The following is a 57,671-nucleotide window of genomic DNA, read 5'->3' as shown; positions in this document are numbered from 1 at the left end:
CTTTTAGTTTCTGAAAGTAAATTCACTTCTTCAAAATAAGCTTTTTCAACTTTAGAAAAAACCATTTGTGCTATTCTATCGCCATTATTTATTATGAAAGGATTATCTGTGAGAGAAGCTAATATAATTTTTAATTCTCCTCTATAATCGCTGTCTATTGTTGCAGGCGAGTTTAGGCAGAATATTCCGTTTTTTAATGCTAAAGAACTTCTGCTTCTAATCTGTGCTTCATATCCTTCTGGTATTTCAATAAAAAGCCCTGTTGGTATTAGAACTATATCATTTTTATTTAAAGTTATAGGGCTTTCCAAATCAGCATGCAAATCCAACCCCGATGAGCCTTCTGTTTGATATTTAGGCAATGCATTTTTAGATTTATTAATAATTTTTATTTTAAGCATTATTTACTCCAAAAAATTATAATATTATTATTATAAAGAGAATATATAATATTATTATCTAAATAAAAAAGCAAGTATCATTATAATAATGAGAGCAGTAATACCCTGAACAAATGTAGCTAAAGTTCTTGCTTTATATGCATCATTTATTTTTAATCCTGATAATTCTACTACTATCCAAAAATAGCTGTCATTAGCATGCGATGCTATCATAGATCCTGCTCCTATAGACATTAATACTAATATTTGCGATATAGGAGTATTAAATCCCAATGTATTAAGTAAAGGAGCAAAAAGAGTAGCTACTGTAACTACTGCTATTGTTGATGATCCTAACATTATTTTTAATGCTGATGCCATAATAAAAGGCAGTATCAATCCTATATTTAATGAACTGAATATATGTCCTAATTCTGGTATTATATTAGCTAATTCCGTAGATTTTAAAACTTCAGCAAATGCACCGCTTGCTCCTACTATAGCCAATATACTTCCTGAAGACCTTATACCATCGCCTATCCACATAGATATTTCTTCTTTATTAAATTTATGCGTTAAAAGAAGCGAAAATAAAAAACCTATGAATAATGCCATAGATGGTTCTCCCAAAAATATAAATATGTTTTTTATTATTCCGCTTCCTAGCCTAAATGAATCAAATCTTACAATACTTCCAATCGACATTAATATTATAGGAACTAATATAGGTGCTAAAGATTTCCAAGCAGGCGGAAGTCCTCCCATATCGCTTATTAAAGTTTCATATATAGGAGACTTATCAGGATAATTAGGTTTTTTTATATATTTTGCAATGAATATACCGTATGCAGCACCTACTAAAGAAGTTGGAATAGCAACTATTAATGCTATAATTATAATAGTTAATAGATGTGCTTCAAGTCCGAATAAATTTACAACGGCAGCAGGTCCTGGCGTTGGAGGCACTAAAGCATGAGAGGCATAAAGTCCTGTAGATAAAGCAACAGATAATGCTACAGGAGATGCTCCGCTTTTTTTGGCAACGGCTTTTCTTAAAGGAGTAAGTATTAAATATCCTGAATCACAAAATACAGGTATAGATACTATAAAGCCTAATATATTCATAGCCAATGCAGGATGAGATTTGCCTACTATTCTTAATACTATTTCGCCTAATTTTAAGGCTGCTCCTGACATTTCTAATATATTGCCTATAATACTTCCTAAAACTATTATTATGCCTACACTTGCTAATGCATTTCCAAAACCTTTGCCTATCAAGGCAGATATTGCAGTTATATAATTAGTATCATAATTATTATTAGATGGAATATGAAGCGTAAAAGCTAGAAATATAGCAACTAATAACATAGCTATAAATGGATGAACTTTAAATTTAATTGTTAAAATCATAACGACAATAATAGATATTGCCAGCATAACTATTACAAAATAACTAATCATTAAATACCCTTTTTATATATGATTATATAAATAATAAATTTGAAATTATCAGTCTTCTTCAGGAACTTCGGCATAAATATAGCCTTTTTCAAAGAATTCTATCAATTCTTTTTCTGCCTGTTTTGCCGTATCTTCCATTCCTTCTTCATATTCTATTTCTAAAATGAGATTCGCACCTTGAAATGCTCCAAGTCCCATAATATTAAATACGCTTTTAGCATCTGCCCTTATACCGTTATATAGTAAAAAGATTCCTATATTTGAATAATCACTTTTACTAGATATTTGAGAAAGTATCCCTGCAGGTCTTAAATGCATACCGTTTTTACTTTTGATTGTAACTACATTTGTTAATGTCATTAAATATCCTGAGAATTTATTATATCCATATTATAATATATTTATTTATATTTTTCAAGACTGCCTATACTTATCTAATTAATTATTTTATTATAAATAAAAATATTAAAAATTGTATATTATAAAAGCATAAAGATTTTGTTTATTTTTTTTAATATGATTTGTATGAATTTTTTTGTATGAATTCTAATGAACATATTTAAATATTTTTATTAAATACTTTCTATGTACAAACTCTTTTTTTATGATATAATTGTTTAACTTTTTTATAAGGATAAATGAATGGCTAATAATTCTATAGAAATAAAAGGTGCTAAAGAACATAATCTTAAAAATATATCGCTTTCTATACCGCATAAAACTCTAACTACTTTAACAGGAGTATCAGGAAGCGGTAAAAGTTCTCTTGCTTTCGATACTATTTTTAAAGAGGGACAGAGAAGATATTTAGAATCATTATCTGCTTATGCAAGGCAGTTTTTAGGGGTTATGGCTAAGGCTGATGTAGAACATATTGAAGGATTATCCCCTACTATTTCTATAGATCAAAAAAGCGTAAATAAGAATCCTCGCTCTACCGTAGGCACTGTTACAGAGATTTATGACTTTTTCAGGCTTCTTTTTGCAAGACTTGGAGTGCCTTACTGTTCTAAATGCGGACATAAAATTTCAAAGCAAAGCGAAGATCAAATCGCACAAAGTGTTTTAAGAGAGTTTAATGAAAAAAGAATTTTAGTTCTTGCTCCTATTGTAAGAGATAGAAAGGGAGAGTATAGGAAAGAAATAGAGGAAGTAAAATTAGCAGGATATCCTAGAATAAGAATTGACAATATAGTTTATAAATTTGATGAAGATGAAATACCTGAACTTAAAAGATATGAGAAGCATACTTTAGAAATAGTTATAGACAGAATAAAAGTTGAAAATAAATATTTATCAAGAATCACTGATGATATAGAAAGAGCCATAAGAATAACAAAAGGTTTAGCAGCATTTTATGAAGAACATGAAAATAGTGAAGAATCATCAGAAGCACAAACTGAAGAAAATACTAAAACAAAAAAGAAAAAAATCAAAATGAGTAAGCAGTTTGAAATAGATAAATATTATAAATTATACACAACTGAAAGATCATGTGCTAATTGCGGGCATTCCATTGCAGATATTGAGCCTAATTTATTTTCATTTAATAATCCTATCGGAGCTTGTACAGTTTGCGGAGGACTTGGAGTTGAGCATATATTTACTGAAAAGCATATTGTAAGAGATGAAAATTTAAATGTTTATGATGGGGCTTTATCTTGTTTTGTAGATAATCATATAGGCTTTGATGCTGAATATGGTATTGATGAACTAGAGATAATTGCAAAGACTTATAAAATAGATTTAAAAAAGGCTTGGAAAGATTTAACTAAAACAGAAAAGAAGTATTTATTATATGGTACCGATAAAGAAGTTAAATGGAAAAAAAAATTTTGGTATCATAGTAAAGATGTTGTAGAGAGAGTTCCCGGAATTTTGGACAGATTAAAATATGATTATGAAACCTATAAAAATAGTTATTATGCTAATTTTATGGATGAAGCTGAATGTCCTAAATGTAAGGGCAAGCGAATAAATGAAGATGCTTTATCTGTAAAATTTAACGGTAAAACTATATCAGATTTTTCTTCAATGACTATAGAAGACTTATATAATTATTTCATAAAATTAAAATTAAAGCCTAATGAAGAAGTAATAGGAAGCCCTATAATAAAAGAAATCATTTATAGATTAACATTTTTGGTAAAAGTAGGATTAACTTATTTGACTATAGAGCGTTCCTCACCTACTCTTTCAGGAGGCGAATCTCAGAGAATAAGACTAGCATCTCAGATTGGAAGCGGGCTTGAGGGCGTGCTTTATGTACTTGATGAACCTTCTATAGGTCTGCATCAATCAGATAATAAAAAACTAATAGAGTCATTAAAAGCATTAAGAGATAAAAATAATACTGTAATAGTTGTAGAGCATGATAAAGAAACTATGGAGGAGTCTGACTTTTTAATAGATATAGGACCTGATGCAGGTATAAATGGAGGCAATATAGTAGGTATAGGAGATTATGAAGACTTTTTGAAGTCGGACAGATCATATACAGCCAAATATTTACGCGGCGATGATGATATAGAAATACCAAAACAAAGAAGAGAAGGAAACGGAAAATTTTTAAAAGTAGTAGGAGCTAATCAATTTAATCTAAAAAATATAGATGTTGAATTTCCTTTAGGTTTATTTATTGTTGTTACAGGACTTTCAGGAAGCGGTAAATCTACTTTAGTTGAAAATATTTTAATGCGTGCATTACATAATCATTTTTACGGAAGTACTTTAAATGCAGGAAATCATAAAAAAATAGAAGGACTTGAAAATATAGATAAAGTTATAGAAGTAGATCAGTCCCCTATAGGAAGAACGCCTAGAAGCAATCCGGCAACATATACAAAAGTTTTATCCCCTATAAGAGATTTATTTGCAGCTACTAAATTATCTAAAATGAGAGGATATGATAAGGGAAGATTTTCATTCAATGTAAAAACAGGAAGATGTCCTACATGCGAAGGTGCAGGAGTAATAGAATTAGAAATGCAGTTTTTATCCAATGTATTAGTGTCTTGTGAGGAATGCGGAGGAAAAAGATTTAATGCAGAAACTTTGGATGTAAAATATAAAGATAAAACTATATATGATATTCTTGAAATGAGCGTATCTGAAGCTATTAATTTTTTTGATGGTATAACTTCAATCACAAGAATATTAAAAATAATGGAGGATATAGGGCTTGGATATATAAAATTGGGGCAGCCATCAACTACTTTATCAGGAGGGGAAGCACAAAGAATAAAATTAGCAAGCGAACTGCATAAAATATCTACAGGAAACACTTTATATATATTAGATGAGCCTACTACAGGGCTTCATTTTGAGGATATAAAAAAATTATTAAAAGCATTAGACGGACTTGCTGAGAAAGGAAATACTGTTTTAGTTGTAGAACATAATTTAGATGTTATTAAATGTGCTGATTATATTATAGATATGGGTCCTTTAAGCGGAGATAAAGGCGGCAGAGTTGTTGCTAAAGGTAAGCCTGAAGACATTATAAAAATAAAAGAATCTCTTACGGCAAAAGAATTAAAAGAAATATTAAAGCCTTCAAAAAATAAAAAAGAAGCTCTAAAAATAGAAGAAACAAAAAAAGAAGAAAATACTTCATTAATAATAAAAGGTGCTAATAAACATAATCTTAAAAATATAAATTTAACGCTTCCTAAAAATAAGATAAATGTTATAACAGGAGTATCAGGAAGCGGAAAAACTTCTCTTGCATTTGATACTATATTTAAAGAGGGACAGAGGAGATTTGTTGAATCGCTTTCCACTTATGCAAGAAGATTTTTAGGAAGATTTGAAGATGCTAATGTAGAAAAGATAGAAGGGCTTGCTCCTGCCATCGCAATAGATCAAAAAAATGTAGGAAGAAATCCGCGTTCTACTGTTGCAACTGTTACAGAGATTTATGACTATTTCAGACTTATTTTTGCAAGAGTGTCAAAACCGCATTGTCCTTATTGCTCTGATAAAGATACTTTAAAAGCTGAAACTCCTTCAATACTTGCTTCTGAAATTACTGATACTATGGATTTGTATAAACTTGTTATAATTTCTCCTTTATATCATAGTTCATTTAATCATAGATTTACTTTTAATGATGATGATGCTAAAAATATCAAAAAAATTATAGAAAAGACAAGAGAAGCAGGATATGTAAGAATGCAGATTAATAGTAATGATTATATTATAGATGATATAACAGAGAAAGATATTGATGCTTTATTAAAAGAAGAAATATATTCTGTAGGCATAGTAATTGACAGAATAGTTGCAGGCAAAGATAAAAGAGCGAGGATTGCAGATGCTATTGAAAGGGCTATGGATTTATCAAGCGGAGTAGTACATATAAAAGCTTCGCACGGAATAATAGTAAAAGAAAGTTTCCATACGAAATTTCCTGCCTGCTTGCTTCATGGTATTTTATTTGATTTTGAAGCTACGCCGAGACATTTTTCATTTAATTCGCATTGGGGATATTGTGAGGAATGCAAGGGGCTTGGAAGTAAGCCTGCATTTAGTATAGATTTAGCAATAAAAGACAGCACAAAACCATTATTAAATGGTGCATTGGATACTTCTCTTAATAATATGTTTTCTTCTCAAGGAAAATATTATGCAGAACATTATGCATATCCATTATTAAAGTTTTTAAAAAGAAATTCTATAGCTAAAAAAGATTTATATGAAACTCCTTTTAATGAGCTTGATAAAAAGGTTATAGATGCTTTTTTCTTTGGAAGCGATTATTCTGTAGGAAATGTTATTACGGCAATGCATTCTAATAATGATATTACAAGCGATGATTATTCAGAGTGGAAAGATAAATCTTTCGGCAAGTTTTTTATTGATGAGGAATGCAGTTTTTGTAATGGAGAGAGATTAAATGAAATAATAAGGTCTTACACTATACAAAATAAAAATATAAGCCAAGTATGTGCAATGACAGTTGAAGAAGCTGCTTATTTTTTTAATGAACTTCCTAATCTTTTAAGTGAAAGAGAAAATACTATATCAAAAGAGGCAGTAAAAGAGATAAGAACAAGATTGAGTTTTTTGGATAAAGTAGGACTTGGATATTTATTTTTAAACAGAAAATACTCTACTCTTTCAGGCGGAGAAGCACAGAGAATAAGACTTGCAAGTCAGCTGGGTTCTAAACTTACAGGCGTGCTTTATGTATTAGATGAGCCTACTGTAGGGCTTCATCCGAGAGATACAGATCATCTGCTTGATACATTGAAAGAATTAAGAGATTTGAAAAATACTCTTGTAATAGTAGAACATGATAGGGACACAATGAAAGCAGCTGATAATATTATAGATATGGGTCCTTTTGCCGGTAGTTTTGGAGGAGAAGTAATTTTTCAAGGCAAATATGATGATATATTGAAAGATGATAATTCTATTACAGGAAATTATTTAAGCGAAAGAAAAAAAGTATTTGAAAAAACTGCTGTAAGAAATGAAGAAACTGAATGCATAAAATTAAAAAATGTTTCAACAAATAATTTGAAAAATATTGATGCTGATATACCATTAAAAAAGATAGTAGTTGTTACAGGAGTTTCTGGAAGCGGTAAATCTTCATTAATAATAGATACTCTCTACCCTGCCCTAAAAAAACGAAGAATCAATCAATATTCAAAATTTGAAAGCGTTGAAATACCAAGCATTGTTTCAGACTCTATATTAGTTGATCAGATTTCAATAGTAGGCTCTATTAGAAGTACATTAGTAAGCTACAGCAAAGTATTTGATAAAATAAGAAATATATTTGCAAAGACTCCTGCAGCTAAAGCAAAAGCATTTTCTTCAGGAAGATTCTCATATAACGGCAAAGAAGGAAGATGCAGTATCTGTGACGGCAAAGGCATAAGAAAGATTGCTATGCACTTTTTATCCGATATGGAAATTGTTTGCGAGGCTTGCGGAGGTAAAAGATATAATGATGAAACTTTATCTGTAAGATTCAAATCTTTAAACATATCTGAGGTACTAGAATTGACAGTTGATGAGGCAATAGAGTTTTTTGACTTTGATAAATCAATCATAAAAACACTTTCTATAATGAGCGAAGTCGGGCTTGGCTATATAAAACTTTCTCAAAGGCTTGACACTTTTTCAGGCGGAGAATTACAGCGTTTAAAACTTGCATCAGAATTATCAAAGAAACAAGGCGATGAGCATATAGTTTATATATTGGACGAACCTACTACAGGGCTTCATTTTGATGATGTTAATAAACTTCTCATAGCTTTAAATAAATTAGTAGAAAAAGGACATAGCGTTATAATAATAGAGCATAATCCCGATGTTATAAAATCTGCTGATTATATAATTGATTTAGGATTAGAGGGCGGAATTAACGGAGGAGAGATAATTGCAAAAGGTACTGTTGAAGAGATTTTAGAGATGAAAAAAGGATATACTTGGAAGTATATTTAATTTATAATGTTTCCTTTTTGTATCTTGCTGAATATTCTCAAAAAACTTGTATTTTGAATTATAACAATTCTGAAAATACTTTAGATATTTATTAATTTAGTTTTAAAAAAAACTATATTGAAAAAGTAAATTTAATTTTTGAATGAAAAAATATAGAGGATAATTAAATTAATAATTACCCTCTTATAAACTTTATAGTTAATGTTTTTATTATTCAAATATAGTTTTGTATTCGTCTTTTAAATAAGGCTTAATTTCTTCTATTGGAATTAATACTCTAGTCTCGCCTATTGAATAAGGTCCGATTTCGTATATTCCCCAAGTAAATACTAAACCTTTTGATGTCAAATAGAAATTATTATCTTCTAATGAAATCTCATCTAATCCGAAATATGAATTAGCATCTCTGCCTTCTATTTTTATTAATTTATCTTTTACTAAATTAATCAAGTCAGCATTTTTTAAATCTGTTATTAAATCTTCTATTTTTAATTTATTTCCTGTTTCTAATGAGTATACGCTGTTTATTGTAGCATAATTTCCATGTGCACCGCCTGTATATTCATAAACAAATTTATTTATAGAAACTATCTTTTCGCTTAAATAGTCTATGCCGAATTGAGAAGAATAGTCTTCTATATATGAAATATAATCGGACTGTACCCATTCATCATATATAGGAGTCATTTTATTGCTTATTAAGCTTTGGGCTGTTAATAATTTTGTCAAATCATTGAAAATACTTGTATCAGTAATTCCAAAGTCTTTATTTATATCCAAATTAATTTTATTTATGACAGCAGATTTACTGTCATTATTTAAAGCAAATACTGCGGTTTTAAATTGGAAAGATTTTTCATCATCAGTTTTAGGAGAAACATTTGAATAAATATACTCAATTATTCTAGCACCAGTTATAGGAGTTTTTGCCGCTTTGAAAGTCATTTCTTTACCGTCTATTTTAGCAATAAACGGATAAGCAATGCTTGGGAAATTTCCTTCTAAAGTTTTATTATCATAAGAAACAGCTGAAATATTTCCTTCATCAAGCTCCCCTGCTCTTGTAACATTGAATATGTTTAAATTTTGATTTGTATCTCTATAATATATTATTCCAAAATTCCCATTTTCATTTTGGGCTATTTCAGAATTGATATATTCACCTGTATCAGCTTTTAAATAAACAACTTCATAGTTATTAGCTTCTTCATTTTCACTAAGCTGTAATGGTTTGATTTCTGCAATATTATTTGAATTACTGCATGAAACAAAAATTAATAAGGTACATAATAATGTTGAAAAAATAGCTTTCATTTTTTACTCTCTTTATTTATAATACTACTCCTAAAAATATAATAATTATAACAAAATATAAGTTTTTATGTAAAAAACTTTATTATAATATTTAATTATTTTAATTTTATTTTTATAAATAATATTTTTATATATTTGTTTTCTTTATCATCTGTATTAATAGAAAATATATTTTTTAATAATGAATTAAATGAAATAATTACAGGTTCTTTAAAGCATTTATTATTTTTCAAATTTATTTTTATTCCAAATAATTTTATATTTATATAATATTCATATATTATTATAGAAAAAAAGTAAGGTGTAAGTTTATTTATAATTTTTTTATATTTATTTTTTTCAAGTTCATCATATTCTTTTATTTTTAAATATTTATTAATAATATTTAAATCAAAATTATTTTCTAAAATTTTTATATATTCATTTTTATTTTCATCATTAACTATCTTTTCTTTTAAAAATCTATACTGATTATAGTAAATAGTATAGTAGTAAAATCCATATAATATTTCATCATCTTGTTTTTTTAGAAATTTTAAAAATTCATCACAGGCAGTTTTTGAACATTCGCATAAATAGTTATAAGAATCAAAATTTAAATTTGAAGTATTTTTATTGCTTTCTCCAATACTTATATAATAATAATATAGCTGTTTATTTATAGATGAATAAGATGAAGCAAAATAACAAATCATCAATGACTGCAGCATATCCTCTGCATTCATAAGCCTTATATCGGGCATATATTCAGTAATTTTTTTGATTATATTAGATTTATAAGCTTTAGCACACATATTATGAGGTATTTTTTCCTCTGCTATTTCATTTAGTAAATATTTTTCATTAATTAAACTGCGGTTTGCAGATAAATACCATTCTACTTTCATTATCATTTTTTGTTTTTCTTTTTTTGCAATATTTATATTTTTATCTAAAATAGCTTTTATATTAAAATGTATAATATCAGCTTCTTTTTTTTTATATTCTTCATATACTTCATAGCACATATTAATATCAGCTTCATCATCAGAATCTATATAAATAATATATTTTCCAGATGCTTTTATATTACCTGTTTTTCTAGCTAAAAATAACCCTTTATTAATATTATGCTTTATATAAATTATTCTTTCATCATTATATTCAGAAACTATTTCATCGCAATTTTGAGGCGAGCAGTCATTTACTATTATTATTTCTATATCTTTGAATGTTTGATTAACAACACTGTCTAAACATCTTCTTAAATATTTTTCAGTATTATATATAGGTATAATCAAAGAAAAAAAAGGCTGGTTTTTATTCATTAAAATGCCTTAAATTATTATATAGAATATACTAACATAATTTTAATAATATTACAAACTTTTTATAAAATTTATAATCTGCTTATGCATTAAATACTACCATATACTTTTATGATATTTAGAATGCTTAGATAAAATTAAGTATAATATAATTTAAAATACATATCATTATATTTTAATACTTGTTATATTTCAAATTTATATTAGAATGTTTATAATTATAGAATTGGATATAAATAATGTATTGTACAAAAGAAAGATTAAAAGAACTTATAAAAAAACAGTATTTAATAATAGACGGTGCAACAGGTACAGAACTTCAAAATAAAGAAATCAAAAAAGAATCTTGGATTATAAATGGAAATAATATAGAAGGCTGTAATGAGATACTCAATATAACTGCCCCTAATATAATGAAAGAAATACATATAGATTATCTTAATGCCAATGCCAATATAATAAAAACAAATAGTTTCGGAGCTATACCTTGGGTTTTAAGCGAATATAATATTGCAGATAAAACTTATGAACTTGCAAAAGCAGCAGCATTAATAGCTAATGAAGCAAGAGAAGAATATTTAAAAAATCCTAATTCAAAAGGAGATTTAAATAGAGACATTTTTATTGCAGGCAGTTTGGGACCGGGTGTAAAACTTCCGAGTTTAGGACAAATTACTTTTGATGAAATGTATGAAGGATATACTGAAGCTGCTAAAGGTTTAATAGATGCAGGAGCTGATATAATTCTTTTAGAAACATCTCAGGATGTTCTGCAGTTAAAATCAGCAGTATTAGCAGTTAATGATGCAGCTAAAAAATTAAATAAAGAAATTCCAATAATGGTTTCTGTAACTATAGAAAAAGAAGGTACTATGCTTTTGGGTACAGATATAGAAACTGCATATACAATACTTTCAAATTTGGATATATTTTCTATAGGTATGAACTGCGGAACCGGTCCTGATATGGCTATGCGTCATATAAAAAAACTATCACAAATATCATCTCTTCCTATATCAATACATAGTAATGCTGGACTTCCTGAAAACAGAGGCGGAAAAGCATATTATAGTATGACTGCAGAAGAATTTGCAGATATTAACAGCAGTTTTTTTAATTTAGAAGGACTTGCATTTATAGGCGGCTGCTGCGGTACTACTCCTATTCATATAAAGGCATTATCTGATAAAGCAAAAGGAATAAAACCAAAAAAAACAGCATTAGAAAAACCGATGCCTTATATAGCAAGTTTGTTTAATACAGTTAGTATAAAACAAAAACCTGCTCCTTTAATGATTGGTGAAAGAAGCAATGCTACAGGAAGCAAAATATTCAGAGAGCTTATGATAGCTGATGATATGGATGGTATGCTTGATATTGGAATAAAGCAGGTAAAGGCTGGAAGTCATGCAATAGATGTTAATGCTGCTTGGGCTGGAAGAGATGAAACAGAAGATATTACAAAAATTATTTCTGCTTATGTAAAGCAGATTTCTTTGCCTTTGGTGATTGATGCAATAAAACCAAATGTTATAGAGGCGGCATTAAAAGTATATGGAGGCAAATCAATAATAAATTCTGCCAATATGGAGCAAGGCGAGGAAAAATTTGATGCTATATGTTCATTAGCAAAAAGATACGGTGCTTCTATAATGCTTCTTACAATAGATGAAAAATCAATGGCTTTAACTTGTGAAGATAAATTAAGAATGGCTGAAAGAATGTATAATCGTGCTGTTAATGTTCATAAAATACTTCCTCATGATATAATATTTGATCCTCTTACATTTACACTTGCAAGCGGAGATGAAAATAGTTTTTCAGCAGGCATTGAAACTTTAAATGCTATAAAAGAATTGTCAAAAAAATATCCTGAAAGTTCAATAAGTTTGGGGGTATCGAATATATCTTTCGGGCTTAAAGAAGAGGCTAGAAAAATAATGAATTCAGTATTTTTGTACGAAGCCGTTAATTACGGACTTACCGCTGCAATTGTCAATGTAGCTCAAATACTTCCTATTTCAAAGATAGATGAAAAAGAAATAAAATTAGCGAAAGAATTAATATATAATAAAAATAATACCAAAGAACCTTTAATAAATTATATAAACCATTTCTCTGATAAAAAAGAAAAGAAGGAATTAGATTCAGATAATAAAGAAAACATTAAGAAACCTATAAGAGAAGCTATAAGAGAGGCTATGCTTGACGGCGAGTGGAAAGATATGGAGACTTTACTTAATGAAGTAAAGAAAAGCAGTGAAGAGTTCGGCGGAGAAAAGAAATTTGCACAAACTATAATTGATGAAATACTGCTTCCTACAATGGCTGATATAGGCGTGAAATTTGGAGAAGGAACTATACAGCTTCCATTTGTTTTGGGTTCTGCTGAAGTGATGAAAAAAAGCGTTGATTTTTTATCTGAGTTTTTAGAAAAGAAGAAACAGGAAAAAACTGCTAAAATTATACTTGGTACTGTTGCAGGCGATGTGCATGATGTTGGTAAAAATTTGGTAGAAATTATTATAAAAAATAATGGATTTGAAACAGTTAATATCGGTACTAAAGTATCTATAGAAAAGTTTTTAGAGGCATATCAGGAGCATAATGCTGACTGCATAGGGATGTCAGGTCTTTTAGTAAAATCCACAGAAGTTATGAAAGATAATCTGGCATATATTAAAGATAAAGGATTAAAAATACCTATACTTCTCGGAGGGGCTGCACTTACAAAAGAGTTTGTAGAAAATGACTGCAGGAAAGTTTATGGAGATAGTGCTAAAATATTTTACTGCAAAGACGGATTTGATGATATTTTGGCTATAAAAGAAATAATAGCAGACAGAGATAAAGAAAAATAATAATAAAAAATACAGATAGTTAGTTGGTCTTGATAGTTTATTATAGATATAATAAGCCGAGTCTCCAAGTAATGAAATTGCTTCGGAACTATTAGACGAGGCGACCAAGTAGGCGGCATAACAACAATTAAAAAAGTGAGCCGAAGTACATCGATAATTTATTATCGATGTAGTTAAAGCGACGCCTGTCAACACTGTAGTGGACTTCGTCGGCGAGCATTGCCAAAGGCACGCAGAGCGACGAACAATTTTTATTAGCAATAATAATAAATAATTTAAAAAAAAGCGAGCCGAATCCAGCTAGTGAGTTTACTCACTAGCTTATTATAAGGCGAAGGCGAACATAATAATATAAGGAATTTAAATGGCAGAAATAAATCATAAAAATCATCAGCATTATATTAATGAACCTCCATTCTATGGAAGAAAAGTTTTTGAGTTTAATAAGCATATAGAAAAAGAAGCTTTTGATATGATAAATAAAGTAAGACTTTTTAGAGCAGGATTCGGTTATTCTGCTAAGAATCAGGATATGAACAAATATAATGAAATGATTAAAACAAAAGTAGAGCCTAAATATGAAGAGATGAAAAATAATATTATAGAAAATAACTTGATTGAGCCTATAATGATTTACGGATTTTATGAAACTATCACAGAGAATGATAAATTATATATATATGATTCTGATGAATTAAATAATAAAAAAATAGAAATACCTTTAGAGCGTATGGAAAAAGAACCTTATAATTCTATAGCTGATTTTTTTGATAAGGAAAAAGATACTATTGGTTTTACTCTTGTAAGTCTTGGAGAAAAGTTTCATAATTTTTTGAAAGGCTTATACGATAATGATGATTATAAAGATTATTATTTTTATAATGCACTAGGAACGCATATTATAGAAAATTATGCCGACATACTTCAAACTTATATGGATAATTTACTTAATTTAAAAAATAATGGAAAAAGAAAACATATAGGATGCAGGTATTCTTTTGGTTATAAGGCACTTTCAAATATGTACGGCAATAAAATAATATTTGATAAACTGAAGCCTGAAGAGTTTAATATCACTCTTACAGAAAGCTATATGATAAATCCTGAAATCAGCACCTGTGCTATAGTGTCATTCTGCGAAGATGCTTATTATTTTGCTGATTAATATTTTATAAAGCTAATAGTAAAATAAGATTTGTTATTCCTATAATTACTGTTATGTTAACTATAATTAGTACATATTATATAATAAAAATTATAATGGCTAAGTATATAACTAAAAAATGATATATTTAGAAAATATATAAGTTATTTAAATTATTATTATAGTATTTAAAATATATTAAATATTTTAAATAAAATTTTTAATTTTATATAAATCAAATTATTTTTTATATTTTATTTTTATCGTTATAAGTATATTATTAGATGTATTAATATAAAATAATTTTTGACAAAATTCAAAATATATAGTATTGTATGAAAACATAACAGTAATTAGAGGTACATATTATGTTATATAAAAATTACAGAGATTTAGTAAACAAAAAAATAGCTTGGTTAATACCAATTAAAAATATAAGAGATGGATTTAGAAATATTTTAGATGATATTATCAATACAATGTATAAAGTTGAATATCTAACAGATAAAAGTAATTTAATAGAAAATAAAAATAAACGTGTATTTATAATGTGGTCATGTGATGGTTTTGCAGGTCAATTATGGAGATATATACTTGGCGAAGCAATCAAACAAAATTATAATGATGTAACTGTAAAATATGATATAAGCTGGCATATAAATGGAAAAGATGCTTACAACAAAGAGAAAAGAATTTTTGATTTGGCTAATTGTTTTCCAGATTTAAATATTGAAATAGCTTCAAAAGATGAAATTGAAATATATAGAAGATTATTCACATTTAGATGCGATGATGATGTATCTGTACCTTATTTTACTGAAATTTTAAATACAAGAAAAAATCTATATATTGATTGGTATCCGCCAATGCTGAAATGCGATATGGATATTATTAAAGAAAAACTTGATTTAGATAAGCATTTATTTCATAGATTAAAAGATAAGAATTTAGATATATATAAAAAAATAGCTGAAACTGATGCTTCTGTGACAATTCATATAAGGAGAGGTGATGTAAAGCTTCATGGCGGATATGCAGTCTTTAATAATGATGATAATTTATACAAAAAATATTTATTTAAATCCATAGATAAAATGATGATTAAATTAAAAGATAAAAAACCTAAATTTTTCTTTATTTCAAATGATATGAATTGGGTAAGAAATAATATAATAAATAAATTAAATATATCTATTGATTATGAAGAAGTGACAGGAAATGAAGATCAAGTATATTTTGATTTATATCTTTTATCACTTGGAAAAAATATGATACTGACAATAGGAGGATTTTCTGATTTTGGTGCTTTTTTTAATAAAAATCCGAATCCTATAATAATAACCCCGCATAATATAGATTCAATTTAAATAAATTATCAAATATTTTTTAATAAATCAACGACAAAGTCATAATTATTCATACTCATTATATGCATTTTTTTATGAATCTTTATCATATCATTAAATAAATTAACTGATAATTCTAATGCAGTTTTTTTTTCTTCTTCAGGAGATTTATCGCTTGCTTTTTTTAATTTATTAAGCCAAGTTTCAGGTATATAAGCCCCCTGAAGTTTATAATATATAAAGTATGCTGTTTTATAAGTAAATATAGGAAAAAATCCTGCCACTAATATAGGCTTTTCTTTTAATGGAAGTTCATCAATACATTCTAATAAAAACTCTAATCTCTCAGATTCATATATAGGCTGGGTAAATATTGCTTTTACTCCTGAATTTGCTTTTTTAGCAAGCCTTACTTTCAAACTGTCATTATCTTTAGCATAGCTGTTTATTACGCAAAAAGGATATATAGGCTTTAATTTTTCTTTAAAAGCAAACTCCCCTAAACTTTTTCCTTTGTTTAAATTTCTTATTATATTTACTAATAATTCAGAGCTTCCTTCAAATACTGCTTTAGCTTGTTTTTGATTTCCTTTAGATACAGCATCTCCTGTAACTGCAAGTATCATTCTTATATCAAAATAATTTGCACCTATTAAATCATTTTGCAAAGCTATTGAGTTTTTATCTCTCATAGTTTGTGTTATAATGAATGGTTTATTATTATTTAGCCTTTGTTTTAACTGCAATGCTGCTAGTATTGATGATATTTTTAAGTTTGCAGACGGCGAATCTGTTATGACAAAACTGTCTGCATAATCAGATATTCCTGAAGCATTAATTTTTTCTTCTATGTATCCTAAATCATATTTAGCCTGAGGCGATATTTCTAAGGTAAAAGTATATTTATCCTTATCTTCTAATTTTTTTATAAAATTTTCTACATAATTATCCATATTAAAAAATAGTATCCTAAATATTATGTTAATATCCTACTAAAAAAATAAAAAAAGTCAATTAAAAAATTGTCATGGAGCCATAGATATTGTACTTTTCCTTTCCATAATATTTTTGATTCTATCTTTGATAGTAATATATCCTAGAGAAGAAATCAATCTTTGGTTATTATAAAAATGTGTATATTCTTTTAATTTTTCTCTTAATAATTCTACAGTTATATTTTTATTTAATCTCGAATAAAATTCCTTTTCATCTATACCATGTACTCTCTCTACTACACCATTGTATCTTGGAGTAGCGATAGGAATATATCTTCGTTGTAATTTATTTTTCAAACAATATTCATCAAAAATATTCATTTTAGAAGTATTAATACATCGATAAGTATATTCCAATCCATTATCTGTTTGTACGGATTGTATCTTAAAAGGTGAAGTTTTTAAGACATATTTCAAGAAAGATAAAGCACTAGAAGGTGTTTTATCTTCATAGATTTGCCTCCAACTATAACGTGTAGCTAAATCAACAGCAGTAAATTGATAAACTGTTTTTCTCCCTAATTTGATATATTTAGTGTCTATTTGAACTATTTTTCCCTCTTTTTCTATTTTAGAGACAAATTTAATTTTATCATATCGCTTCTTTTTCTTTTTTATTTTATATCTCCAGAGATTACTTCTTTTTAGCACATTCTCAACAGCAGTAACACCTATTTTAATTCCTTCACGATTTAAATATTCTTTAATATAATGTTTTCCTCGATATTCTTCAGTATAGAGTTTAATAATTAAATTAATAGCTTTTTGATTATCAAAGATATTTGTGGAAGTTTTTGGTCTAGTGCTAAGATTAATAACAGTTCCAGTATTTTTATATTTCTTAAGCCAAGTATAAAAAGTAGATTTGGCTATAGAATATTTTTTTAATAATATTTTAATATTTTTAGTTTTTAATGCTCCTTGGACTATAAATAATTTAAACTCTGTGCTATAATCTTTTTTCATAGTAGTATCCTTTATTTGTTTTCTATTCAAAAATATTATAACAAGGATACTGCTTTTTTTATATTAAAAAATGTCCAAAAACTCATACTCCTAAACAAGTCAATTAAAAAATGATATTGAATTTATATAAAAAAATATTATAATGGAAATTATGATTTCTGATTATGATATAAAAAAAGAAACTGAAAGGCAGAATAAAAAATTTAAGCAATTGACAGAATCAAATATAGAAATCCTAGTTATAAAAATGGCTATACCAACTATAATAAGTATGCTTACAACATCTTTTTATAATATGGCTGATACTTTTTTTGTAAGTAAAATAAATACACAATCAACAGCAGCAGTAGGAATAGTATTTCCTATGATGTCGATAATACAGGCTATAGGATTTTTCTTCGGACATGGCTCAGGAAATTATATATCTATTAAACTTGGTGCTAGAGAAATAGATAAAGCATCAAAAATGGCTGCTACAGGATTTTTATCAGCTATGATAGCAGGATTTGTAATATTAGTATTAGGATTGATTTTTATTAAGCCTTTAGCTATTATGCTTGGTTCTACAGAAACAATATTGCCCTACTCTATAATTTATATGAAATATATATTAATAGGTGCTCCGTATATGACAGCCTCTTTAGTGCTTAACAATCAATTGAGACTTCAGGGAAATGCATTATTTGCTATGATAGGCTTAACAACAGGAGCATTGCTTAATATAATATTAGACCCTATTTTTATATTTTATTTTTCTATGGGAATAAAAGGAGCAGCAATATCAACTATAATAAGTCAGTTTGCGGGCTTTTTAATACTTCTTATAGGTACTAATGTATGGGGCACATTGCCTATAAAATTAAATAATTTTTCTCCAAGCATACAAAAATATAAATCTATAATAATAGGCGGGCTTCCAAGTCTATTTAGACAGGGTATATCTAGCTTTTCAACTGCATTTCTAAATATCATATCTGCATCATTCGGCGATTCTGTAGTAGCCGCTATGTCTATAGTAAATAGAGTTTCTATGTTTACTAATTCTGCAGTTGTAGGTTTCGGACAGGGATTTCAGCCTGTATGCGGATTTAATTACGGAGCAAAAAAATATGATAGGGTTATAAAGGCATTTTATTTCTGCATTAAAGTTTCAGCAATTGCATTATTAATATCTGCCTCAATAATATTTATAAACTCCGAAGCAATAGTATATTTATTTAATGATGAAGATTCAGTATTAATTGATGTTTCAATTAAAGCTTTAAAATATCAGGCATTAACTATTCCATTATGGGGAATTATTGTAATATCAAGTATGATGCTTCAAACTGCCAGAAAAACTATAAGAGCATCAATTTTAGCATTAGCAAAACAGGGAATATTTTTTATACCGATAATATTTATTTTTTCTAAAATATTTTATATTAATGGTATAGCGGCAGCACAGCCTTTTGCTGATTTTTTAACTTTTTTATTGTCTATAATTCTTGCAAGCAGTATGATAAGAGAAATGAAACTGCATTTATAGAATAAAAACTAATTTAACATAATATATTTATTAAATTAGTCTTGAAGTTTTTATATATAGGTATATAATAAGAATATGGAAATAAAAGATTCTACAAGAAGTGCATTAGTAAGAAAAGGCAATGAACTTTTCAATCAAAAAGATATAGAAGGTGCTTACAGATGCTATCTTACAGCCTCTTATTACGGAGGTATAGAAAAAATAGCAGATTATTATAATTTTGAAAAAAAAAATATAATAAAAGCTATGCAGTTATATAAATTCATAATGAGAGAAGATTCAAATTTAGGCGGAAATGTCAGAGCCAAGCAAAAATTGAGTAAATTATCTGAATCTGTAGTTAAAGTTTTGAGAAAATGGCTTAAAGAAGATGATGCTTTTAATGATAATAAAAATGATAAATTAGAATTAGACAGTAAAAATACATTCCTTCCAAATAATTATAAAAAAAATAGTTTAGAAGATATTTTAAAGGCAAAAGAAAAAATAGATAAAGAAGAATTAGATAAAAAAGAGCTAGATAAAAAAGAATTATATAATAATATACCAAAAACAAATACTATTACATCAGATTTTTATTCCAAAGCTTTAAACATAAGAAAACCTGTATTTGAACAAATATATACAAATAAACAAAATAAAAAATAAAATATTATAATTGGGAGTTCCTATGGAAAAAAATGCTGTTGAAATTGAGAATGCTCTTGCTTCATTATCATCAAAATTTTCAAAGAATGATACTTTAGTGATAATATTAGCTGCAGGTCATGGTAAAAGAATAAAAAGTTCTACATCTAAGATGCTTCATACTATATGGGGAGTTCCTAGTATAGAAAGAGTTAGACTTGCTGTCAGAAACGGAATACTTAAAAGTAATATTACCATAGTGGTAGGAATAAAGGCACTTGATGTTGCTAATGCTGTAGGAAAGCAGTCTAGTACAAATTTTGCATATCAAAAAGAACAAAGGGGTACGGGGCATGCTGTAAAAATAGGTCTTGATAAAAGCGATTTAAAAAATATAAAATACTGCTATGTAATATATGCTGATATGGGACTTATAGATTCTGATACTATGAAAGAGTTTCATCAGGAATTCTTAAAATCAAAAACTGATATGATAGTTATGACTGCTATGTATGACGGTCCTAAAGGCGGCAACTATTACGGAAGAATATTAAGAGCCAGAGGATTAACTTATGACGGACAAAAAAGCAAATATAGGCAGGGCTCTCAGGGTAATGTTATAGGAGTTATTGAATATAAAGATATACTTGCTATGAAGGAAGATGACAAGCTTTATAAAGTATATAAAGATGAAAAATTTTCTTATGAAAAAGATGAGCTTTTGGATAATTTTAATGAATATGTAGCCGGCATATACGGATTTAAAATGAAGCCTTTAGAAGAGCTTATAGAAAAATTGGAGTCTAATAATGCACAAAATGAACTTTATCTGACTGATTTGATAGAAATTTTTATTAATAATAATTTATCAATATCTACTTATATGCCTAAAGACAGCAGAGTAGTTTTGGGATTTAATGATAAAACAGTTCTTAAAGAAATGGAATCTATAGCCAGATCTAATGTATATAATAAACTTAAAAATATAATTACAATATATGACGGAGAAGATTTTTTTATAGATTACAGTGTAGTAGAACAGATACTTGAGATAGATAAAGATGAGAAGCCTCTTGATATATATATCGGCAAAGGTGCTTATATTGGAAAGGGAGTTACTCTTAATTACGGAGTTACAATATCTCACGGAGCAAAGATAGAAGGTAATGTATATCTTGGAGAAAATGCATATATTGATGATAATGTACTTCTCTCTTGTTTAGAAAATCAGAAGCTTGTATTAGAAGATAATGTAAAAATATACTCAGGAAATCAGATTAAAGGAAATGTTTATATAGGCAAAAATACAGCTATAGAGAGAGGAGTTAATATTACAGGAAGCGATAATCACCCTGTTAATATCGGCTCTAATGTGCTTATTAAAGGTGTAAGTTATTTATACGGTTCTATAGTTGATGATAATGCATATATAGAACATTGTATATTTTATTATTCCCATATAAAAGCATTGCTTGATAAAAAAGGAAATATAATAAAATGCAGATTTATAAGACCTAAAGAAGAAGGTGCTGAATCTGTTGTAAAAATAGAAGATGTTAAAAAATCTAAAAAGAAATAGTGTATTTACTGCTTTTATAATAATATTAATATATAGTTTCTATAATAATATTAATATATATAAGCTTAATGCACAGTATCAAAAAGAAATTATAAAAGATGCCCCTCCTATTACAAGGCATTATATTAGAATGAGCAGCTTTGAAACTCTTGATACTTGGTCTATAGCTTCACTTAGAGATGAACCTTATATAAGCGGATTATTTATAGATAATATGAATAATGTGCATTTTTCATATTATGATAATTTGCTTAATACTGCTGTATATGTTACAGGAAAGGATGGAAAATTCAATAGAATTATATTAGATAATAATAGAGAGCTTGGGAATTTAATTACTATAGCACTTAATAATAGAAATATTCATGTATCATATAGTAAAGCAAATAAAATATTATATGCCAATAATAATTCAGGTACTTTTAATAATTATGCTATGGATTTAAGTCAAAATAGAAAAATTTTAGATTTAAAATTGGTAATGTCTGCATTCGATTATCCTACTCTATTTTTTATAGATAACAGAGGCATATTATCTGTATCAAGATTTTATAGGGATAATTTTTTTTCCGATTTTATTTATACAAATAAAATAGTTGACAGCGTTTATCCTGTTGCTGAAAAAGACGGATATGCTCTTTATCTGCATGAATATGAAACAGGGAATATACTTTATGGTTCAAGAAAGACTAATACAGCATTTAAATTTTTTGATGATAAAGCTATAGTAACTAATTCAAGTATTTATTGCGTCAATTATGAAGAGCATAATAGATTTAATATAATATACCTTAAAAAAGATGATAATAAAACTATTAATTATACAAGATTCTATGACGGAGTATTTACAAACGGCATAATAGTTTCAGAAAATGAAAATATAATTTCAATGGATTCAGATTTGGATTATGCTGCACAAACTATGGTTTTATATACTAAAGAGAATGGAAATAAATATTTATTTACAGATAATAGAATAATAGATTTATCTGTTTTGGGAACAAGCAGCGGCAGTATAAGATTAAAATCGGCACAATATCCTTATTTTTATATTTTGTATTATAATAATATATTTGATGAATTAAGAATTACTAAACTCAATATAAGTGATATTGAAAAACTAAAATAAACCGATAATTGATTTAACATTTTTATATTATAAGTGTTTATAAAAATAAGTATATAATAGGATTTTTTATGAGCGATGAACAATTAAAAGTATCTTTTATGGAGAAAAACCCAAGAACCTGCCCAGTATGCAAGAATGATTTTTATCATGAAATGCTTCTTACAGGCGGAGGAAGATTAATAGCAGGTAAGTTAAGAAATGATTTAAGAAGAACTTATGAAAAAAGTAAAAAATACGGAACAGTTTATCCTTTAATATATGTAGTAGTTGTATGTCCTAATTGCTTGTATGCAGCTTTTCAGGAAGATTTTAATTTAATAGATAATAGGAGAGCAGAAGAAGCTTTAAATACCGCAGAATATAGAAGTAAGTATACAGCAGATTTTTTTGGAAATGATATAGATTTTACTAGAAGCAGAACTCTTTTGGAAGGAGCAGCTAGTTATTTTTTAGCATTAGACGGTTATCTTTATCATGGAAAAGATACTGCCCCTACTTTAAAAAAGGCTTTATGTGCTTTGAGATTAAGCTGGACTTTAGAAGATTTGGCAAAGGCATATCCTGATGAAAATTATGAAAGGCTTATTCCTTTTTTTCAGTATAAAGCCAGCGAATTATATTCTTCTTCTATAGACTGTATGCAAAACGGAAAAGAAAATTTTGAAAAATTAAAGTCATTCGGACCTGATATAGATAATAATTTTGGATATGAAGGTATGCTTTATATGGGAGCATTACTTGGAATGGACGCCTCTAAATTTATACCAGACCCTAATGTAAAGGCACAGACTTTAATTCAGGCTAAAAGAAAAATAAGCAAAATATTTGGTTCTGGTAAAAGCAGCAAGTCAAAACCTTCTGCTTTGCTTGAGAAAATAAAAGAACTTCATACTGCTATCAGCGAAGAATTAAATTATCTTAATGAGGAATATGGTATAGATATAAGTTAATGAAAAAACTGAATGCTTATTTATTAAAAGAATTCTTATCTTTTTTCTTCGGCTCTTTATTTTTATTTGTAGTATTAGTTACAATAGCAGATTTAAGTACCAGACTATCTTTTTATACAGAGCATCCCGAATTAATTAATTATTTTATTACCTACCATTTGGCAAGAGCTCCTCATAATGCATATTATATATTTCCTGTAGCCTTAATGTTTTCATCTACTTATGTATTAGGAAATTTTGTAAAAAATAAAGAAATGCTTGCAGTAGAAAATTCTGGTATTAGTTTATTTAAATTTTCTATGCCTATGTTTATTATAGTTATAGGATTATGTTTATTTTTAGTATTTTTTTGGGAATTTGTAGCTGCTCCCTTAAATAAAGTATCTTTTGATGCAAATGATGCAATGCGTGGAAATCAAAAAGCATCAAAAAGCGGTCCTTGGCAGCTTTTCGGAGGAGATAATTATTTATATTTTATAGAAACTTATTTTTATAAAGAACAGTATATGACCAATACCATAGTGCTAAAAATAAATGAAGACGGCGGAATAAAATTCAGAATATCAAGCCCGTATATACAATGGAATGATAATGATAAAAAATGGTATGTACAAAACGGCATATTAACAACATTTACAGATAATAAAGAAATTGATGTAAAAGAAATTAATAATTATCCGTTGGAAGTTTTAGAAAGACCTGAACATTTTTACGGAAGACCTCCTTTAGATTCTATGAGTATAAGCGAAGAAGCACATATTATAAAACTGCAGAAAGAAGTTAATATGGATACTTCAAAATTGGAGACAGATTTGCATTACAGAATATCATATTGTTTTTCTGGTTTTATTATTGTATTGCTTGCTTCACTATTTTCTAAATTTTCAACTCAAAGTGTTTTGGTTATTAGTTTAGTTATGGTTATCATAGTTGCTTTGCTGTACTACTCTATACTTATGATATTTAGATCTATGGGAGAAGCTGGAAATATGAATCCATTTATTTCTGCTTGGATGCCAAATATTATATTCGCCATACTCTGCATATTAGCGTTTAAAAAATTCTATTAATTTAGTTATAATTTATTTCTTTTTCCATAATGAAAGCGTCAAATTGATTATTATAATATTTTTTTCTTACAGCTATTTCTTTAAATCCGTTTTTTATATAAAAGTTTTTAGCATTTATATTATGTTCATGCAAATCTAATTTGATACTTTTTATATTATTATTTTTAGCGTCATAAAATAAATAAGATAATAATTTTTTACCGTATCCTAAATTATTAGGATATGATGCTATGAATATTATATCTATATCAGGCTTTAATAAAAAATAAATTAAAAAACCTGTTATTTTATTATCATTTTCTATTATGATTACTTTATGATGTTTATCTTTTATATATTGTTTTATACAATCTTTAGATATATGTATGTATTCACTTTTTAAAGATATTAAAAAAATAGAATCTATTATATTATCATCAGTACTATTTATAATTTCTATATTTTTCATATTAATCATTTAAAATAAAAATGAATAAGAAAGTTTATAACAGCTCCCCTATTCATTTATTTATAATTTATACTTTACTATTTATTTCATTGAATAATTCTTGTTTTTTTGTTTTTACATATTCAATTATTTCTTCAATTTTCACTTCAATACTTTCCTGTGATTTTCTAAGCTTAAATTCAATTACGCCTCTTTGAAGCGATTTTTTTCCTACTATTATTCTCATAGGAATACCGATTAAATCGCAGTCATTGAGTTTAACTCCAAGTCTTTCTTTTCTGTCATCAAACATAGTTTCTACACCAACAGAGTTTAAATCATTATAAATCTCTTCTGCTTTCTTAAATGAATCTTCGGTTTCTTTATCAACAGCAACTACTATAGCCTCATAAGGAGCAACGCTTATAGGAAATATAATGCCTTTATCATCATAATTTTGTTCTATAACAGAAGCCAAAGCTCTATTAACTCCTATACCATAAGAGCCCATTATAGGAGTAGTTTCTTTATTATTTTCATCTAATACTTTAAAATCAAATGCCTTAGTATATTTATTGCCTAGTTTAAATATATGTCCTAATTCTAATCCTTTTTTCTGATATAATACTTCTGTGCACTCTGGACATCTGTCTCCTTCTTTAGCTGTTCTGAAATCTCCCCATACATCAATATTAAAATCTCTTTCTATATTAACATTTTTTATATGCATATCATCTTTATTGCTGCCAACTATTGCATCAGCTACTGACTTAATAGAGTTATCAGCAAATATTCTTATATCCTTTTTTAATCCTATAGGAGAGGCAAAACCTACTTTAGCTCCTGTAACTTCTTTTATAGTTTCTTCATCAGCAAGTTCTATACCAATTCCGCCCAAAGCATTAGAAAGTTTAATTTCATTGATTTCTAAATCTCCTCTTACAGCAGCTAATATAATTTCATTTTCTTCTGTTTTATAAATAATGCTTTTAATGAAATTTTTTGAAGATGTATTAAAGAATTTTTCTAAATCATCGATAGTTTTTATATCAGGAGTATGCACTTTCTCTAATGGTTTATCAGTATAGCATTTAGGTATATCATCTTCTTTTACATTAGCTTTTTCAACATTAGCTCTGTAATCGCATTTAGAACAAAATATTATTGTTTCCTCCCCTACTTCGCTTAATACCATAAACTCTTCGCTTCCGTCTCCTCCCATAGCTCCGCTGTCTGCTTTTACGCTTACAGTATCTAAACCCATTCTTTTAAAGATTTTAGTATATGCTTTACTCATATCATTATAAGTTTTATCAAGGCATTCTTTAGTTATATGAAAAGAATAAGCATCTTTCATAATAAATTCTCTGGATCTTATGACTCCGAATCTAGGTCTTATTTCATCTCTGTATTTTGTATGTATTTGATATAAAGTGATAGGCAAATCTTTATATGACTGTATTTCATTTTGTGCTGTTATAGTAAAAGCCTCTTCGTGAGTAGGTCCCATTGCCATATCAGAATCGTTTCTATCTTTTAATCTGAACAGTTCTTTTTTAAATCTTTCCCATCTTCCTGAAGGAGTTAAAATTTCTTTTGAAACAATTATGGGCATTATGCATTCATTAGAATCTATTGCATTCATTTCTTCTCTTATAATATTAGATATTTTATTTAATACTCTAACTCCAAGAGGCAGATATGAATAAAGTCCATTAGATACTTTTCTTGCAAGTGCAGCTCTTAACATCAATTTATTAGAAGCAATAACCGCATCATTAGGAGCTTCTTTTAATGTAGGCATAAAAAGTTTTGATAAACGCATAATATTTCCCTTAATTTTTTATTGATTATTAATGATATATTATAAAATTAAAATTATCAACTATAATAAATATATTCTTTTATAATAAATCTTATATTATTGTTATAATTTCTTTTACTATTTTTATTATAATTTTTTAATACTTTTGTTATAATTTCTTTTTACTGAATTTCTCTTGAGCATATTCATAAGATTCATTTATTAATGGTTTTAATCTTTCAAACATTTCATTTGACGGATTTAATATACATATCCAATACATCCAAGCATATATAGGATGCGGGAGTATTGTATTTAATAATGTAAAATCATAAGGCATATTAACAATACCTCCTTTTGACGGTCTTTTTGGAATCTCATTAAATAGTTTTTTAAATGTTTCTTTTCTAATTCCTATATTAACTCTAAATATATTTTCCCTGTCTAAATTAGATACTTTATCATTAGGACCATTTTTATCTTTAATAGTTAAAATATATATGCCTCTTTTTAATTTATTATTCGGATTATAGAATAATGATTTTTCTTTGAAACTTTCAATTAAATTTAAATATTGAAAATTATCTAAACAGTATTTTATTATTTCATCTATATTCATAATTTATTATTAAGTTTGCTTATTATATTTAAAGTTTCTTCTCTTATTTGCTTATCAATGTTTATTATATTTTCTATTGTAAGAGGAATATCAATATCTTTGCTGCATATTTCTGCAACAATATCAAATATATCGGTAAAAGATATTTTTTTCTCTAAGAATGAATATACGCATATTTCATTAGCAGCATTTAATATACAAGGATAAAGCCCTCCTTTTTTACCGCATTCATAAGCTAATTTAAGCATAATAAATTTATCAAAATCCATTTTATAAAAATTGATTTCAGAATGTTCATACAGCTTCAATTTTTCAAAAGGCGTTTCTCTGATTTTCGGATATGTAAGTGCATGCTGTATTGGAAGACGCATATCATTTTTTCCAATCTGAGCATAAATCTCCCCGTCATTCATCTCTATCATAGAATGTATTAAACTTTGCGGGTGAATAATGGTTTCTATTTTATCATAATCTAAATTAAATAAATGATGTGCTTCTATAACTTCAAAACCTTTATTCATCATTGTGGCACTGTCTATTGTAATTTTGCTTCCCATAGCCCAAGTCGGATGCTTTAAAGCCATTTCCGCAGTAACATTTTTAAGTTCTTCTTTTGGAGTTCTAAAAAACGGTCCTCCTGAAGCGGTTATTATAACTTTTGAAAGCGACTCTTTAGGAAAATGCTTTAACATTTGAAATATTGCTGAATGTTCGCTGTCTATAGGAATTAAATCAGCATTATGTTTTTTTAATAGTTTATTTATTATATCTCCGCCTACAACTAAAGTTTCTTTATTTGCTAATGCTATTATTTTTCCTTTTTTTATAGCTTCTATTGTAGGAAGAAAGCCTGCATATCCAGTTAAGGCATTTACTAAAATATCAAAATCAGTATCCCTTACAAAGTCAGCAGTACTTCCTTCATAAATATTTATATATTTAGAACAATCATAATTTTTAAAAATATTTTCTGCATTCTTATCAGATATATTTATGCTATTAGGCTTAAACTCTGTACATAAATCTTTTAATATATCAACTTTAGAGTTTACAGACATTCCTACTATTTCAAAGTCATTATTAAACTCTCTTACAACCGAGCAGGTATTTGTACCAATTGAGCCTGTAGCACCTAATAAAAGAATTCTTTTTTTCATATTATATATATCCTATTTTTTTATTAAATTATTTTTTATTAAAAATTGACTGACTTATTTTATAATAGTTTTTATATTATATATTATTTAAGAATTTTCTAATTTAGAATATTATTATTTTTTTAATTTTAGTATATGCTCTTTCATAAAAAAAATTTTTATTATAAGAAAAAATCATTAGTAAAAAATTATTATTAATAATGAAAAATTATGATTTCTTTCTCTTTAAATCTATTTGTCTTTGAATCTCTTTTAAATTTTTTACATATATTGTATTAGTTCTAATATCTACTTTGCCTGTTTTTATCAATGAATTTAATACCTTCTGAACATCTGCAACTTTAACGCCGCACCAATTTGCAATATCATTAATAGTTGCATTCAATTCCTGAGGCTCATAATAATGATCTCTAGGTATATTCTGAAGTTCGGCTAATAATAAAAGACAGTCATATACTCTCAAATCAATTTCATTAAGCTGAAGTATTAAAAGCCTTCTTTTAGCATCGAATATTCTTTTAGCAAATGTTTTTGAAAGCTTCAAAGCCATTATTGTATTATTAGCCAATATACTTTGAAAATTTTCTTTTTTTAACTCTAAAAGTACAGTAGGTTCATTTGCTATTGCAGATGCACTTCTAGTAGTATCTTCTAATATAGCCATTTCTCCGAAAAAATCACCTGGATAAACTATATCTAATAATTTTTCTATATCTTTAATAACCTTTGTAATTTTTACAGAACCGCTTTGAACTAAATAGAATTTATCTCCTCTCTCGTATTCCAGAAATATAACATCATCGGTATCATATTTTTTTGTATGTGAAGCTAAATCATTATCCATATTTATTTATTCCTTATTTAATTAAAAATCAAATTATAACTTTGATATATTGGCATTAGCCTCTTTTGAAAAATTATCCATAGGAGGCATAGAAATAACTTTTTGATAATATGCCTTTGCCTTAGTTTTATCACCATTTGCTTCGCAGCTTTTAGCTAAAAAAAGTATAGCCTCTTTAACATTTGAAGATTTAGGATATTTTTTTATTGCTGATAATAATAGAGAATAAGCATCATCATATTTATTTATATTAAAATAGCATTTTCCCATATAAAATAGCGAATTTTCTGCAACAGAAATATCTGTGCTTTTTATCAAAGTATTGAATGTTTTTAAAGAATTAATATAATCATTATTATTATATAATTCAACAGCCTTATTATAATTAGGATCTGTTATTTCCGTTTTTGCATTAGTTTTTGTATTTTGTACAGCAGCATTCAAAACAGGAGGTGCTATATCGCTGTCATCAGTAATATCTAATTCATTTTTACATTCTTCTATTTTTTCTTTTACTGTGTTATAAAATGAAGAATTTTCATTAGCATACTGTATATATCTTTTATAGGCATAAAGTGCATTTCTGTATTTTTTATTCTTAAAATAAAATTCTCCTATTTTATATAAACCTTCCAAAGGATCCTGACCATCTTCGCTTATATCATTTTTAACAAGTTCGCTTACTCTTTTGTTTATTCTTCTAAGCTGATTAGAAAATACCTTCAGCATTTTTATGATTATAGGTTTATTTTTTTCTATTAAACTTTCAAATTCTTCATAAGTAATAATTATAACAGAACAATCTGTAAGACATTGAACTGTATCTTCCTGCGGATAAGTTCCAAGTATGCTTTTTACTCCGAAAAACTCTCCTATATTGATAAGTTCTCTAGTTTCATAACCTGTTTCTTCTGATAAGAATATGCTTTGAGCCTGACCTTGTTTTAAAATATAAACTCTGTCTGAGGTGTCGCCTGCAAAATATACTATAGAACCCGCTTTATATACTCTTGTCTGCATTAATTTTTCCTCAATTAATATTTATTCTTAAATAACTTTTAGAATAAATTAAACATTTTTAGCCTTTTTATTCTATCACTTATAATACTTTTTTCAAGTTATTTTTTTATTTTCTTAGTTTATTTATCATATCTATTGTTTCTATATCGATTGTTTCTGCTCTTGATTTAAGATCATCAATTATGATTTTTATATCTTCATCTGGTATATTTTGTCCGAATTTAGCCTTTGCAGTAATATTTTCTATTTTTATAGTACCTATAAGCATATTATTTTGTGCATAATCAAATAGTTTATTATCTATATATAAATTATTATTATTAGGTTCATATTTTCTTACTATTTCATATAAAATTTCTTTTCTTTTTGATATATTATCTATAGTTTCAAATATACCTTCTATAAAAACAGAAAAGAAAAATTGCGTAGGTATCATTTTGCCGTTTAAAAATGAAGAAGGAATATATGAATATAATTTTGATGCACTAAAAGAAACTTTGGGATTATTTTTTAATATTTCGTATTTTCTTCCTCCCATAGCACCGTGAAAATATATTTGATTATCTTTATAACAGAAGCTTATAGGAACAGCATAAGGTATATCATCAGGCAATGCCATAACTCCGAATTCTATGCTGTTTAACATACTGTATATATATTCTTTATCTTCAAATAAAAAGTCTTTTCTTCTCATTAATAAAATAGAGTCCTAATAATATTGATATTTTTATTATTTATATATAATATATAACGGTTTATTATATTTTTTCTTTATAATTTAATTATATAATATATTTGGAGTTATTTGATTATGAAAATAGCAGTTTCCCAACTAGAAATAATACCTTCTATGCCCTGCGATAATGCTGTAAGGATTATTAGTTTTATAAGTAAGGCAAAAAAAGAGAATGCTGATATTATAATATTTCCTGAATTATGTGTTTCAGGATATATGATTGGCGATATGTGGGAAAGCGAGGGATTTATAACTGAATGCGAAGAACTTGGCGAAGAAATTATAAAATCATCTAAAGATATATATGTAATATTCGGTAATGTCGCCTCTGACAGAAATAAGAAAAATTTTGACGGCAGAATAAGAAAGTATAATGCTATGTTTATAGCAAAAGACGGAAAATTAATACATAATAATACTTCTCCATATCCATTTATAATAAAATCATTACTCCCGAATTATAAGGAATTTGAAGATACTAGACATTTCTTTAGTTTGAATGATTTAGCTTTTGAAAATAATACTGATATAAAAGAATATTTAAAGCCTTTAGATATAGAATGCAATGGCGAAAAAATAAAATTAGGCTTAACTATATGCGAAGATATATGGAGTAAAAATTATTTATTTTCTCCTATGGATATTATTAATGCTGACAAAGATGCAGATTTACTTATCAATATATCAAGTGCTGATTATGTATTAACTAAAGATACAAAAAGACATAGTATGCATGGAGAAATTGCCTCAAAATATAATATACCATTCATATATGTTAATAATGTAGGCATACAGAATAATGGAAAGACTGTTTATACATTTGACGGAGTAAGTTCTGTTTATGATAATAATGGGAAGCTGCTATTGGCTGGAAACAGATATGAAGAAGATTTATATTTCATAGATATGGATATAAAAAATAAAAAATTTCCTAAACCTATAGAAGTAAAAGATGAAGATGAATACAAATCAATATATGATACTGTCATTTATGGTATAAAGAAATTTGTAAAATCTATTGGAGTTAATAAAATTGTCATAGGCGTTTCAGGAGGCATTGATTCTGCATTATCGGCTGCTATGTATGTTAATGCTGTGGGCAAGGATAATGTTTTACTTGTAAATATGCCTAGTAAATTCAATTCCGACACTACCAAAAATCTAGCAAAAACATTGGCGGATAATTTGGAATGCGGATATATGGTAGTTCCTATACAGGAATCTGTAGATTATACTGTAAAGCAAATTGAAAATTCCCCTATTATAAAGAATGGCGAAGAAAGTCATTTGAAACTATCATCTTTTATTATAGAGAATATACAGGCAAGAGACAGATCTTCTAGAGTATTATCAGCTATTGCTGCTGGTTTTGGTGGAGTATTTACATGCAATGCCAATAAAACAGAAACTATGGTTGGATATTCTACTATGTACGGAGACGGTGCAGGATTTTTTGCCTGCTTAGCCGATTTATGGAAATATCAGGTATACGGATTAGCCAATTATGTTAATAATGAAATTTATAAAAAAGAAATTATACCTTATGGTACTATAAATATAATGCCTAGTGCCGAACTTTCATCTGAGCAGGCTGTAGATGAGGGAAAAGGCGATCCTATAAAATATGAATACCATGATTATTTATTCAAATTTTTAACGGAATCTTGGAACAGATGCATATTAGAAAATATATTAGAGTTTTATATAGAAGGGAATTTAGAAAAAAAGATAGGCTGCAAAGAGGGAATATTAAACAAATATTTTAAAAGCGGAATAGATTTTATAGATGACTTAGAAAAATGGTGGAAGCAATTTATGGGTATGGGAATATCGAAAAGAATTCAAGCTCCCCCTATACTTTCTATAAGTAAAAGAAGTTTCGGCTTTGGGGTACGCGAATCGCAAAATAGAGTATATTATACGGCAAAATATTTGCACTTAAAAAACAAAATTGTTAATTTAAGCTAGTAAAAAGTAATGTTTATTTAAAAATTATTGAGTAATTAAATATTTTACTTGCAAAAAGCAATAATAAATGTTATATTAATAATGTAATATATAGAATTTATATAATATTAGGAAATCATATAAAGTGGCAGCAGTTAATATTATAGACCATAGCATAAAACAGGATATTCTTGATTATTCTGCAATATTAGAAACAACTGTAAAAGATGTGCATTCTTTTTTGGAAGAAGTAGGAAGAGTATATGGTTTTATAGGTGAAAAATTTCCTCTTATTGAACAGGAAATGAAGAAAGAAAATGAAAAAGCTAATAGTTTATTACTATATTTTACTAATAAAGAAGAAGGCGGAAAGAATTTTTCTAATGATTTGGCAGAAAATCAGGAAGATTTTATCAGATCATTTGATAGAATGCAGAACTTCATATCTCAGGATAATGAACTTTCAGATTCCTTAGTTGAGGATGTCGGCAGAACAAGCAGTATAATGGATTCCATTGAGCAGATTAGAATGCTTGCTGATCAAATTAAAGTTTATTCATTGAATGCCATAATAATATCTTCTAAATATGGTGCAGGAGGAAAAGCTTTTGGAGAAATATCTAAAAATATAATAAAAATGTCTGAAACTTCAAATGAGCAGGCAAGTCAAATGAATAGAATCGGCAAGGAATTATTTGTCAGATTTGAATCATTTAAAACAGAAATATTAAAGACAAATGAACTTCAAAGACAGAATTTTACAATTATGAGAGAACAGCTTGATAAAGAGCATAATAATATGGTTAATTCTTTTGCTGTATTTTCTAATGTAATATCAGATATAATATCAAGAGTTGATAATACTTATGATTTTATATTTGAAGTAATGATGGTTCTGCCTAGAGAAGATATAGTTAGGCAGCAGACAGAACATATTATAGAGTCAATAAATGCTATGGTATATGAAAATAGAAATTTTATTGATTTTTACGGAAAAGAAGTAGAAGCTATAAATCCCGAAGATTTAGAGAAAGAAGAAAATGAAAAAATAGAGCATAAACTTTTGGATTTGCTTACTTTTGATGATGTTGTTTTAACATTAACTATAGAAAATTTTAAATCTATATATGAAGAAATAAATCTTACAAACTCAGATATTTATAAAAGTTTGAAAGGCTTAAAAGATGCCCTTACAGATATTACATCAGACAGAACTACTATTGTAGAATATATGATAGGAGGAGAAACAGGCAAATCAGAGTTCCCATTTACTGTTTCAGAATCTTTATTTAATGAATATATGGATTTTATAAAATTATATTTGGAAAATTTCAAATTATTTTTAACTAATAAGTATAGAATATCCGACAGTAATATAGCTATAATAGACTCTATAGAAGAATTGGAAAGTATGTTCTTGGAAACTAAAAATATTGCTAAAACTTTTAACTCTATTAACTTTTTGGCTAAAATAGAATTGGAAAAAAACAGCAATATATTTAATAATTCTCAGACATTTTCTATAGACAGCGTTGAGTCAATAGCTACAAATATAACATATACAGTAGATACTTGTTTGGAGCAGTTTCATAATATTAAATCTGCTATATTCAGTTCTATTAATAAATTTAAATCTAATATTAATCAGCAGTCAAGCGAGCATGATTTTATAGAATCTATGGCAGACGGTGTAAGCAAGCGTTTAGATGAGTCTAAATTTATTATAAATAATAATATTAAAAGTTTAGACAGCTATGCTGATGAATTATTCGGACTTATAGATAAAACATTGATAGATTTAAGCTCATTAAGTACTTTGCTTACAAAAATTAATGAGATAATAGAAATATTTAATAGTATGAGAAATGTTATAAGAAATAAAAAGAATGAGTATTATAATTTGCTTGGTATAACTAATTGGAAAATAGAAAGCGATAAATATTTAGATATAGTTAATTCTTATACAATAAAGAAAGAAAGGGCTATTGCTAATAGTATTTTATCTGGGGAAGATGCACCAAATGTCGATATTAATATAGATGTAGGTGCTGACAGCGGCGATTTTACTATGTTTTAATAAAAATTACGGAGGTATTTATGTCAGTTTTGGAGATAAATGATAATCTTAATATAAGAACTATGAGTAAATATTTTAAGAATGTTATAAAAAGTGCTGATTATAATGATGATATGACTATAAAGTTTAATTGCGAGGGCGATGCACATGTGGATTTAGCAGGACTTCAAATATTATATGCCGTAAAAAAAGAACTTGCTAAAAATGGAAAAAACCTTATAGTAGAAGGTATGAATAACTTGTTTGATGATTATTTAAAAATAATTAATGATAAAAATAATTAATGAATAAGAGGTTAATGTATGGCTAAAACAATACTAATTGTAGACGATTCAAATACAGCTAGAGCATCTGTTGAATATACTTTAAAGAAAGGCAGTTATGATGTAGTATCTGCAGATGATGGTACTACAGGCTTGGAGGTTTTGGGTAAGACTCCTAATGTTGATATGATAATAACCGACCTTAATATGCCTAAAATGGATGGTATAGAATTTATTAAGCATGTAAGACAGGTGGATCAGCATAAATATACCCCTATTCTTATGCTTACAACAGAATCTCAAGATGAGAAGAAAATGGAGGGTAAAGCTGCTGGAGCCAGCGGCTGGTTGGTAAAGCCGTTTAACCCAACCCAGCTTTTGGATGTTGTAAAACGTTTCTTAAGCTGATTTCCAATAGTCTTATTGTTAAAATAAGAATTTTATAAAGGCAGAGGTGTAATATATGTTTGATAGTGATGAATTTATTTCGATATTTTTAAGCGAAGCTAATGAGATAGTTGAAGGTCTTGAAAATGACTTGGTGCTGTTAGAAGATAATAAAAGCGACGAGGATCTTTTAAATAAAATATTTAGAAGTGCTCATACTCTTAAGTCTTCAGCAGGTACTGTCGGATTTGCAACTATGAGTGAATTAAACCATGTTGCAGAAAATTTATTGGAGAAAGTTAGAAGCGGTAAATTGGATGTAACTCCGCAGATGATTACAGTACTATTAGAGTTTTTAGATACTGTGAAACTAATGCTTCAAAATATTATAGACGGTAAAAGTGAAACTGAGGGCATTGATAATATAGATTCATTAAAAGCTAAAATAAAAGCTATAGCTGACGGTAATGAAATATCAGTGAAAGCTGCAGCACCTGAGCCTAAAAATGAAGAGCCTAAAAAAGAGGCAGAAGCAAAAAAAGATGATGATAAAGGAAATGCATCTCATCTTTCAGAAGGAGGAAATTATTTCCATATAGAAATGGGTTTTAAAGCTAGTATTTTTGATAATGGTATAGACCCTCTTATGTTCTTAAATGACCTTAGAGCTATAGGAAGTATTAGTAATTTAAGAATAGAATGTAACAGTCTGCCTACAATTTTGAATCTTGAAGATCCTTATATATGCTATACTCAGTTTTCTTTGGATTTTCAAACAAATTCATCAGAAGAAGAAGTACAAAATATTTTCTTATTTGTAATAGATGATAATGATATTAATATTATAAATACTAAAGCAGATATAAAAGATGATGAAGAAAGTAAAGATAATCAAGTAAAAGCTGCTGAAAGTACTGCGGAAAAAGCAGCTAAAGAAGAAACTGCAGCTCCTGCTAATAAGCCTGCTGCCAATCAAGCCGCTCCTAAAACTGCTTCAAAAGTTCAGGCTCCTTCAACAGTTAGGGTTGATACTAGAAAATTAGACAGTTTGATGAATTTAATCGGAGAGCTTGTTATTGCTCAGTCAAGAATTATGCAGCTTACTCAAAGTTTGGATATAGATAATGGATTAAAAGAGGCTGTAAGTTCAATGGACAGAACTTCAAGACAGATACAAGAAGAAGTTATGAATATCCGAATGATGCCTATAGGTCCTATATTTACTCAGTTCCATAGATATGTTAGAGATTTGAACTTGGAATTAAATAAAGAGGTAAAATTAGTATTGAAAGGCGAAACTACAGAAATAGATAAAAATATGCTTGAGCAATTGTCTGACCCTCTTAAGCATATTATAAGAAATTCTATGGATCATGGTATAGAAAAAACTAAAGAAGAGAGAGTGGCAAGAGGAAAATCCGAAGCAGGTACTATAATAATGTCTGCTGCTCACCAAGAGGGGCATGTTGTTATAGAAGTGTCAGATGACGGCAATGGTTTAAATAAAGAAAGAATATTTAATAAAGCTGTTGAAAAAGGACTTCTTTCCAAAGACGGCAAATATTCTGATATAGAAATATACAGAACTATATTCAGTCCCGGTCTTTCTACTGCTGAGAAAATAACTGACATATCAGGAAGAGGCGTTGGTATGGATGTTGTTAGAGCTAATGTAGAAAAAATGAAAGGCAAAATAGAAATTAAATCTACTGAAGGGCAAGGCAGTACTTTTATAATTAAACTTCCTCTTACTTTAGCTATTATTGAAGGCATTACTTTTGCTTTAGGCAAGCAGATATATATTATGCCTTTAATTTCTATTATAGAACAGATAAAAGTAAAAAATGAACAGGTTAAGCCTTTTGAAGGCAAAGGCGAAATGATTAAGATTAGAGATGAGTATCTGCCTTTAATTAGACTGCATAAAGTATTTGAAATAGACACTCAAGTTGATAATATAGATGACGGTATAGTTGTTGTTGTTGAAGCAGGATATAGAAAATGTGCTATATTTGTTGATGAGTTACTAGATCAGCAGCAAGTTGTTATTAAATCTTTAGATTCAGCATTTAGCAAACATGCTGGTATAGCCGGCGGTACTATACTTGGAGACGGAAAAATAGCCCTTATTATAGATATACAGGGTTTAGTTAATATGTCTTTACAAGGAAAAATAAACAATGGCGTAAAATAAAGGATTGTAATATGTTAGATAATCAAAAAATAAATGCAGCTAATATACCTCAGGTTGGAGGCACATCTTTAGAACATGATGAAAATATTTATATTGAACCTAGTCAGCAGTTTTTAGTTTTTAAAATCGATGATGAGGAATATGCTCTTGATGTATTGAATACTGAAAGTATTGTAAGTGTAACTAATATAACTCCTGTTCCCGGAAGTCCTAAATATATGAGAGGACTTATGAATTTAAGAGGCAATATTCTTCATATAGTTGATATAAGAATAAGGTTTGGTTTGGATAGAAGAAATGATCATTCTATTGAAGATGATGTTATTATAGTTATAAATACAGCTAATAGGAAATTCGGTATATTAGCGGATATGGTAAGTGATGTTATCACTGTTTACGAAAGTCAAATGACAGAAACACCTATTGACAATATGAGAGGACTTCAAATTTCTAATGTTATTAGATTAGAAAATAAAATTATTATGGTTCTTCCTATAGAAGAAATAATAAAATCTAATACTACAGATAATCAAACGGTATAAAATCATTGAGGTATGAAATATGGAAGATATAAATGATCATATGCCTGCTCTAAGCGATTCTGAGTTTGCAGAATTAGTAAAGATAATATACGATAAAACCCGTATACAAATGTCTAATCATAAAAGAGCATTAGTAACTTCTAGGCTAAGTAAAAGACTAAGGGTTTTAAATATGTCCTCTTTTAAAGAGTATATAGATTTTGTCAAGAATGCTGATGATGAAGATCTTGTTAATTTTGTAAATGCTGTTACAACTAATAAAACAGATTTTTTTAGAGAAAATAAACATTTTGAATATATGAAAAGTACTTTTCTTCCAGATTGGGAAAATGACTTCAAAGCTGGAAAAAATAAGAATCTTAGAATATGGTCTGCTGCATGTTCTACAGGAGAAGAACCTTATACTATTCAAATGACTTTGCATGAGTATTTCGGCTCTAATTATGATAAATATGATATAAGAGTTTTGGCTAGTGATATAGATACCAATGTATTAGCACATGGAAGAACTGGAATATATAAAGATGAAAATGTTGATCCTATAGATGACAATATTTTAAGAAAGTATTTTTTAAAAGGAACTGGCGATAAAGAAGGATTATATAAAGTTAAAGATATTTTGAAAAAAAATCTTTCTTTCAGACAGCTTAATTTTAAAGATGAGGAGTTTGATATTCATACTAAGTTTGATTTAATATTTTGCAGAAATGTTATTATTTATTTTGATAAAGAATTCCAAAAGGAATTATTTAATAAATTTTATAAATATTTAAAGGAAGACGGTTTAGTATTTATAGGTCATTCAGAAACATTATTTGGAGTATCTGATAAATTTAAATATGTAGCAAGTAATATCTATAAAAAAATCTAACTAGGGGTGTGTAATAATGATTGATTTTCCAGAAGCAGCCAATAGTAATTTTAAAAGAATAACAATATATATTGGCGGTTATTATGCTTCAAAAGAACCTGCTGTAATAAAAACAGTATTAGGCAGCTGCATATCTGTTTGTCTCTTTGAAAACAAGCTGAAATTCGGAGGTATGAATCATTTTATGCTTCCAGAGATGAGAGAATGGGAAAACCCTGCTGAAGATTATAATCATACAAGATACGGTGTTTTTGCTATGGAGGTTCTTATAAATGAGATCATTAAGTTAGGCGGTAAAAAAGAAAATCTTACTGCTAAAATATTTGGAGGAGGACATGTTCTTTCTAGTATGACTAGTAATATTCTTCAAGTGCCTGATAAAAATATAAAATTTGCTAAAAAATTTTTATCTGATGAAAAAATACCTATCGTAAGTGAAGATATTGGGGGTTCTTGGCCTAGAAAAGTATTCTTTTTTAATACGGAAAACAGAGTTCTTATGAAGAAATTAGAAGGTAAAACCAAAGAATTTTCTGCTGAACAAGAAATTAAATATTCTAAAAATTTACAGCATAAACTTGAGGAAAAATCAGATATCACTTTGTTTTAATATATTAATAAATTAAGGATTTTTTATGGCGACAAAAATTAAAGTATTGGCTATTGATGATAGCGCACTAATTAGACAATTACTCACTAAAATTGTTAATTCAGATCCTGCATTAGAGATGGTAGGTACTGCTGCAAATCCAATTTTAGCTGAAAATAAGGTTAAAAGTCTCAAACCTGATATTATTACTTTAGATATTGAAATGCCTGAAATGGACGGTATTACATATCTTAAAAAACTTATGCTAAATAACCCTATACCTGTAATAATGTTTAGTTCTCTTTTGGATAAACATAGAGAGCTTGCTTTAGATGCTTTGAATATAGGTGCTTTTGATTATGTAATAAAACCTTCTGCCAATGTAAGAGACGGTGTAGAAGAGTTAGCTACAGATTTGGTGGAAAAAATAAAGAATGCTTATGCAAACAGAGCTAAATTCTATAGAAAACACGGAGTTAAAGTACCAGATGAGCCTGCAGGCAGTGCAGAGAAAACTCCTATCAGCCTAGAAGCTCCTAAAACTTCAGGATTTAAGGTTTATCAAAAAAATACTGCTGATATAATACTTCCTTTAACTCCTTCTAGGGAAACTCCTATGGAAAAAATAATTCTTATTGGTTCTTCTACAGGAGGTACTGAGGCTTTAATAGAATGTCTTAAAAATGTTACGCCTTCAGCTCCCCCTATTGTTATAGCTCAGCATATGCCTGAACATTTTACTACATCTTTTGCTAAGAGATTAAATAGTATTCTAAAAATAGATGTATTTGAATCTGAAGACGGTATGAGTGTAAGCAGAGGACAGGCTGTACTTGCCAGAGGAGCTAAACATACTATGATTAAAGTTAGAGGCGGTAAATATTATATAGAAGTTAAAGACGGAGAGGCTGTTACAAGACATAAGCCTTCTGTGGATGTACTTTTTAGAAGCGGTGCAGTTTATGCTAAAAATAAAGCTATAGGTATAATACTTACTGGTATGGGCGATGACGGTGCTAATGGTATGAAGGAAATGAAGGATGCAGGAGCTTATAATATAGCTCAGAATGAAGAAACCTGTACTGTTTTTGGAATGCCTAGAGAAGCAATTGCAAGAGGCTGTGTAGATGAGGTTTTACCATTAGATAAAATACTTGCTGCTGCTTTAAAAAAAGCATAATATAAAATGAACAAAAATATAGATTTATATGAATATATAAATAAATGGGTAAGAGGATTCACTTCTTACCCATATTATAAAATAGAAAATAAATTGGACTTTATATCTAAGTTAATAGTTTCGCATAGAAAGTTTGATAATATTTCTATTATTGCTTCTGGTTCAAAAAGAAATAGAACAGATATTGATTATATGGAATATCTAAATATATTTCTTATATTGGAAGATAGTGATAATCTTTATGATACTAGAAAATTTAAATCTTCTATTTTAGAATTAATTAAAAATAATAACTTATATTCAAATAAGATAATTAATAGATCATCATCTTTAATTTTAGAATATGAAAATGAAAAAATTGTATTGATACCGGCATTTAAAAACTTTGATGATAATATTGAAGGGGCATTGGTTACAGATGATAATGGAGCTAATGAAATATTTTATCCGAAATTAGATAATAAAAATTTTGATAAGAAAGAGCATAACTGCGGAGCTAATTTTATTAATATTGTAAAATTATTTAAGCATATATTTTTAACTTTTTCTTCTGAAATTAAATATATGAATGAATTAACCCCTCCTATAATAGAAGCACTTATTTGGAATTTACCAGATGAATATTTTGTATTTAATAATTATGATGATGCTGTATTAAAAGATATTGAGTATATTTATGAAAGAATAGCAGGCGATGATTATATGAGTCTTTCTGAAATTAATGATATAAAAGTTCTATTTTCCAGCAGAAATAATATTAACAGAAAAGAAGCATTAAAAGCATTATATGAATTAAAGCAGTTTATATATAATAATATTTAAATTGATGTTCTTTTATTATGACTTCTAATAATCAGTAATGATATTATAATTTTTTTGGAGAAATATTTAAATGAAAAAAATACCTGAAATTTTCGCTAGTATGGTTTTTAATGATAATGTTATGAAAGACAAACTTCCTAAAGACATTTATAAAAAACTCATAAAAACTATAAAAAATGGAGAGCGTTTAAATTTAGAAGTTGCAAATGTAGTAGCTCATGCTATGAAAGAATGGGCTATAGAAAAAGGTGCTACTCATTTTACTCATTGGTTTCAGCCTATGACAGGCATAACAGCTGAGAAACATACAAGTTTTATCACTCAGACTGATGACGGTTCTATTCGTATGGAATTTACAGGAAAGGAATTAGTACAGGGAGAACCTGATGCATCTAGTTTTCCTTCTGGAGGACTTAGAGCCACATTTGAAGCCAGAGGATATACAGCTTGGGACCCTACTTCTTATGCTTTTATAAAAGATGATACTTTATGCATACCTAGTGCTTTTTGTTCATACAGCGGAGAATCTTTAGATAAGAAAACTCCCCTGCTTCGCTCTATGGAGGTAATAGAAAAAGAAGCTAAAAGAATATTAAAATTATTCGGACATAATGATATTAATAGAGTATTTACTACAGTGGGTGCTGAACAAGAATATTTTTTAATAGACAGAGATTTATATTTGCAGAGACCTGATTTAAGATATTGTAAAAGAACTTTATTTGGAGCTTGTCCTCCTAAGGGGCAGGAATTAGAAGATCATTATTTTGGGGCAATTAAGCCTAAAGTACTTGCTTTTATGAAAGAGCTTGATAATGAACTTTGGAAACTTGGAATAGTTGCTAAAACTGAGCATAATGAGGCTGCTCCCGGACAGTATGAATTAGCTCCTGAATTTACAGTTACAAATATGGCGACAGATCAGAATCAAATTACTATGGAGCTTATGAAGGTAATAGCAGAAAAGCATAATTTAGCCTGCATACTTCATGAAAAACCTTTTACAGGAGTAAATGGAAGCGGTAAGCATAATAATTGGTCAATATCTACAGATACAGGATTAAATTTATTAGATCCTACTGACAACCCTGCTAAAAATAAGCAGTTTTTATTATTTTTGTCCGCTGTAATTAAGGCTGTTGATGAATATCAGGACCTTCTTAGAGTAACTACTGCAACTGCAAGCAATGATCATAGATTAGGTGCTTCTGAGGCTCCCCCTGCGATTATATCTATATTTCTTGGAGATGAACTTACTGAGATACTTGAATCTATAGAGAATTCTAAAAAATACAAAAGTAAAGAAAAAGTTGAGATGGAAATGGGTGTTAATTCTTTAGCCAGACTTACAAAGGATACAACAGACAGAAACAGAACTTCTCCTTTAGCATTTACAGGAAATAAATTTGAATTTAGAATGGTAGGTTCAAGCCTTTCTGTTTCAGGACCTAATATTATTATGAATACTATAGTAGCTGAAACATTATCTCAGTTTGCTGATATATTAGAAAAATCTGAAAATTTAGAAAAAGATATTGATGAGTTAATAAAAGAAACTTTTAAAAAACATAAAAGAATAATATATAACGGCAATAATTACTCTGATGATTGGATTAAAGAAGCTGAAAGAAGAGGATTATTCAATTTAAAAACTACGCCTGAAGCATTGCCTCATTTTATATCAAAAAAGAATGTAGAAGTTCTTACAAAACATAAAGTTTTAACAGAAGCAGAAGTACATTCAAGATATGAAATAACTATGGAAGAATATATTAAGGAAATCAATATAGAAGCCCTTACATTGATAGATATGGTGCATAAACAAATACTGCCCTACTCTATTGAGTATACAGGGGAGCTTGCTAATTGTGCTGATAAAAAAAGAAGTTTAAAATTAAAATTTGATGCGGAAAAAAAATTAATTAATAAACTTAATGATTTGATTTTAGATTTGGATAATAAATTAGCTAAATTAGAAAAATATATTGAAGAAGCTAAAAAGATAAATGATATATTAAAATCAGCTAGATTTTACAGAGATAAAGTATTCGGCTGTTTGGAAAATATGAGAATTACAATAGATGAATTAGAAAAAATAGTATCTAAAAAGTATTGGAAACTTCCTACTTACGGAGATATGCTTTATAGCTTATCATAAATATCATAAATAAAATAATAGGCATAAATATTTATATATATTTATGTCTGTTTTTTGTTGTTAAGCCTTTTAAAAAATAAAAAGAATATATTTAATAAATCAAAATACTTTATGAATAAATTCTTTTACAGCATTGCCATTAATATTAAATTGCTCATTATTAATAGTAAAATATCCGTCTAATATGCCTTTTGTAGTTTCTATATCTATTTTACTGAAAAATCCGAAAGAATCATATAAATAATTTCCTGTAACTGTAAATACAAAACTGAATCCTTCTTCTTTAGAATAATAATCTATAACATCTCTGTATTCATGCGATTCAAAATTTTTATATATATGCCATTTATTATTGAATAAGAATTTAATCATTTTGGAATTTTGAGATTCGGGTTTAGAATCATATATAAATATAGGTATAGGCTCTGTTGTATAAGATGTATAAACTAATGCTGCTGTTATATTATGAGTATATCTTGAAGGATTTCTTCCAACAGTATTTATTGCTATGACTGAGCTTGTATCTGTTATTGTATTTTCACTTCCTGGCACAATCAAATAACCATTAGGCAGTCCGTAATAAAATGCTGTATATAATGCTCTATTATGCTTCCAATTTACCATAGATGCTGAGTAATTTGTGAATTTAAATGAAAACTCTGTATTAATTAAATTATTTATAGAAGATTTTAAATTTATTTTAGTATTATTAAAATTAGGAATCTCTATATTTAATTCTCCAATACTTTTTTTAAATCTTGCCCTTATAAAATTATCATAAAAATCTAAAAAATCTTTTTCACCCTCTTTTATAATAAAAGATTGAAAATCTCCGTCAAGTATATTAAAAGCATAATAAGAGAAATATCTTTTTAATCCGTATTTATAAAGTTTCCAAAATATTATATGATTATCATGAAACAGATATAAATACAAATTTTCTGACATATCATCATTTATTTGTATGGATTTAGGTATATTAGCAAAATCCCCAGTATAATATATTCCTTTATTATTGGTAATTACAGCTATATTATCTTCTAATATAGGAATATCATTTCTCATATACGATTTTTCAGGCACTACCCTATAATTTATATGCACAAACATAAAAGCAAATGCAAATATTATAAAAGCTATAAAAACAGCAATGATATATTTTTTTATATAACTAGAAGAATATTCATAATAATTATCATTTGCTATGATACGTTTTTTTATACGCATAATTTTTCTTCTGCATTATTATCGTTTTCTGAAATCTTTTTAATATCAGCCTGCACCTCTTCTTCTGTTCTATTTTCTACAGATGCATCTAATAATTTATTTAAAGCAAATAATGCAACTTCTATTTCATCATCTTGAGGTACTCTGGTAGTTATTTTTTGAAGAAGAAGTCCCGGCAGTATTGCCAATCTCATAAGAGGAAAATTATAAAATTTAAATCCTAATTTTAATATTTCATAAGATATTCCTGAAACTATAGGAAGAAGCATTATATTAATACCAAGTACAGTTAAATTTCCAATTATTTTAGCAGGAGTATAAGAAGCATATATATAAGTGTATACAAAATAACTTGTAAACATATAAAGCAGTATCGATACAGTTAATACTAAAAACATAAATGTAGTACCGCATCTAGGATGTATTGTAGTATAATCTCTAATATTATTTTTATCAGGATTAAGCCCATGTTCATAAGCATTTACTACCATATGTTCTGCTCCGTGATATTCAAAAACTCTTTTGATATCCTTAAAAAAAGATATTATAAGAAGATATAAAACAAATATAGATAATTTTATTCCTCCTCTAACCAAATTAAACACAACAAAATTTGTTTTTTCATCTATGCCTATTAAAGTGGTTATGAAATAAGGCAAAGCTATAAAAAGTCCTACAGCAAAAGCTAATGATATAAGCATACTCATAGTCATAGCTATATTATCATTAGATTTATTATTAGTTTCCTCTTCAATTTCAATACCAGATGTATTAGCAGAAAATACCAATGTTTTATATCCTAACTTCATCATATCTATAAAATTTACAATACCTCTGAAAAAAGGCATTTTGCTTAATTTGTTTTTATTTTCTGGAACAGATTCTTTTATATAATCTATTTGCTTATCTGGTTTTCTAACAGCAACTACATAATGACTTTTATTTCTAAGCATTATGCCTTCTATAACAGCCTGTCCTCCTACTCCTTCTTTAATTCTATTTTCATCTAATTTTTTATTCAAAGTATATATCCTCATTTATTTAATATTAAAGTAAGATATATAATATACTAAATACAATATTCTTTCAAGTATAAAAAAAAATTGAATTTATAAAAAAAAATTATATATTTAATGTATGAAATATTTATATATTATGATAACCATTTTAGCTTTTATTTCCTGCAAAAGCACATCATCTCAAATGACAGCGGCATATAAAGAAGTTCATAATAAAGAAATAATGCCTGCTTTTAAATCTGTTACTTTAAGAGATAGGGCTGGACATTATAAAAGCAATAGTCCGTATTTTACTTTTAATGTTGATTTAAAAGAAAACGGTTATGCTAATGTAGTATTAAAAGGTTGGATGGTTTACAGAGGTGTGATAAAAATAGGAGAACCTAGTTCGGAAAATAAAAAATTTATATTGAATATAGATAATATCACTCATATAGTATTAGAGTTTAAAGATTTGAATAATGCTAAAGCCTCTGTAGTATTAAAAGATGTAGTGCAGCAGGTTCTTAATATGAAAAAAATATAAGTCTGCCCTCTTATTTCATAATAAAAAACAAAATTTATAAACTTAAATTTACTGCAGTATATAAAATTTAAATACATTATTATTTATTAAAAAAAGCCCTCGCTTTTTGCATCTTTACTCATAAGCTCTTTTAAAGTATTTTGTATGTCTGCATTATTAAATAGTATATTATATATTGCTTCGGTTATTGGCATATAAATATTATTTTTTTGTGCATATTCATAAGCTGCTGTAGTTGCATATACTCCTTCAGCAACCTGCCCATGATTTTCTGCTATTACTTCTTTATATTTTTTTCCCTTAGAAAGTTCTCTTCCCAATCTATTATTTCTGCTTAATCCGCTTGAACATGTAACTATTAAATCGCCTATTCCTGATAATCCGTACATAGTATCTATTCTTGCACCTTTGCTTAATGCAAATCTTACTATTTCGTGAAGTCCCCTTGTTATGAGTGCTGCTTTAGTATTATCTCCAAGTTTAAGACCGTCCACTATACCGCCTGCAATGGCTATGATATTTTTTAAAGCTCCGCCTATTTCTACGCCTTTTTGATCTGTAGAATTATATATTCTAAATTTAGGAGGAACTGTTAATGTATCTCTTACATATTCTGAAACACCTTTCTCGCCTCCTATAACTACAGCAGTAGGAACTCCCTTAGCAGTTTCTTCAGCATGAGAAGGACCTGAAAGAGTTAATATTGATAAATCACCTGATATAATGCTTCTGGCTACTTCGCTCATAGTTTTTCCTGTTTTTCTGTCAAGTCCTTTAGTTGCAGATACAAGTATTTGTTCATTACTTATATAAGGCTCTATATTTATGCAGGCTTCAGCAAAAGCAAATGAAGGGGTTACTATTATGACTATTTCGCTGTCATTAACAGCTTCGCCTATATCCATTGTAAATTTTATATTATTATTTAATTCTATATTTTTTAAATAATTATCATTTCTATGAGAAATGCTTAATATTTTATAACTATCTTCACTATGCACCCATACTTTAATATTATGCTTCTCTGAAAAAATATTTGCAAGTGCAAGTCCCCAGCCGCCTGCTCCTATAATACCTACATTTATCATTATATATCCTATAATCCATTAATTTATAGTATAGTATATATAAAAAAATAACTATTATCAATATATAATTGCAAAAATATTATGTAAACTTCTTACAATCAAAATACATAATAAATCTTCTTTATTTATTTTATTATTATCACAATATTATAAATGAAATATATGACTAATCTGCAGTATTTTCATAAATTAAATTTAAAATAATATTTATGATACTTATAATATTTTTGGATTTTAAAAGTGCAATATTTACTTCGCTTGGAATGCTTATAGTTATTTCGGTTTCTCTTATTTATATGACATACTCTGGAATAACTTTTAATATAATTTCTTTAGGCGGAATAATAACAGTTTTAGGTATGATAGTTGATAACTCAATAGTAGTTTCTGAAAATATTTTTAAAATAGGTGTTATACTTGGATTTGCTGTTCATAGAATGCCTATGTCATTCGTTGGTGCCGTTGGCATAGTCGGGCTTGCAGGAGTTGTTGTAAATAATGGTATTATAATGGTAGACTTAATTAACAGAATACTTGAACAAGGAAATATACATACAAGAGAAGATGTGCTCAATGCAGTAGTTGAAGGAACAGGCGACAGATTCAGAGCTATATTTTTAACAACAGTTACTACAATATTCGGACTTCTTCCCACAGTTTATGGTATAGGAGGACATGCTGATTTAATAGTACCTATGGTTATGGCTATGGCTTACGGACTTTTATTTGCGGCACTTTTAACATTAATATTTTTACCTTGTCTTTTTATGATATCAGCAGATTTGAAACTTATAAAAATAAATTATCAAAAATAATAATATAATTTTATAATCCTGTTTAAGCTAATATGACATTTTATTTGCTTTCTACAAAGCTTTTTAATTTTTGTTTCTATATCTTTTAACTTCTCAATATAATAAATCTTTTGGTTTTATAAACTATTTACAAATAGTATAAAAAAATATATATTATATAAATATTTTTTAATAATTTTTATAAATTAGATAATCGGAGATAATATGAAAATATTAGGCATAGATACTTCCTGCGATGATACTTCTGCTTCTGTAGTTGAAAATGGAAATAATGTTTTATCATCGGTATTGAGTTCATCTATAGATGCACATAAAGAATTTCAAGGAGTAGTACCTGAAATTGCAGCAAGGAAGCATTTAGAAGCTATATTATATGTAATAGATAAAGCATTAAAAGATGCAGATACTGATTTAAACGATATAGATTTAATTGCAGTTACAAACAGACCAGGACTTTTAGGTTCTCTGCTTGTAGGTGTAGGAAGTGCAAAGGCATTGGCTTTTTCACTGAATAAACCGCTGCTTGCATTGGATCATATAGCAGCACATATTTATTCTCCTCATCTTACCAATAATATAAAATTTCCTTATATAGCATTAGTTGTATCCGGAGGGCATACTATAATAACAGAAGTTTATGATTATGGAGAATATAAAGTAATAGGCACTACATTAGATGATGCAGTCGGAGAGGCTTATGATAAAGTAGCTAAATTTTTAAATCTCGGATATCCCGGAGGTCCTATAATAGATAAATTAGCAGGAAAAGGAAATAAAGATGCTATAAAATATCCTATCGTACTTTTAAATGGCATAGATGAATTTAATTTTTCATACAGCGGGCTTAAAACAGCATGCATATACTCCACAAAAAAATATCTTAAAAGCGGTTATGAAGCTACAAATGAAAATATAGCAGCAGCCTTTCAAATAAGTGCCATAGAACCTTTATATATTAAAACATTAAAATATGTTCAGAAAAGCGGTATTAAAAGAGTTACATTATCAGGAGGAGTTGCCTGCAATAGCTATTTAAGAGAGAGATTTGGAAACTCATCTGATTTTGAATGCTATCTTCCAGCCCTTAAATATACAACAGACAATGCAGCTATGGTTGCAGGGCTTGCATATCATATAAAAGATAAACAAGATTTTGCTGATTATGGATTGGATTGTTTTTCTAGGGTATTGAATAAAAAGTATAATAAAAATAAAAGTGCTGATAAATAATTTGCTATTAAAAATATTTTGATTTTTTTAATATGTTTTTGTATAATCTTTATATAAAAATTTTATGAGTATTTTATGATAAGAGATATAGTAAAATATATAAAATATAGAATCGATAGAATGCTTAATAAGGGTCTTTTCTATCAATTAATGCTTTTAGTATTTGTAATAATCATTCTTCTTTTAATAGTATCAATATTTATAATAGTATTTTTTGAGTATTCTCCTAAAGATGCATTTTGGGATAGTTTGATGCAGTTTATAGATACAGGAAATATCTCATCTGTAGAAGGAAATATAGGAGTTTTAATAACTTTTTTAATAGTAACTTTTATAGGCGTATGCGGTTGGGGTTCTCTTATAGCTATGATTAATAAGGCTTTACAGGATAGAATTAATAATCTTAGTAAAGGAAATGCTTTTATAATGGAAAAAAATCATGCTATTATTATGGGGTATGGAGAAGAGGCTTTAACTATAATTGAAGAGTTTATAAAAGCTAAAGTAAAAACAATAGTAATACTTTCTGAACATAATGTTGATATTATAAGAAAGAGAATTTCATTTATAAAAGGATATAAAAAGACAAATATTATAATAAGAGAAGGAAATACAGGCAGAATAGAAAATATAAAATTATTAAATATAGAAAAATCATCAAGCATATCAATAATCAATAATGATGATACCGAATCTATAAATATACTCCTAGCTTTAAAAAAAATTATAGAAGAAATAGAAGAGCGTAAAATATACAATAAAATTAATATATGCGTCTTAATTCACGAAGAAGATACTGTTGAAATATTAAAATCTATTGAACATAAAAATTTTGTTATTCATATGATTTATAAATATGAAATTTTATATAAACTCATTGCCCAAAGTATTATTTATACAGGTTTGAGTAATGTTTATGAAGATTTATTTTCAAATGACGGAAATATATTTTATATAGAAGAAGATCATGATTTTGATAATTCTAGTTTTGAAGATGCAGCTTCAAAATATTTTGATAAAGGAATGATTTTGCTTGGAATAGCTAAAGAAGATAGAACTCAATTAATTGTGCCTAATTATAATTATATAATAAAAAAAGAAAATAGGCTTGTAATACTGTCAAAAAATAATTATGAAAATCCTATTAAAGAATATCCTGATATAAAGCTTAATATTACGAAATATAAAAATAATATTTTATTAATATGCGAGGAAAAAAGATATGATGAGATAATAAAAGAAATATCAGAATATGTAGAAAATCATAATATAATTATGATAAGCTATAATTTGATAGTGTCTCAAAAGAAAAAATATAAATTCATATTAGATAAACTAAAAAAAGAAAATATAACAAAAATAGTACTAATATCTGAAGATAATATAACAGATGTAAAAAGCATCAATATACTTTTGATTATAAGAGAAATAATAAAAAAAGAAAAATTAGATATAGCAATATTATCTTTATTAAACTCCATACAAAAAAGAAATTTGATATATTCAGATGATGTGAGAGATTTTATAGTAAGCGGCAAACTTATAGGTATGCTTATGGCACAGGCTTCTATAAGTTCAAATATATTATATATTTTCTACGGGCTTTTAAGCAAAAATGGAAAAGATATTATAATACAGTCATATTCATATTACTTTAAAGAATCAAAAAATTTTATAGATGTTTATTTTTCTCTATTAAAAAGGAAAATTATTTTAATCGGTATTAAAAGACATAATGATATTATATTGAATCCTAACCATAAATGCAAACTTGATGATAAAGATGAAATTGTTATAATAACAAACTATATTTTAGAAGAAGAAAATAATAATGAAGAATTAATTTTTTAGTATTTTATATAAAAATATTATTCCAATAGTTTTATTATATTATTATAATTTTTTTGCTTTGCATAAAATAAAGCATTATTTCCATACTTGTTTACTATTGACTTATCAGCATTTTCTTTGATTAATAATTCTACAACTTTAATATGTCCTTCCATACATGCTAATATAAGGGCGGTATTACCTACATCATCTTGTATATTAATATTAATATTTTTAGAAATAATTTTTTTTATAATATCTTCATCTCCGAATACAGCAGCATCTAAAAAAGTTTCTTCATCTTGATTAAGAGCATATATTTTTGAAAACGGCATAATAATCAGTAATAAAATAATTAATGAAGAGGTTATATTTTTCATCATAAAATCTCCCGAAGTTTTTTAAGATAAAAAATTATTAGTTAATAGAATAAGAACTATCCTTACAAAAGTATTCAAGGATAGTTCTTATAAACTGTGGAGGTTATGGGGATCGAACCCACGACCTACTGCGTGCAAGGCAGTCGCTCTCCCAAACTGAGCTAAACCCCCGAATATATATTTAATAAGTCCTGAGCTTTGGGCCTGGGAGGAATTGAACCACCGACCTTTCGATTATCAGTCGAACGCTCTAGCCATCTGAGCTACAGGCCCTTTAAATAATTCATTAATAATATGAATAGTATTATAGCATAGAAGAAAAAAATAGCAAGTGTTTTTTTATATTTTTTAAATAATAAAATTTTTAATTATTGTAAAAAAACTATTTATATTATAATATAGAATTGTTAATTTAAAATAAAAATATTTTATATGGATAATAAAAATAGTTTTTTTTCTAAAGATAATAATAGAACTCTGACACATAATAAAATTTTTATTATTGGCGGAGAAATATTATTAATTGTAATAATAATAAGTGCTTTTTTTTATTTTTGCATTTTAATCAGAGAAATAATAAACCCAATAATATTATTCCTTATTTTAATATCAGCTTTACTTCCTTTTTGGAAATATATATGGGCTAAAATTTCAATGGTTTTAATATTATCTCTATTCACTTTATGGGTAATTAAGGAAGCAGGATATTTAGCAGCACCATTTATATGCGGTATATTTATAGCCTATCTATTTGATCCATTGATAACTAAAATGCAAACTAAAATTCCTAGAATAGCTGCTGTATTATTAATATTTATACCGCTTCTTACTATTGCTATAATATTCTTTATATTTATTTTGCCTAGAACTATAGAACAAGTAGAAATTATATTAAAAACACTTCCTCATTATATAGAAAAAACATATAATTCTATATCAGAGCTTTTGATATCTTTATCTGAAAAATTAAATAGAACTATAGGTAAAAGTTTTGATATGAATTTAGAAATAAATGCAAAAGCTATAAATGATTTTTTATTCGGAAGTACAGGTATAATTACGCTTATGTATAGAAATATGATAGACTTTAGAATTAAAAATATTAACAGCATTACAAGAATATTCAGCATAATTTTTTCATATTTTGTAATACTTCCATTTGTAACTTTCTATTTAATGCTGGACTTTCAAAATATACAATTAAAAATGATAAAATTAATACCTATAAGGTGGCAGACTTCTATAAGCAGCATAATAAAAAAATCAAATTATATTATAAACAGCTATATAAGAGGAATGACAATACTTGCTGCCTCTTTTTTTATAATGAGCTATATTCTGCTTTCTTTGATGAATATAAGATATGCATTTATATTGGCTTTGCTTAGAGGGCTTTTAAATTATATTCCGTTTACAGGACCTTTTATTGCATTTGTTATTGCATTATTTACAGGAATTATAACAGAAAATATATGGTGGCAGGGAGCTTTGAAAATATCTGCTATATACGGCTTTATACAGATTTTAGATTCAGGTTTAATGGCTCCTAAAATATTGGGAAAATCTGTAAAAATTCACCCTATTGCTGTAATGTTTAGTACAATTATAGGAGGAGTATTATTTGGATTTTTAGGCGTATTGTTTGCAGTTCCTTTTTGCGGTATAATACTTGTAATACTGCAGAATTTCTTTGATAAATATTATAATTCAAAATTTTATACTCTGACAAAAAGGGGAAAATAATGCTTATATATTTAGTGCCTGTATTTATATTACTGCCGCTTTTTCTTATGGCTGTAATGATATTCGTTCCTATACTTATAGGTAAAAAAATACCGCCCTCTTTTTCTAAAGAAAAAACTCAAATATTTAATATTAAAAAAAATGAATTATATAATCTGCTTATAGATTATGAAAATTATCCTGCTTGGCTGAAATATATATCAATAGTAAATGTAGAAAAACTTGATGGTAATAAATTAAAAATAATGCAGACATATTCAAATAGAAGAATATATCAGGAATTAATAGAGGTAAGAAGAATAGAAAATAGCGAAATATCTATAGTAAAAATTGAAAATGAATTTACAGCTTTATGGACATATATATTTGAAGATGATGAAAATGATAAAACAAAAATGACAATAAAAGAAACTATGTATGTATATCATCCGTATTTAAGATTTATGCTGAAATATATACTCATAGATGAAAATGGAAAGAATGATTTTTTCAGAAAGATAAGAAGTTTTATTAATAAAAATAAATAATTCTTATATAAATATATAAAATAAATAATCAATAATTTTTAAGGATTAAATATATGCTTAATTTTGAACCTATTTCATTAGATAAACAAGAACTATATCATAAATATTTTTCAATAACTCCTGAGCAGTCTGCTGATTATACATTTATGAATCTTCTAGGGCTTAAAGATATATATATGCTTGAATGGGCATTTACTGAAAAATTAGTTTGGATAAGACAAAAATCTCCGTATACAATATATTGGGCGCCTGTAGGAGATTGGTTTAATGCAAATTTCTGCGATGGTTTTAATCCTTGTGAAATATCAGGAGAATCCATTATAAGAATACCTAAAGAACTTGCTTTATTTTGGGAGAAAACAACTAAGATAAAAGTAAAAGAAGCCAGAGATGAGTGGGAATATTTATATGATTTTAATGAGCTTGTAGCTTTATCTGGTAAAAAATTTCATAATAAAAAAAATTTATATAATCAGTTTATAAAAAATGAATTTGAATATAAATTAATTGATAATAATATTGTAAAAGATATTATTGATTTTGAAATTAAATGGCAGGAAGAAGAGAAAAAAAATAATGCTGTTTCAGATGACAGTAATAGTAGTACGGAAGAATGCGAAACCTTTGAAAGCAAAAAATTATTATCGCATGAAATAAGAGCAGAAGCTGATACTATTATGATAAAAACATTTTTAAATAATTGGGATATGATAGACAATATAATAGGAGGAGCAATATATATAGATAAAAGTATAGCAGCATATACAATAGCTGATTTAAGTATGAGAGATACTATAGTAATTCATTCAGAAAGAGGAGACAGAAATTATAAAGGCTCTTATCAGGCTATAAATAAAATGTTTTTAGAGAATTTAAAAAATAGTATAAATGATTATGAAAAATTTAAATTTGTTAATAGAGAACAGGATGTAGGAGATTTAGGACTTAGAAAAGCAAAAATGTCATATAATCCTATAGGGTATATAGAAAAATATAAAGGTTTTTGTACAGATTTTTAATTAAAATTAATTTTTCTATATATAAAATATAACTGTTTTTAATAATTATTTTATTTTTTATTAAAACTATAATATATTGACAAACATTGCAATATATACTATATTATTGTGCTAGTATGAGTAATAATTATTCAAGAGAAATATATAATGTATTTTCAATAGATGCAATTAATTATATGAGAAAAGCCATAGTAGATGCTTATGGTAATGAAGTATACTTTGGAATAAATTTTAATACTCATAATATTTTAGATTATATAGAGGTAATAGCCAGAGGAAATAAAGATTCTGTACCTGCCATAGTATCATTATCATTAGAATTTGATGCTGTAATTCATAATCATCCTTCAGGACAGCTTACACCTTCAAGAGCAGATTTGGCTATAGCAAGCGAACTTGGAAATAATGCGGGTGTAGGTTTTTATATAATTAATAATGATGCTGAGGATTATTATGAAGTTGTAAAACCTATAAAATCAGAAAATGTAAAAACTATAGATGCTCCTGAAGCTTTATATATGTTTACAGAAAACGGTATTTTGAATCAATTACTAAAAAAGTACGAATACAGACAGGAACAAACGGAACTTGTTGAAGCTACTATTGAAGCATTTAATAATAATAAGCATTTAATATCTGAGGCTGGAACAGGAATTGGAAAATCTTTTGCATATTTAATTCCTGCCCTATTATGGCTTAAAGAAAATAAAACTAGAATAGTAATATCCACTAATACAATAAATCTGCAGGAACAGATTATTTCAAAAGATATACCTTCTATTATAGGAGCAGTAGCTCCAAGTGTAAAATATGCTTTGGTTAAGGGAAGAAATAATTATGTATGCATAAAAAAAGTAAAAGATACTTTAAATGATACTGATAAATTAGATTTTAATGAACAGGTAAATTTTTTTGAGGATATAGATAATTGGCTTAATATAACTAAAGACGGCTCTATAACAGATTTAGGCTATAAACCTAAAAGCGAGTTATGGGAAATGGTATGCTGCGATACTGATACTTGTACTCATAGAAAATGCGAATATTTAGAGGACTGTTATTTTTATAAAATGCGTAAGCAGTTAAACTCGGCTCAGCTTTTAATAGTTAATCATCATATACTATGTGCTGATTTATCTCTTTATGCAGAAACAGCAGGAAGATACAGCCTTCTTCCAAGATATACTAAAGTTTTAATTGATGAGGCACATAATTTTGAAAACTCTGCTTCTAGTTATTTTGGAAATGAGGGCAGTAAAAACGGCGTATTAAAAGCACTTTTTTATATTTCAAGAATAAAGAAAAATAAAAGACTAGGCATTATAGAAAGTATTAATAATATGCTTAATGAAAAAAAATCATCTATAGAAAAGAATGAATATGAAGAAATAACTGATTTGATAAATAAAGTACATGATTTAACTTCAAGGGTTAGAAATGTAATTGAAGATAAATCTAAAGAGTTTATTTCTTACTGTCATAAAAATATTCAGACAAAAGAAGGATTAGGA

46 protein-coding genes, 2 tRNA genes and 1 pseudogene (2 of these 49 cut by a window edge) are annotated in these 57,671 nt (G+C 27.3%); 29 read left to right on the top strand and 20 right to left on the bottom strand.

Annotated features, from left to right (window positions below; all coding sequences use genetic code 11):
- The 3 genes in view from dut to QZ288_RS01250 are tightly spaced (at most 54 nt apart) and all read right to left on the bottom strand, a layout consistent with a single transcriptional unit that may run on beyond the window.
- A protein-coding gene (gene dut / locus QZ288_RS01260) for a dUTP diphosphatase (RefSeq protein ID WP_295154108.1) crosses the window boundary here: on the bottom strand, nt 1-401 show its 5' portion. It extends 34 nt beyond the left edge of the window; the window shows 401 of its 435 coding nt (coding positions 1-401); the start codon lies at nt 399-401; its stop codon lies off the left edge, out of view.
- A gap of 54 nt (nt 402-455) precedes the next feature.
- Complete coding sequence (locus tag QZ288_RS01255) at nt 456-1,844, bottom strand: GntP family permease (RefSeq protein ID WP_295154106.1); 1,389 nt, start codon at nt 1,842-1,844, stop codon at nt 456-458.
- Nucleotides 1,845-1,892: 48 nt separating this feature from the next.
- The gene (locus QZ288_RS01250; RefSeq protein ID WP_295154104.1) at nt 1,893-2,204 is read right to left on the bottom strand and encodes an HPr family phosphocarrier protein; all 312 of its coding nucleotides are present in this window, start codon (nt 2,202-2,204) and stop codon (nt 1,893-1,895) included.
- A 282-nt stretch (nt 2,205-2,486) separates the two neighbouring features.
- Between QZ288_RS01250 and uvrA the strand changes: the two genes are divergently transcribed.
- A complete protein-coding gene (gene uvrA, locus QZ288_RS01245) occupies nt 2,487-8,303 on the top strand; it encodes an excinuclease ABC subunit UvrA (protein ID WP_295154102.1) in 5,817 nt (1,938 codons plus the stop codon).
- Between the two features lie 210 nt (nt 8,304-8,513).
- On the opposite strand, the gene QZ288_RS01240 is transcribed toward uvrA, so the two are convergent.
- Together QZ288_RS01240 and QZ288_RS01235 are read right to left on the bottom strand one after the other, a co-directional pair.
- Nucleotides 8,514-9,617: a DUF3298 and DUF4163 domain-containing protein gene (locus QZ288_RS01240; RefSeq protein WP_295154100.1), complete on the bottom strand. Its 1,104-nt coding sequence runs from the start codon at nt 9,615-9,617 to the stop codon at nt 8,514-8,516.
- Nucleotides 9,618-9,712: 95 nt separating this feature from the next.
- Nucleotides 9,713-10,924: a glycosyltransferase family 2 protein gene (locus QZ288_RS01235; RefSeq protein ID WP_295154098.1), complete on the bottom strand. Its 1,212-nt coding sequence runs from the start codon at nt 10,922-10,924 to the stop codon at nt 9,713-9,715.
- 239 nt (nt 10,925-11,163) lie between these two features.
- Here QZ288_RS01235 and QZ288_RS01230 point away from each other — a divergent pair, with 239 nt between their 5' ends.
- The 3 genes from QZ288_RS01230 (at nt 11,164) to QZ288_RS01220 (ending at nt 16,296) form a co-directional block, all read left to right on the top strand.
- Entirely contained in the window at nt 11,164-13,785 is a 2,622-nt protein-coding gene (locus QZ288_RS01230) for a homocysteine S-methyltransferase family protein (RefSeq protein WP_295154096.1), read from the top strand.
- A 364-nt stretch (nt 13,786-14,149) separates the two neighbouring features.
- On the top strand, nt 14,150-14,950 hold the full coding sequence (locus QZ288_RS01225; protein ID WP_295154094.1) for a vitamin B12 dependent-methionine synthase activation domain-containing protein: 801 nt from the start codon (nt 14,150-14,152) through the stop codon (nt 14,948-14,950).
- A gap of 347 nt (nt 14,951-15,297) precedes the next feature.
- On the top strand, nt 15,298-16,296 hold the full coding sequence (locus QZ288_RS01220) for an alpha-1,2-fucosyltransferase (RefSeq protein WP_295154093.1): 999 nt from the start codon (nt 15,298-15,300) through the stop codon (nt 16,294-16,296).
- Nucleotides 16,297-16,304: 8 nt separating this feature from the next.
- Here the strand turns inward: QZ288_RS01220 and QZ288_RS01215 are convergent, their stop codons facing one another.
- The gene (locus QZ288_RS01215) at nt 16,305-17,228 is read right to left on the bottom strand and encodes a methylenetetrahydrofolate reductase (RefSeq protein ID WP_295154091.1); all 924 of its coding nucleotides are present in this window, start codon (nt 17,226-17,228) and stop codon (nt 16,305-16,307) included.
- Nucleotides 17,229-17,300: 72 nt separating this feature from the next.
- Entirely contained in the window at nt 17,301-18,236 is a 936-nt protein-coding gene (locus QZ288_RS01210; protein ID WP_295154089.1) for a DDE-type integrase/transposase/recombinase, read from the bottom strand.
- Nucleotides 18,237-18,387: 151 nt separating this feature from the next.
- On the opposite strand from QZ288_RS01210, the gene QZ288_RS01205 reads away from it, so the two are divergent.
- The 6 genes from QZ288_RS01205 to QZ288_RS01180 all read left to right on the top strand — a co-directional run bounded on the left by QZ288_RS01205 (nt 18,388) and on the right by QZ288_RS01180 (nt 25,119).
- Nucleotides 18,388-19,764, top strand: a complete 1,377-nt coding sequence (locus tag QZ288_RS01205) for an MATE family efflux transporter (RefSeq protein WP_295154087.1) — start codon at nt 18,388-18,390, stop codon at nt 19,762-19,764.
- A gap of 75 nt (nt 19,765-19,839) precedes the next feature.
- Nucleotides 19,840-20,412 carry a hypothetical protein gene (locus QZ288_RS01200; RefSeq protein WP_295154086.1) on the top strand — a complete coding sequence of 191 codons (573 nt, stop codon included), beginning with the start codon at nt 19,840-19,842 and terminating at the stop codon, nt 20,410-20,412.
- A 22-nt stretch (nt 20,413-20,434) separates the two neighbouring features.
- A complete protein-coding gene (locus tag QZ288_RS01195; RefSeq protein ID WP_295154084.1) occupies nt 20,435-21,970 on the top strand; it encodes an NTP transferase domain-containing protein in 1,536 nt (511 codons plus the stop codon).
- Nucleotides 21,945-23,099 (top strand): hypothetical protein, encoded by a 1,155-nt coding sequence (locus QZ288_RS01190; RefSeq protein WP_295154082.1) that lies wholly within the window; start codon nt 21,945-21,947, stop codon nt 23,097-23,099. Before QZ288_RS01195 ends, QZ288_RS01190 begins: the two co-directional genes overlap by 26 nt.
- A 68-nt stretch (nt 23,100-23,167) precedes the next feature.
- Entirely contained in the window at nt 23,168-24,049 is an 882-nt protein-coding gene (locus tag QZ288_RS01185) for a DUF2225 domain-containing protein (protein WP_295154080.1), read from the top strand.
- On the top strand, nt 24,049-25,119 hold the full coding sequence (locus QZ288_RS01180; RefSeq protein WP_295154078.1) for an LptF/LptG family permease: 1,071 nt from the start codon (nt 24,049-24,051) through the stop codon (nt 25,117-25,119). Before QZ288_RS01185 ends, QZ288_RS01180 begins: the two co-directional genes overlap by 1 nt.
- A 1-nt stretch (nt 25,120) precedes the next feature.
- Here QZ288_RS01180 and QZ288_RS01175 read toward each other — a convergent pair whose 3' ends face one another.
- From QZ288_RS01175 to QZ288_RS01145, 7 genes are all read right to left on the bottom strand, one after another.
- Nucleotides 25,121-25,567, bottom strand: a complete 447-nt coding sequence (locus QZ288_RS01175; protein ID WP_295154076.1) for a GNAT family N-acetyltransferase — start codon at nt 25,565-25,567, stop codon at nt 25,121-25,123.
- Between the two features lie 67 nt (nt 25,568-25,634).
- Complete coding sequence (locus tag QZ288_RS01170; RefSeq protein WP_295154074.1) at nt 25,635-27,371, bottom strand: proline--tRNA ligase; 1,737 nt, start codon at nt 27,369-27,371, stop codon at nt 25,635-25,637.
- 148 nt (nt 27,372-27,519) lie between these two features.
- The gene (locus QZ288_RS01165) at nt 27,520-27,969 is read right to left on the bottom strand and encodes a DUF6194 family protein (protein ID WP_295154072.1); all 450 of its coding nucleotides are present in this window, start codon (nt 27,967-27,969) and stop codon (nt 27,520-27,522) included.
- On the bottom strand, nt 27,966-29,126 hold the full coding sequence (dxr, locus tag QZ288_RS01160) for a 1-deoxy-D-xylulose-5-phosphate reductoisomerase (protein WP_295154070.1): 1,161 nt from the start codon (nt 29,124-29,126) through the stop codon (nt 27,966-27,968). Before dxr ends, QZ288_RS01165 begins: the two co-directional genes overlap by 4 nt.
- A 208-nt stretch (nt 29,127-29,334) precedes the next feature.
- A complete protein-coding gene (locus tag QZ288_RS01155; protein WP_295154068.1) occupies nt 29,335-29,970 on the bottom strand; it encodes a Crp/Fnr family transcriptional regulator in 636 nt (211 codons plus the stop codon).
- 33 nt (nt 29,971-30,003) lie between these two features.
- Complete coding sequence (locus QZ288_RS01150) at nt 30,004-30,990, bottom strand: tetratricopeptide repeat protein (RefSeq protein ID WP_295154066.1); 987 nt, start codon at nt 30,988-30,990, stop codon at nt 30,004-30,006.
- Between the two features lie 106 nt (nt 30,991-31,096).
- Nucleotides 31,097-31,684, bottom strand: a complete 588-nt coding sequence (locus QZ288_RS01145; protein WP_295154064.1) for a pyridoxamine 5'-phosphate oxidase family protein — start codon at nt 31,682-31,684, stop codon at nt 31,097-31,099.
- A 117-nt stretch (nt 31,685-31,801) separates the two neighbouring features.
- Between QZ288_RS01145 and nadE the strand changes: the two genes are divergently transcribed.
- The 11 genes from nadE (at nt 31,802) to QZ288_RS01090 (ending at nt 44,756) form a co-directional block, all read left to right on the top strand.
- Entirely contained in the window at nt 31,802-33,694 is a 1,893-nt protein-coding gene (gene nadE / locus QZ288_RS01140; protein ID WP_295154062.1) for an NAD(+) synthase, read from the top strand.
- 124 nt (nt 33,695-33,818) lie between these two features.
- The gene (locus QZ288_RS01135) at nt 33,819-35,750 is read left to right on the top strand and encodes a chemotaxis protein (RefSeq protein ID WP_295154060.1); all 1,932 of its coding nucleotides are present in this window, start codon (nt 33,819-33,821) and stop codon (nt 35,748-35,750) included.
- Nucleotides 35,751-35,770: 20 nt separating this feature from the next.
- Complete coding sequence (locus tag QZ288_RS01130; protein WP_295154058.1) at nt 35,771-36,034, top strand: anti-anti-sigma factor; 264 nt, start codon at nt 35,771-35,773, stop codon at nt 36,032-36,034.
- Between the two features lie 18 nt (nt 36,035-36,052).
- Entirely contained in the window at nt 36,053-36,421 is a 369-nt protein-coding gene (locus tag QZ288_RS01125) for a response regulator (protein ID WP_295154056.1), read from the top strand.
- A 55-nt stretch (nt 36,422-36,476) separates the two neighbouring features.
- On the top strand, nt 36,477-38,594 hold the full coding sequence (locus tag QZ288_RS01120) for a chemotaxis protein CheA (protein WP_295154054.1): 2,118 nt from the start codon (nt 36,477-36,479) through the stop codon (nt 38,592-38,594).
- Nucleotides 38,595-38,605: 11 nt separating this feature from the next.
- Entirely contained in the window at nt 38,606-39,136 is a 531-nt protein-coding gene (locus QZ288_RS01115; protein ID WP_295154052.1) for a chemotaxis protein CheW, read from the top strand.
- A 19-nt stretch (nt 39,137-39,155) separates the two neighbouring features.
- Entirely contained in the window at nt 39,156-40,007 is an 852-nt protein-coding gene (locus tag QZ288_RS01110) for a protein-glutamate O-methyltransferase CheR (RefSeq protein WP_295154050.1), read from the top strand.
- A gap of 16 nt (nt 40,008-40,023) precedes the next feature.
- A complete protein-coding gene (locus QZ288_RS01105) occupies nt 40,024-40,617 on the top strand; it encodes a chemotaxis protein CheD (protein WP_295154048.1) in 594 nt (197 codons plus the stop codon).
- A gap of 25 nt (nt 40,618-40,642) precedes the next feature.
- Nucleotides 40,643-41,776 (top strand): chemotaxis response regulator protein-glutamate methylesterase, encoded by a 1,134-nt coding sequence (locus QZ288_RS01100; RefSeq protein WP_295154046.1) that lies wholly within the window; start codon nt 40,643-40,645, stop codon nt 41,774-41,776.
- 6 nt (nt 41,777-41,782) lie between these two features.
- Nucleotides 41,783-42,598, top strand: coding sequence for a hypothetical protein (locus QZ288_RS01095; RefSeq protein ID WP_295154044.1), 816 nt, complete (start codon nt 41,783-41,785; stop codon nt 42,596-42,598).
- 70 nt (nt 42,599-42,668) lie between these two features.
- Nucleotides 42,669-44,756, top strand: a complete 2,088-nt coding sequence (locus QZ288_RS01090) for a glutamine synthetase III (RefSeq protein WP_295154042.1) — start codon at nt 42,669-42,671, stop codon at nt 44,754-44,756.
- A 99-nt stretch (nt 44,757-44,855) separates the two neighbouring features.
- Here QZ288_RS01090 and QZ288_RS01085 read toward each other — a convergent pair whose 3' ends face one another.
- Both QZ288_RS01085 and QZ288_RS01080 read right to left on the bottom strand, forming a co-directional pair.
- On the bottom strand, nt 44,856-45,983 hold the full coding sequence (locus QZ288_RS01085; RefSeq protein ID WP_295154040.1) for a hypothetical protein: 1,128 nt from the start codon (nt 45,981-45,983) through the stop codon (nt 44,856-44,858).
- Nucleotides 45,974-47,005: a DUF1385 domain-containing protein gene (locus tag QZ288_RS01080; protein ID WP_295154038.1), complete on the bottom strand. Its 1,032-nt coding sequence runs from the start codon at nt 47,003-47,005 to the stop codon at nt 45,974-45,976. Before QZ288_RS01080 ends, QZ288_RS01085 begins: the two co-directional genes overlap by 10 nt.
- Nucleotides 47,006-47,120: 115 nt before the next feature.
- On the opposite strand from QZ288_RS01080, the gene QZ288_RS01075 reads away from it, so the two are divergent.
- Nucleotides 47,121-47,528 carry a hypothetical protein gene (locus QZ288_RS01075; protein WP_295154036.1) on the top strand — a complete coding sequence of 136 codons (408 nt, stop codon included), beginning with the start codon at nt 47,121-47,123 and terminating at the stop codon, nt 47,526-47,528.
- A gap of 86 nt (nt 47,529-47,614) precedes the next feature.
- Here QZ288_RS01075 and QZ288_RS01070 read toward each other — a convergent pair whose 3' ends face one another.
- Entirely contained in the window at nt 47,615-48,616 is a 1,002-nt protein-coding gene (locus tag QZ288_RS01070) for an NAD(P)H-dependent glycerol-3-phosphate dehydrogenase (RefSeq protein ID WP_295154034.1), read from the bottom strand.
- 404 nt (nt 48,617-49,020) lie between these two features.
- Here QZ288_RS01070 and QZ288_RS01065 point away from each other — a divergent pair.
- From QZ288_RS01065 to QZ288_RS01055, 3 genes and pseudogenes are all read left to right on the top strand, one after another.
- Nucleotides 49,021-49,431, top strand: a pseudogene (locus QZ288_RS01065) (efflux RND transporter permease subunit); the annotation flags it as partial.
- Between the two features lie 204 nt (nt 49,432-49,635).
- The gene (gene tsaD / locus QZ288_RS01060) at nt 49,636-50,661 is read left to right on the top strand and encodes a tRNA (adenosine(37)-N6)-threonylcarbamoyltransferase complex transferase subunit TsaD (protein ID WP_295154032.1); all 1,026 of its coding nucleotides are present in this window, start codon (nt 49,636-49,638) and stop codon (nt 50,659-50,661) included.
- Between the two features lie 75 nt (nt 50,662-50,736).
- On the top strand, nt 50,737-52,512 hold the full coding sequence (locus QZ288_RS01055) for a hypothetical protein (protein ID WP_295154030.1): 1,776 nt from the start codon (nt 50,737-50,739) through the stop codon (nt 52,510-52,512).
- A gap of 17 nt (nt 52,513-52,529) precedes the next feature.
- Here the strand turns inward: QZ288_RS01055 and QZ288_RS01050 are convergent, their stop codons facing one another.
- The 3 genes from QZ288_RS01050 to QZ288_RS01040 form a co-directional block, all read right to left on the bottom strand.
- Nucleotides 52,530-52,871 carry an ankyrin repeat domain-containing protein gene (locus tag QZ288_RS01050; protein WP_295154122.1) on the bottom strand — a complete coding sequence of 114 codons (342 nt, stop codon included), beginning with the start codon at nt 52,869-52,871 and terminating at the stop codon, nt 52,530-52,532.
- 97 nt (nt 52,872-52,968) lie between these two features.
- Nucleotides 52,969-53,042: transfer RNA gene (locus QZ288_RS01045), tRNA-Ala, on the bottom strand.
- Nucleotides 53,043-53,070: 28 nt separating this feature from the next.
- Nucleotides 53,071-53,144 (bottom strand) — tRNA-Ile (locus tag QZ288_RS01040).
- Nucleotides 53,145-53,525: 381 nt separating this feature from the next.
- On the opposite strand from QZ288_RS01040, the gene QZ288_RS01035 reads away from it, so the two are divergent.
- From QZ288_RS01035 to QZ288_RS01020, 4 genes are all read left to right on the top strand, one after another.
- The gene (locus QZ288_RS01035) at nt 53,526-54,614 is read left to right on the top strand and encodes an AI-2E family transporter (protein WP_295154028.1); all 1,089 of its coding nucleotides are present in this window, start codon (nt 53,526-53,528) and stop codon (nt 54,612-54,614) included.
- Nucleotides 54,614-55,141, top strand: coding sequence for an SRPBCC family protein (locus tag QZ288_RS01030; protein WP_295154026.1), 528 nt, complete (start codon nt 54,614-54,616; stop codon nt 55,139-55,141). Before QZ288_RS01035 ends, QZ288_RS01030 begins: the two co-directional genes overlap by 1 nt.
- A 53-nt stretch (nt 55,142-55,194) precedes the next feature.
- A complete protein-coding gene (locus QZ288_RS01025; RefSeq protein WP_295154024.1) occupies nt 55,195-56,160 on the top strand; it encodes a phosphatidylglycerol lysyltransferase domain-containing protein in 966 nt (321 codons plus the stop codon).
- Between the two features lie 116 nt (nt 56,161-56,276).
- Nucleotides 56,277-57,671: the 5' portion of a helicase C-terminal domain-containing protein gene (locus QZ288_RS01020; protein ID WP_295154022.1), read on the top strand. The gene runs 1,146 nt beyond the window's last position; 1,395 of the gene's 2,541 nt are visible here — the first part of the coding sequence; its start codon is at nt 56,277-56,279; the stop codon falls past the right edge of the window.

This window comes from uncultured Brachyspira sp. (assembly GCF_910578695.1).
Lineage (GTDB): Bacteria > Spirochaetota > Brachyspiria > Brachyspirales > Brachyspiraceae > Brachyspira.
Note: the sequence above shows the minus strand (reverse complement) of the source record. Positions and strands in the feature narration are given on the sequence as shown.

Bases quoted from the DNA above. Each gene is read 5' to 3' on its own strand.
- QZ288_RS01075 (WP_295154036.1), top strand. From the start codon at position 47,121: ATGAAATATTTATATATTATGATAACCATTTTAGCTTTTATTTCCTGC.
- QZ288_RS01165 (WP_295154072.1), bottom strand. From the start codon at position 27,969: ATGAATATAGATGAAATAATAAAATACTGTTTAGATAATTTTCAATAT.
- QZ288_RS01190 (WP_295154082.1), top strand. From the start codon at position 21,945: ATGTTAAAAAATCTAAAAAGAAATAGTGTATTTACTGCTTTTATAATA.
- QZ288_RS01185 (WP_295154080.1), top strand. From the start codon at position 23,168: ATGAGCGATGAACAATTAAAAGTATCTTTTATGGAGAAAAACCCAAGA.
- QZ288_RS01220 (WP_295154093.1), top strand. From the start codon at position 15,298: ATGTTATATAAAAATTACAGAGATTTAGTAAACAAAAAAATAGCTTGG.
- QZ288_RS01105 (WP_295154048.1), top strand. From the start codon at position 40,024: ATGATTGATTTTCCAGAAGCAGCCAATAGTAATTTTAAAAGAATAACA.
- QZ288_RS01225 (WP_295154094.1), top strand. From the start codon at position 14,150: ATGGCAGAAATAAATCATAAAAATCATCAGCATTATATTAATGAACCT.
- QZ288_RS01200 (WP_295154086.1), top strand. From the start codon at position 19,840: ATGGAAATAAAAGATTCTACAAGAAGTGCATTAGTAAGAAAAGGCAAT.
- QZ288_RS01100 (WP_295154046.1), top strand. From the start codon at position 40,643: ATGGCGACAAAAATTAAAGTATTGGCTATTGATGATAGCGCACTAATT.
- QZ288_RS01055 (WP_295154030.1), top strand. From the start codon at position 50,737: ATGATAAGAGATATAGTAAAATATATAAAATATAGAATCGATAGAATG.
- QZ288_RS01145 (WP_295154064.1), bottom strand. From the start codon at position 31,684: ATGAGAAGAAAAGACTTTTTATTTGAAGATAAAGAATATATATACAGT.
- QZ288_RS01240 (WP_295154100.1), bottom strand. From the start codon at position 9,617: ATGAAAGCTATTTTTTCAACATTATTATGTACCTTATTAATTTTTGTT.
- dxr (WP_295154070.1), bottom strand. From the start codon at position 29,126: ATGAAAAAAAGAATTCTTTTATTAGGTGCTACAGGCTCAATTGGTACA.
- QZ288_RS01170 (WP_295154074.1), bottom strand. From the start codon at position 27,371: ATGCGTTTATCAAAACTTTTTATGCCTACATTAAAAGAAGCTCCTAAT.
- QZ288_RS01095 (WP_295154044.1), top strand. From the start codon at position 41,783: ATGAACAAAAATATAGATTTATATGAATATATAAATAAATGGGTAAGA.
- QZ288_RS01255 (WP_295154106.1), bottom strand. From the start codon at position 1,844: ATGATTAGTTATTTTGTAATAGTTATGCTGGCAATATCTATTATTGTC.
- QZ288_RS01090 (WP_295154042.1), top strand. From the start codon at position 42,669: ATGAAAAAAATACCTGAAATTTTCGCTAGTATGGTTTTTAATGATAAT.
- QZ288_RS01235 (WP_295154098.1), bottom strand. From the start codon at position 10,924: ATGAATAAAAACCAGCCTTTTTTTTCTTTGATTATACCTATATATAAT.
- QZ288_RS01115 (WP_295154052.1), top strand. From the start codon at position 38,606: ATGTTAGATAATCAAAAAATAAATGCAGCTAATATACCTCAGGTTGGA.
- QZ288_RS01070 (WP_295154034.1), bottom strand. From the start codon at position 48,616: ATGATAAATGTAGGTATTATAGGAGCAGGCGGCTGGGGACTTGCACTT.
- QZ288_RS01210 (WP_295154089.1), bottom strand. From the start codon at position 18,236: ATGAAAAAAGATTATAGCACAGAGTTTAAATTATTTATAGTCCAAGGA.
- QZ288_RS01150 (WP_295154066.1), bottom strand. From the start codon at position 30,990: ATGCAGACAAGAGTATATAAAGCGGGTTCTATAGTATATTTTGCAGGC.
- QZ288_RS01215 (WP_295154091.1), bottom strand. From the start codon at position 17,228: ATGGATAATTATGTAGAAAATTTTATAAAAAAATTAGAAGATAAGGAT.
- QZ288_RS01195 (WP_295154084.1), top strand. From the start codon at position 20,435: ATGGAAAAAAATGCTGTTGAAATTGAGAATGCTCTTGCTTCATTATCA.
- QZ288_RS01050 (WP_295154122.1), bottom strand. From the start codon at position 52,871: ATGAAAAATATAACCTCTTCATTAATTATTTTATTACTGATTATTATG.
- uvrA (WP_295154102.1), top strand. From the start codon at position 2,487: ATGGCTAATAATTCTATAGAAATAAAAGGTGCTAAAGAACATAATCTT.
- QZ288_RS01175 (WP_295154076.1), bottom strand. From the start codon at position 25,567: ATGAAAAATATAGAAATTATAAATAGTACTGATGATAATATAATAGAT.
- nadE (WP_295154062.1), top strand. From the start codon at position 31,802: ATGAAAATAGCAGTTTCCCAACTAGAAATAATACCTTCTATGCCCTGC.
- QZ288_RS01180 (WP_295154078.1), top strand. From the start codon at position 24,049: ATGAAAAAACTGAATGCTTATTTATTAAAAGAATTCTTATCTTTTTTC.
- QZ288_RS01035 (WP_295154028.1), top strand. From the start codon at position 53,526: ATGGTTTTAATATTATCTCTATTCACTTTATGGGTAATTAAGGAAGCA.
- tsaD (WP_295154032.1), top strand. From the start codon at position 49,636: ATGAAAATATTAGGCATAGATACTTCCTGCGATGATACTTCTGCTTCT.
- QZ288_RS01120 (WP_295154054.1), top strand. From the start codon at position 36,477: ATGTTTGATAGTGATGAATTTATTTCGATATTTTTAAGCGAAGCTAAT.
- QZ288_RS01230 (WP_295154096.1), top strand. From the start codon at position 11,164: ATGTATTGTACAAAAGAAAGATTAAAAGAACTTATAAAAAAACAGTAT.
- QZ288_RS01130 (WP_295154058.1), top strand. From the start codon at position 35,771: ATGTCAGTTTTGGAGATAAATGATAATCTTAATATAAGAACTATGAGT.
- QZ288_RS01125 (WP_295154056.1), top strand. From the start codon at position 36,053: ATGGCTAAAACAATACTAATTGTAGACGATTCAAATACAGCTAGAGCA.
- QZ288_RS01025 (WP_295154024.1), top strand. From the start codon at position 55,195: ATGCTTAATTTTGAACCTATTTCATTAGATAAACAAGAACTATATCAT.
- QZ288_RS01250 (WP_295154104.1), bottom strand. From the start codon at position 2,204: ATGACATTAACAAATGTAGTTACAATCAAAAGTAAAAACGGTATGCAT.
- QZ288_RS01205 (WP_295154087.1), top strand. From the start codon at position 18,388: ATGATTTCTGATTATGATATAAAAAAAGAAACTGAAAGGCAGAATAAA.
- QZ288_RS01155 (WP_295154068.1), bottom strand. From the start codon at position 29,970: ATGGATAATGATTTAGCTTCACATACAAAAAAATATGATACCGATGAT.
- QZ288_RS01030 (WP_295154026.1), top strand. From the start codon at position 54,614: ATGCTTATATATTTAGTGCCTGTATTTATATTACTGCCGCTTTTTCTT.
- QZ288_RS01085 (WP_295154040.1), bottom strand. From the start codon at position 45,983: ATGCGTATAAAAAAACGTATCATAGCAAATGATAATTATTATGAATAT.
- QZ288_RS01110 (WP_295154050.1), top strand. From the start codon at position 39,156: ATGGAAGATATAAATGATCATATGCCTGCTCTAAGCGATTCTGAGTTT.